The sequence below is a fragment of the Rahnella sp. 1L-D-7-B-C2 genome (genome assembly GCF_057290995.1).
On the sequence record NZ_JBXAVQ010000004.1, the window covers coordinates 115,344 to 173,014 of the forward strand.

Genomic DNA, 57,671 nt, shown 5'->3' on the forward strand with positions numbered 1-57,671 from the left:
GCGGCATGTCCCTGACGGCGAAATTGCGGATAAACCGTCAGCTCATACACAAACGCGCTGCGCACGCCGTACCGTTCCACGTTGGCAAACCACAGATAGCCGGCGGTTTCGCTTTGTTCGTCGGCTTTAATTTCAAACAGATAATGATCGGGCGTGTTGATGCCCTGCGGCAGCGCGTTCTGCGTTGAACTTCGCGCGCGTTCAAGGGCCGTCTCTTCCAGCCACAAACCGGCTGTCACATTTTCTTCGGCGTAATCTATTGCCAGCTGCTCTGCGAATTCCTCAAAGAACGTGGCGTTCATGGGCACTAATACAGTCATCCTTTCCCTCTGCGTTATTTAATGATTTCCGGTTTTTTATACGGCGTCACATAGCATTCGCTGATGGTGGTCGAATGGCTTTCCGCCTGCGTGATGATGTAGCCGTTGTCGGTCAGCGCTACCGAACTGTACGGCGTCTGATTGTCTTTATCCGCCACCACTTCCTGGAAAGACTGAATGATTTTGGCTTTCTTACCGGCGCGCGCCGGATCGTCCAGCCCTTCGACCTGAATCATCGCCTGCTTAAACTGATTGCTGAACGACGTTTTGCCAATCCGGCTTTCGATGATCGCTTTGATATTTACCGTCACCTCATTGCCCAGCAAAAACAGCGTATTGCTTTGGTAAACCAGCACGTTTTTGCGTTTAGACACCACAAAACCGTTCTCGATCACCTTCATTTTGTTGTTGTTGGCGTAGGTCACGTCATCCAGGCAAATGGTCTTATCGCCCACCTTAAACTGGTTAAAGCGGGTTTTGATTTCTTTCGGCGTCGATGCCGCCTGCGAGCACAGCGGCACAAGTAACAGCAGAGGTAAAAGCCATGACTTCATAGGAGTTTCCTGAACAGGTCTGAATTAGCCGACATAACAGCAGTATAGGGAGACGTGGGCAGGATGCGAACGTTTATCTTTTCGGGGAGAATTTTACCCGTTTTGGCTAAAGCATCTCCGGTCTGTGCCGATAATTCAGACGATAACGGAATTCCTGCTCATCCGCAGAGGACATGTATCAGGGACAGATAACCCATTTTCTACAGTGAGTTTTTCACAGCACGTTGACTGTTCCGGGGAGTTTTATGAGTCAGAGTCAGTCGTTCTCACCTGCGGCCACGGCTGCGCCAAAGAAGCAAAAAACACAGCAAAGAAAGGCGATGCGCACCCGCACGCTGATGCTGATTGTCGGGCTGCTGACCATCAGTCTGGGTTACATCATTACGGTCGGTTTGCTGAGCTGGCAGTCCGCCAATCAGCAACGTGATATCGCCCGCCGTTATCTTCAGCAGACCGCCAACACCGACGGTTATCTTGCCCGTCAGAAACTCGATACTGCACTCTATGCCGCCCGCGATCTGGGGCAGAGCATGCTGAGCCTGCGCGAAGCCGGACACGCCGACCGCAAACTGGCCGATACGTTGTTGCAAAACGCGCTAAAAAATCACCCGGATTTCCTCTCTATGTCGCTGGCGTGGGAGCCGGACGCGTTTGATGGCAAAGATGACGAGTTAGCCGCCCAGCCGGGGCAGGATCCGGACGGTCGCTTTGTCCGTTATGTTGACCGCGACACCAGCGGCAACGTCGTGCTGCACAACCTGACTGATTACGAAACGCCGGGCAGCGGCGATTATTATCTGCTGCCGCGCAAGCTGAAAAAAGAGGTGATACTCGAGCCTTATAGTTATCCGTACAACGGCGTCAATACACTGCTGACTTCGATTGCCGTGCCTATCATCGTCGAGGGCAAATTCCTGGGATCGGTTACGGCGGATTTCTCGCTGCAAACTTTGCAGACCATGGTCAACGGCATCAAACCCTATCAGGGCACCGGCTATGCGATGCTGTTTTCGCAGTCCGGTAATTACATTTCCTCGCCGCAAAAAGATCAGGTGACGAAAAAACTGGAAAACGATGCGCCGTTGCTGAAAAGCATCCAGACCGGCACATTTTTTAGCAGTGAGCAGCAGGATCCCATACTGGGCGAAAAAGCCTTCGCCGAATTTGTGCCGATTCAGATTGGCAATACCGGTACGCCGTGGATGCTGGGGATTGTGGCGCCGGTCAATGCGGTGATGAAAGAGAGCACGCGGCAGTTGTATTCCGCGCTGGTGCTGATGGTATTAAGCATCGTCGTAGTGTTTGCCGTGCTGAGCATTATTTTCACCCGCAAAGTGCTGCGGCCGGTCGGCGGTGAACCGGCAGATGCCGCGAAAATTGCGCTGACGGTGGCCGACGGCGATTTAACGCATCCGATTGTGACGCAGAAAAATGACCGCACCAGCATCTTCTTCGCGCTGCAAACCATGCAGGCACAGCTGCGGCACGTGGTGACTGACATTATTTCCACCAGTCACGCCGTCGGCAGCGGGGCGTCGCAGATTGCGGCGGGGAATATCGACCTGGCTTCGCGAACCGAGCAGCAGGCCGCCGCGCTGGAAGAAACCGCCGCCAGCATGGAACAGCTGACCGCTACGGTAAAACAAAACGCTGACAACGCGCACGTTGCTACCGAGCTGACCGAAAACGCCACCACGATTGCCGGAAAGGGGAATAGCATTATGTCCGACGTTGTGGGCATTATGGGCGAGATTGATGACAGTTCGCGTCGCATTGCTGACATTACTTCCGTTATCAACGGCATCGCGTTTCAGACCAATATTCTGGCGCTGAACGCGGCGGTTGAAGCCGCCCGCGCAGGAGAACAGGGGCGCGGATTCGCGGTAGTTGCAGCGGAAGTGCGCAGCCTGGCGCAGCGCAGCGCCGACGCGGTAAAAGAGATTTCCGCACTGATCGCGGAATCGACCTCACGCGTCGATCACGGTGTCGGGCTGGTAAAAAATGCCGGTGAGACGATGAAAGAGATCATGAAAGCGATCACCGACGTGCGCGACATCATGAGTGAAATCGTCTCGGCCTCCGACGAGCAGTCGCGCGGTATCACTCAGGTCACGCAGGCGGTGCATGAGATGGACGGCGTCACCCAGCAAAACTCCGCGCTGGTGCAGCAGGCCTCTGCCGCCTCGGCTTCGCTTGAAGATCAGGCACGCCGCCTCAACGAAATCGTGCAGGTGTTCCGGCTGAAATAGTGATTTACACCGCCTTCTCCCGCTGGGGAGAAGGCTTTTTCTGACGACACATCCCCTTTTCTGCGCTATGTTTTTTATCCTTTTGCTTTATTTCTTCAGGAGTTCGTCATGAGCCAGCCTTCGCTGATTTTATATTCCGACGCCAATTATTTCAGTCCTTACGTGATGTCAGCCTTTGTCGCGTTGACTGAAAAAGGCATTCCGTTTGAACTGGAAACTGTCGATCTGGCCGAAGCGGAGAACCTGAAGGAAACGTATTCGGCGATTTCCGTCACCCGCCGCGTGCCGACGCTCACCAATGGCACTTTTGTCTTATCTGAATCTTCTGCGATTGACGAATATGTTGATGAGCTGTTCCCCGCGCCGACGTTTCCGGCGATTTATCCGCTCGATCCGGAAAACCGCGCCAAGGCCCGCGAAGTTCAGGCCTGGCTGCGCAGCGATCTGATGCCTGTCCGTGAAGAACGTTCGACTGAAGTGGTGTTTGCCGGTGCGAAACGTCCGGCGCTGTCCGCCAAAGGTCAGCAGGCCGCCGAAAAACTTTACGCCGCCGCTGAGCGTCTGCTCGGTGATAAAACGCATTTGTTTGGTGAATGGAGTATTGCGGATGTGGATCTGGCGCTGATGCTGAACCGTCTGCATATAAACGGCGATCCGATGCCGGAAAAACTCGCCGCTTACGCCGAGGCGCAATGGCAAAGACCTTCAGTTTTAGAATGGCTGGCGTTATCAGCGAAGAAATAAAATGAAGGGCGCAGTCAGCCGAAAAACTGACTGCGCGAAAAAGCAGATTACAGAGATTTGGTCAGGAAAAAGCGCGTATGGGTGGAAGGTGCATCCTCCGGCGCACGGGAGTCATCGATGTAATCTTCCAGTGCCATCTGCACGTTATATCCCATACGTTCATAAAACGGACGCGCCTGAAAACTGAAGGTATCAACCAGTGAATACCGGCAGCCACGCGCTTTGGCTTCTTCTTCCGCTTCGGTAATCAGTTGCGTGCCGACATCTTTCCCGCGCAGTGACTCATCAACCCACAACATCTGAATGTACATCCACTTTCCGACAGTTTCAGCCACAATCCCGGCCTGCTTCTTGCCGTTCTCATCTTCAACAAATACGCCTAACTCACGGAGTGTTGGCCTGTGAATAAAGTTGCTGTTGAAATTACGCAGTTCTGTTTTGATCTCTTCAAGGTCTTCGGGGGACGGTGTATGGGTGAGACGGGTCTTCATGACAGGATTCCTTATAAGTGTCGGCAATCCAGAATAGACAATCGTGCAGGAAGTTTCCAATGAAGCCGAAACCAAAAAAAAAGCCTGTGGAAGATGGGCTTCCACAGGCTTTTCAGCGGGTTTTATCGGGGCGATGATCCGGCGTGACGATTATTTGTAGATTTCAGCGTCAGCGTGCAGTTTGTTGTTACCGGTCACGGAGATGATGCGGTAAGAAGACGCACCGGCATCTTTCGCCTGCTGTGACAGTTTCGCTTCCAGGCCACTCAGGGTGGTGGAGTTAGCGGCGGAGATAACACCGATTTTCTGCATGTCACCGGATGGCTGATTCACCTGCTGAGCCGCGAAGCTACCGAAAGAAATCAGGGAGAGGGTGGCAGCTACAGCAAAAATTTTGACGTTTTTCATGATAAGTATTCCATTCAGGTTTGTGAGAGTGAAAGGTGGTTGCCTTTCGATGGAGGTATAATAGGCCTGATGCGCGGAGATGAAAAACGGATTGATTTGAGCAAGTCATTCAAAATATTTGGTCTATTTTTTACGCAATTTTACGTCCCTGTGCGTGTACCTGACGAAACCCCCTGAATGCTGACGCAGCCTTAAACAACGTCACTTTATGCTGCTATTTTCTCCTTCCTGCTGATTTTTGGCGGGTTTGTCGATTCAGTGCTACGCTTTCAGGGTAGTATCAGAAACGGGTTGTGCGTGGGGCATGAAAATAAACCTGCCACCCAGACCGCAGCATCTTAAAGGTTCTGCTTTTGTTTGGCCGACTTGGCTGAACAATATTCACGGTAACGGAAATTTATTCGGAGGAGTCGAAAATGGGAATTTTATCCTGGATCATCTTTGGTCTTATTGCAGGTATTCTGGCTAAGTGGATCATGCCGGGCAAAGATGGCGGCGGTTTCATTCTGACTGTAGTACTGGGTGTTGTCGGTGCTGTAGTGGGTGGTTACATCAGTACTTTCTTCGGCTTTGGCCGCGTAGACGGTTTCAACTTCGGCAGCTTCGTTGTCGCGGTAATCGGTGCGATTGTGGTTCTGTTTATTTACCGCAAAATCAGGAGCTAATGGGTTTCCATTACGCCTGAAAAAGACAAAAGCCGCGCAGTGTCGCGGCTTTTTTGTATCTTAAAACCTCATTCTACCGGCGTTGTCGGCAATCTCACGATGTCCTGATTATCATTGCCCATCCAGTAAACCCCGTCATTTGACCAAAACGGCCCTTCGATAAAATCGAGCAAGTCGGAGTACTCTTCGTAGAACTGCTTACCGTCGCGGTTATACACCCGGATGTAACCTGAATAATGCCCGCCATCGCCCGGCATGGCCATGCGCGGAAGAAAATCGAACGTCCGGTATTCGCGCACGACATATTGCTTATTCGGACTCCAGGTTTCGGAAATCAGTTTTCCCTGCTTCCACCACTGATAGCTTCCTGTAATAAGAGCCACCAGCACCGCCAGCATTACCCAGCGTTTGCGCTGACGCCCCAGGGCTTCCTGACTTTTGATTTTCATACTGCGGGTGTCCTTTTCAGCATGTTTTGAAAAACTGACCCAAATGTGTCTGAAAAGTTGATGGTTGTCTTGTTAAAAATCGGTCGAAGTTAAATCGCCACCAGCCCCCGCACATTTTCTGCTTCCATGTCTTCCCCGCGTCCGCGTTTGACGATGCTGCCGCGTGACATCACCAGGTAGCTGTGGGCCAGATCGGCGGCGAAGTCGTAGAATTGCTCGACCAGCAGGATCGCCATATCGCCTCTGGCGGCCAGTTGTTTGATGACCGTGCCGATCTCTTTGATAACGGACGGCTGAATGCCTTCAGTGGGTTCGTCGAGGATCAGCAGGCTGGGTTTGCAGGCCAGCGCCCGGCCAATCGCCAGCTGTTGCTGCTGGCCGCCGGACAAATCACCGCCGCGGCGATGCTTCATTTCCAGCAGGATCGGGAACAGGTGGTAGATTTCGTCCGGCACCTGTTTCGCATCGCTGCCTGAAAAGCGCGACAACCCCATCAGCAGATTTTCTTCCACCGTCAGACGCGGAAAAATCTCGCGACCCTGCGGGACGTAGGCGATGCCTGCCTGGACGCGCTGATGCGGTCTGCGGGTGTTGATCACCTGATCCTGCCAGCGGATAGTGCCGGATTTCGCCGGGATCAGCCCCATCAGGCATTTGAGCAGCGTGGTTTTGCCCACGCCGTTGCGCCCGAGCAGGCAGGTGACTTCGCCGATTTTGGCATCGAACGACAGGCCACGCAGAATGTGGCTTCCGCCGTAAAACTGATTAAGCTCATTGACTTGCAACATGACTCTTTCCTCAGCGTCCTAAATAAACGTCGATAACCTGTTCGTTGGCCTGCACCTGTTTCAGCGAGCCTTCCGCCAGCACCTGCCCCTGATGTAGCACGGTGACGTGGTCGGCGATGCTTTCGACGAAGCCCATATCGTGTTCGACCACCATCAGCGAATGCTTGCCCGCCAGCTGTTTAAACAGCTCGGCGGTGTATTCGGTTTCGGCGTCGGTCATGCCTGCGGCGGGTTCGTCGAGCAGCAGCAAATGTGGCTCCTGCACCAGCAGCATGCCGATTTCCAGAAACTGTTTCTGACCGTGCGACAGCAAGCCCGCCGGACGATGTCGTTCGTTCGTCAGCCTCAGCGTGCCGAGCATTTCATCGATGCGGTCGCGCTGTTCGCTGCTCATTTTGGCGCGCAGGCACGCCCAGACTGATTTATTGGTTTTCTGCGCGATCTCCAGATTTTCAAATACGGTCAGCGCTTCGAAGACCGTCGGCTTCTGGAATTTGCGACCAATGCCGGACTGCGCGATGCGCACCGGATCGAGTTTGGTCAGATCGGTGCGCTGATCGTAAAACACCCTTCCGCTCTGCGGTTTGGTTTTACCGGTAATGACGTCCATCAGCGTGGTTTTCCCCGCGCCGTTAGGGCCTATCACGCAGCGCAGTTCGCCGACGCCGATGTTGAGCGACAAGTTGGTCAGCGCCTTAAAACCATCAAAACTGACGTTAATATTTTCCAGCTGCAAAATCGGATCGGTCTGTTCGCGGTGCCTGTCCGCCAGATGCGGCTGGGTAAACAAATCTTCGGTCATGGTCATCGGGCTCATCAGGATTTCCTCTTACGCAGCAGGCCAATCACGCCGTGCGGCAGGAACAGCGTCACGACAATGAACATGCCGCCAAGGACAAACTGCCAGTATTCAGGGATGGCGACGGTGAACCAGCTCTTCGCGCCGTTGACGATACCAGCGCCCAGAATCGGGCCGATCAGCGTGCCGCGCCCGCCGAGCGCTACCCAGATGGCGGCTTCGATGGAGTTGGTCGGCGACATTTCGCCTGGATTGATGATGCCGACCTGCGGCACGTACAGCGCGCCCGCCAGCCCGCACAGCATGGCGGAAACCGTCCAGACGAACAGCTTGAACCCTTTCGGATCGTAGCCGCAGAAAATCAGCCGGTTTTCTGCGTCGCGCACGGCGGTCAGCACCCGACCATATTTACTGCGCGCCAGCGCAAAGCCCAGCGCCAGACTGGCGACCAGCACGAATACGGTCATCAAAAATAATCCGACGCGGGTGCCGGTGGCGGTGACCTGAAAACCGAGCAGGGTGGTGAAACCGGTGAAGCCGTTATTGCCGCCAAAACCAGTCTCATTGCGGAAAAACAGCAGCATACCGGCGTAGGTCAGCGCCTGGGTCATGATCGAAAAATAGACGCCTTTGATTTTCGAGCGAAAGGCAAAGTAGCCGAACACAAACGCCAACGCACCGGGCACCAGCACGATCAGGCACAGCGCCCATGCGAAATGCTGAGTGCCTGCCCAGAACCACGGCAGCTCGGTCCACGAGAGAAAGGACATAAAATCAGGCAGGCCGCTGCCCGCCGCCTGGCGCATCAGGTACATGCCCATCGCGTAACCGCCGAGGGCGAAAAACAGCCCATGGCCGAGAGACAGCAGACCGGCGTAGCCCCACACCAGATCGAGGGCGATCGCGACGATCGCATAGCAGAGGATCTTACCGACCAGCGTCAGAGTGTACGTGGAGATCGAAAGCGGATTCTCCGCCGGCAGCAACGCCAGAAAAGGCATGACAATCAGCGCGATTAACACCACCGCGCCTACGGAAATCGCAATCTTCGGCGCTTTTTGTACGCCGGTCAGGGTTAAAGGTTGGCTCATCAGTCAATCACCCTGCCTTTGAAGGCGAAGAGTCCCTGCGGACGTTTCTGGATAAACAGGATGATCAGCGCGAGGATCAGGATTTTCCCCAGAACCGCGCCGATTTCCGGCTCAAGAATTTTGTTCACAATGCCCAGACCAAAGGCCGCGACCACCGTTCCCGCCAGTTGCCCCACGCCGCCGAGCACCACGACCAGGAAGGAATCAATGATGTATCCCTGACCGAGCTCGGGGCCGACGTTACCGAGCTGCGAGAGCGCCACGCCGCCCAAGCCTGCGATGCCGGAACCAAGGCCGAACGCCAGCATATCGACGCGGCCGGTCGGCACACCGCAGCAGGCGGCCATCGCACGGTTTTGCGTTACGGCGCGCACGTTCATGCCGAGGCGCGTTTTATTGAGCAGCAGCCACGTCAGCGCGAGCACCAGCATGACGAAAATGATCACCGCGATGCGGTTGTAAGGCAGCACCAGATTCGGCAGCAGCTGAATGCCGCCGGAGAGCCAGCCGGGGTTAGCGACCTCAAGGTTCTGCGCGCCAAACAGTACGCGCACGCCCTGGATAAGGATCAGGCTGATGCCCCAGGTGGCCAGCAGCGTTTCCAGCGGGCGGCCATATAAATGGCGGATCACCGTGCGCTCCAGCGCCATACCGATCCCGGCGGTGATGAAAAACGCCACCGGCAGCGCGACCAGCGGATAAATCGCCAGCAGCCCCGGCGCGTAGTGCTGAAACAGCGACTGCACCATGTATGTCGAATACGAGCCGAGCATTAACATTTCGCCGTGCGCCATGTTAATCACGCCCAGCAGACCGTAGGTGATCGCCAGCCCCAGTGCGGCGAGCAGCAGAATCGAGCCCAGCGATAAACCGGTAAACGCCTGGCCGAGCAGATCGCCTATCAGCAGGCGGTGTTGCACGGCTTTCAGGCTGACAGCGGCGGCGGCACGCACGGTGGCGTCGGCTTCGGTTTTTGGATCGGTCAGGCTTTGCAGACGGCCTTGTGTATCCGGATCGCCGGAGGTGCCGAGCAGCTCGACGGCTTTCAGGCGCACCTGCGGATCTGCGTCCGCCAGCTGTAAATTCGCCAGCGCGATGGCCAGCGCGTCATACACCGTGCTGTCTTTTTCCAGTTCAAAGCGACGGGTGAGCAACGGCAGCTGATCGGCCTGCGCTTCACGCTGTAAGGATTTTGCCGCCTGCAAACGCACGGCGCTGTCGGTACTGACTAAACGGTGGGCGGAAAGGGCGTTGGCGATGAGAATGCGCAGACGGTTGTTCAGCCAGACTTTTTTGATGTCGCCCTGCGGTCTGGCATCCCCTTCCAGCGGCGTAAGCTGGTCGCCGTTTTGAGTGAAGGCGTGATTAGATTCGTCGATAACGACGTTTTCCTGCTTCAGCGCCTCGAGCAGCGGCAGCCTTTCCGGCTGCGGATCCACCGCCCATTCTTGTAATAGCACGGCCTGCTGGCTGCGGCTGGCGGCAGCAAAGTCATTCGCCGCCCCGGCCTGCGCCAGCAACGGAAGGCAACAAAGCAGGAAAAGCAGTGGCCTGAAGTGAGATAAAAAATGCGTCATGATGTTTTCCTGTTGCCCGGAGTTCGTTGCTAAACCCCCTCCCAGCCTTCCCCTTCGCAGGGGGAGGAGTGAAAAGCGCCGATCTGCTCCCTCCCCTGCGAAGGGGAGGGCTGGGGTGGGGTATTAATGGCGAATCATGAGTTATCAGTTCGTCGTTTTCACCGGAGTGTCTGGCTTTTTATCGTTACCCGCGATATACGGGCTCCACGGCTGGGCGCGGATCGGTTTGTCGGTCTGCCAGACCACATTGAACTGCCCGTTGGATTCGATTTCCCCGATCATCACCGGTTTGTGCAGGTGATGGTTGGTGGCATCCATCGTCAGTGTGAAACCGGAAGGAGCGGCGAAGGTCTGCCCGGCCATTGCGGCGCGAACTTTATCCACGTCAGTCGTTCCGGCTTTTTCCACCGCCTGCGCCCACATATGGATGCCCACGTAGGTCGCTTCCATCGGGTCGTTGGTCACCGCAGAGTCGGCGTTCGGCAGTTTGTGGGCTTTGGCGTAAGCCTTCCATTCGGCGACGAATTTCTTGTTGGTCGGGTTATCGACGGACTGGAAGTAGTTCCACGCCGCGAGATCACCCACCAGCGGTTTGGTGTCGATGCCGCGCAACTCCTCTTCGCCCACCGAGAACGCCACCACCGGCACATCGGTCGCTTTCACGCCCTGATTCGCCAGCTCTTTGTAGAACGGGACGTTGGAATCGCCGTTGATGGTGGAGATCACGGCCGTTTTGCCGCCCGCCGAGAATTTCTTAATGTTAGAGACGATAGTCTGATAATCGCTGTAACCGAACGGCGTGTAGACCTCTTCGATATCACTGTCCTTCACGCCTTTGGAATGCAGGAAGGCGCGCAGAATTTTGTTGGTGGTGCGCGGATAGACATAATCCGTGCCGAGCAGGAAGAAGCGTTTCGCCGCGCCGCCGTCTTCACTCATCAGATATTCCACCGCCGGGATCGCCTGCTGGTTAGGCGCAGCGCCGGTGTAGAACACGTTCGGTGACATCTCTTCGCCTTCATATTGCACCGGGTAGAACAGCAAACCGTTCAGCTCTTCGAAGACCGGCAGCACCGATTTACGCGAGACCGACGTCCAGCAGCCAAATACTACGGCGACTTTATCCTGCGTCAGTAACTGGCGCGCTTTTTCGGCGAACAGCGGCCAGTTAGAGGCCGGATCGACCACCACCGGTTCCAGCTTTTTGCCCAGCACGCCGCCTTTGGCATTGATGTCATCAATGGTCATCAGCGCGATGTCTTTCAGCGGCGTTTCAGAAATTGCCATGGTGCCGGAAAGGGAGTGCATGATACCGACCTTGATGGTCTCGGCAGCCTGTGCGCTCCAGGCTAATCCCATGCTGACTACAGTGGCGGACAGAGCAAAGGCTTTAATAAAACGTCGACGTTGCATAGATGTACCCTCTGAGAATGAGTGAAGAGAACGCTGTTATGGTGAAAGTCGAAAACACATTTAAAAAAGTCATGACGGAAGGCTTCCGTCATTCTCCGCCCGGGCCTGATGCAGCATATGCAGTGTAATTTTGCGCACCTCGGCTTTGCTGACGGCAATATGGTCGTGTAGCTGGCGTTGTGCCTCCTCAGTGCGTTGCCCGATGATGGCGAGCAAAATGCCCGCGTGTTCTTGATAGGTGGCGTTCACCCGTTCATCTTTGGTGAAATCCAGCCGGCGGATGATGCGGATTTTCTCGGTCAGCTCGCGGTGAATACGCGCCATTTCGGCGTTACCGGCGGCGGAGACCAGCGTCATGTGAAATTCTTCGTCGAAACGCGATACCGTCTGGCCGTCTTCGAGGCGTGGCTGGTCTATCCAGAAATCTTTCAGCTCGGCCAGTTGTAAGGGCTGTGCTTCGGGCGGGCAGGCGCACAGGCGTTTTACCGCTTCCAGTTCCAGCACAATGCGCAGATCGTAGAGCTGCTCGAAGAAGTCGAAATCGAACGGGCGCACCTGCCAGCCGCTGCGGAAAAAGACTTCGACGTAACCTTCGCGCTCGAGCCAGAACAGCGCCTGACGCACCGGTGTGCGGCTAACTTCCATGCGATCGGCGATGTCGTTCTCGCTAAAACGGTCGCCCGGCAGCATGCGGAAGCTGAAAATATCGGCCTTCAGCTGCTGATAAATACGTTCCGCCAGCCCCTCAGGACGGTTGCTTTTCGTACGTGTCGATTTGGCGCCTGTCAGTTGCATAAAAAGTCCCTTGTGGTTTTCACCTGCTTAAACCGCTAAATCCAGCCACAGCAGCGCATCACCTGGCCCGACCGGACGGCCCTGCTGGCAGCTGATTTTTAATACCGTTCCGGCGCAAGGCGCGTTGACCGACAGCTCCATTTTCATGGCCTCGACGACGATCAGCGGTTGGCCTTCCACCACCTGCTGGCCCGGCTCGACCAGGATTTTCCAGATATTGCCGTTGAGATCGGCGCTGACCAGATGCCCGTCCTGATCCGCATCGTCCTCTACTAACTGGACGGCGTTGGCAGCCGCTTCCACCGCCGCGCTTTCCGCTTCATGCCAGTGCGCCACCTCTCTGGTAAAGGCGTCGGCCTGTTTTGTGCGAAAGTCAGCGATATCGGCGGCGTTGTCGGCAAGGAATTGGGTATATTGCGCAAAATCGAACTCGGTCTCTTCGATGCGCACCTGCGCACGGCCTTCACGGAAGGCGTCGCGCTGGGCGTCGAGCTCCGCTTCGGTCACTTCATAGAAGCGCACCTGATCGAAGAAGTGCAGCAGCCACGGCTCGCCGTTCCTGAACTGTTGGTTTTTCAGGAATTTGTTCCAGATCGGCAACGTGCGGCCAACCAGCTGATAGCCGCCCGGCGAATCCATGCCATAGATGCACATATACATCCCGCCGATGCCGACGGTGCCTTCGGCGGTGTAGGTGCGTGCCGGATTGTATTTGGAGCTGAGCAGGCGATGGCGTGGATCGACCGGCACCGCACAGGGCGCGCCGAGGTACACATCGCCCAGCCCGAGAATTAAATAGCTGGCGTCGAAAATGATATTTTTGACTTCTTCGCGGCTTGCCAGCCCGTTGGTGCGCTGGATGAAATCGACGTTATTGGGCAGCCACGGCGCATCGGCACGCACGGTTTGCTGATAGCGTTCCACCGCGCCAAGCGTGGCGGAATCTTCAAACGCCATCGGCATATGCACGATGCGGGTCGGAATTTTGAGCTGGCTGACATCCGTCAGGCTTTGTTCGAGCGCCAGTAAATGTTCAAGCAGCGCGCCCTGATGCAGCACGCGACTGTCATAACGGATTTGCAGAGACCGTACGCCCGGCGAGAGCTCTTCGATGCCCTCCTGACCGGCCGCGCGGATGGCGTTCATCAGCAGATAAATGCGCATCCGCACCGCCAGATCCAGCACGTTGTCGCCGTACTCAATCAGCACGTAGCCGTCGCCCGCCTGCCGGTATTCCACCGACGGGCGCTGCGCCGTGGCCGGTAACGCCGCGAGAATGGTGGCGGACGTGGTGGCGTCTGGCAGCAGCGACGGTACCGGGAGTGCCATGGCGTTCACCGGCATCAGCGAATCGAGGGTGCCTTGCTGCGCCAGTTCCAGCGCCTGTGCCTGCTCGAAACTGATCGGATGGAAGCGGATTTTATCGCCCGGTTTTACCTGTCCGACTTTCCACAGTTCGGCTTTGGCGATGGTCACCGGGCAGACAAAACCGCCGAGGCTTGGCCCGTCGCGGGTCAGGATCACCGGGAAATCGCCGGTAAAGTTGATGGCGCCAATGGCGTATTCGCAGTCATGCACGTTCGACGGATGCAGACCGGCTTCACCGCCGTCCTGCCGTGCCCACTGCGGTTTCGGGCCGACCAGACGCACGCCGAGGCGGTTGGAGTTGTAATGCACCTGCCAGTCGGCGGCGAAGAAGGTATCGATCGATTCTTTGGTAAAGAAATCCGGTGCGCCGTGCGGGCCATACAGCACGCCGATGTTCCACAGGTCGCCATACTTAGGCACGATATGTTCGGCCGCAGGCTGCGGCAGACCAACCGGCGCTGGCGTGGTGCAGGCGGCGAGTTCGGGCTGGGAAACCGTCAGCATATCGGCGACGCGCAGCGTGCGACCGGCATGACCGCCGAATTGCCCGAGGGCGAAGGTCGAACGGCTGCCGAGATACACCGGCACGTCCAAACCGTTACGCACCGCAAGATAGGTACGGCAGCCCTGCATTGCGCGGCCAAGGGTCAGCGTCTGGCCGGCTTTGACCGCCACCGGCTGCCAGTAATCCACCGTCTCGCCATCGAGATCCGCCGGACAACGCGCACCGGTCAGCGCAATAGTGGCATCGCAGTGAAAACGCAGCGTCGGGCCCTGTAAAGTGAATTCCAGACCGGCGGCGTCCAGGTGGTTGCCGACAATGCGGTTGGCCAGGCGGAACGCAAAATCATCCATCGGACCGGACGGCGGCACGCCGATGTCCCAGTAACCGAGACGGCCCGGATAATCCTGCACGCTGCTATAGGTGCCGGGAGCGATCACTTCGATAGCCTTCGGCGAGTAGGCAAAACTGTCGAGCATCCGCGTCCACATGTCGCCGTCGCGGAACACCGGCGTGGCAACCACCTGACGCAGATAGTCGATATTGGTGGCGATGCCGTGTAGACGGGTCGCGGCCAGCGCGGCGGACATTTTCGCCAGCGCATCCTGACGGTCGGTTCCGTGAACGATCAGCTTGGCGATCATCGGGTCGTAAAATGCCGAAACTTCGCTGCCGGTAGATACCCAGCCATCGACGCGGACATCCTGGGGGAAAAAGACTTCGGTTAGCACGCCGGGGCTCGGCTGGAAGTTTTTCAGCGGATCTTCGGCGTAAATGCGCACTTCTATCGATACGCCCTGCGGCGCTTTTTCCATTGCAGGCCAGTCGGGCGGTTCACCGGCTGCGACGCGCAGCATGCATTCAATCAGATCCAACCCGGTAACCATTTCAGTGACCGGATGCTCGACCTGCAAACGGGTATTCACTTCGAGGAAATAAAACGCATCGCGCGCGGCGTCATAAATAAATTCGACAGTACCGGCACTGCGATAATTCACTGATTCGCCCAGTTGCACAGCGGCGCGATGCAGGGCTTCACGAGTGGCTTGTGGCAGATTCGGCGCAGGGGTTTCTTCTACCACTTTCTGGTTGCGGCGTTGCAGGGAACAGTCGCGTTCGCCGAGCGCCACCACGCGGCCTTTACCGTCGCCAAAAATCTGTACTTCGACGTGGCGGGCGCGATCCACAAACCGCTCCAGAAACACCCCTGCATCGCGGAAAAACTGTTCGCCGAGGCGCTTCACGCTGTCCCACGCGGCGCGCAATCCGTCTTCGTCGTCGCAGCGCGTCAGGCCAATGCCTCCGCCGCCTGCGGTGCTTTTGAGCATGATCGGATAACCAATTTTGGCCGCAGCGATCACGGCCTCTTCAATATTTTCCAGCAAACCGGTGCCCGGCGTCATCGGCACACTGGCGGCTGCGGCTAATTCGCGGGCGCGGTGCTTGAGGCCGAATTCACGGATTTGTCCGGCGGTCGGGCCGATAAAGGCAATCCCTGCCGCTTCGCAGGCATCGGCAAATTCGGCGCTTTCGGATAAAAAGCCGTAGCCGGGATAAATTGCCTGCGCACCGGTTTCTTTCGCGGCGGCCAGAATTTTGTCGATCATCAGATAACTTTCGCCGGCCTTTTCGCCGCCCAGCGCAATGGCGATATCGGCATCGGCGACGTGCGGCGCGTTACGGTCGGCGTCGGAATACACGGCCACGCTGGTCACCCCAAGGCGTTTGAGCGTGCGGATGGCGCGGCAGGCGATTTCGCCACGGTTGGCGACCAGAACAGTCGTGAACATAGGTGTGGCTCCTCAGGCGTTTTTCGGGGAGGCGAGGTGGGAGATGTAACTCCTCCAGCCGCCAAAATGGGTGATGTCGGTGGCGTCGGGGATCGCCCACGGCTCGCAGATAAAGCCTTTCACCGTGCGGCCGTCGGCCAGTTCCAGAGAGCCGATGCCGAGCGGTGCCGGGATTTCAGCGACGAACTCGCCAAAGCGTGCCAACGGGATGTCCCACAGTTCGACGATAATCGCGCTGCCGGTTTCTGCCCGTACCAGCCCCGGTTTAGGCGGCGTGGTGTTGGCAAGGGCGAAGAGTTTGTAGGTGGCGGCGGTGGTGGTTTGCTCGACGCGCACCGCATTGCGGCTGGTGAGCTGGAAATTCAGCGGCATACCGGTGAGATGCGCACCGACAACCGCGACGCGCACGCTGGCGGTGAGCGGCGTGGACGTCATGTATTCTTCCGGCTTAAGCGTAATGCCGGTCGCGCCGAGCGGCAGGGTCAGGCTGCGCTGCCACTGGCGACCAAAGCTGGCTAAGGCATCGTCGTGCCAGGCGGGTGCGACCAGCGTGATACCGGCGGGCAGGCCGTCAGCACGAATAGTGGAGGGCAGCGCCAGCGCGGACAAATCCGCCAGATTGGTGAAGTTGGTGTAAATCCCGAACTGCGAGTTGTAGAGCACCGGCTCCTGCACCATTTCTTCCTGCGTGCGGATAGTCGGCGAAGTGGGCACTACCAGTGCATCAAACCCTTCCAGCGCCAGATTGATTTTGCGCGACAGCTCCGCGCGCAAATATTCCGCCCGCCAGGCGTCACAGGCGCTGTAGTTCAGGCCGTTCGCCACAATGCCGCGCACCACCGGATCCATCACTTCCGGGCTTTCTTCGAAAATCTGACCGACCGCAACTGTCCGTTCTGCCACCCAGGCGCCGTAATACAGCTGTTCCGCCAGTTCGCGGAACGGCGTGAAATCGATCGGTACCAGCGTGACGCCGCTGCTGCTCAGACGATCCAGCGCCTGATCGAATTCAAATTCGGCCTGCGCATCGCCAAAAAATTCCAGGCTGTCAGGTACCGCAAAGCGCGGATGGGCGGAAATCGCCACCGGCGCCGTACGCGGATTCGGGCGGGAATAGGCATCGGCGGCGTCATAGCCGCCTGCCGCGTGGGCGACGGTCTGGGCATCGGCGACGGTCAGGGCAAAGATGGAAACTGAGTCATTCAGGCGGCAGGCGGGTACCACGCCTTTGTTCGACAACCAGCCTTTGGTGGGCTTCAGGCCAACGATGTTATTGAATCCGGCGGGTACGCGGCCGGAACCGGCGGTGTCGGTGCCCAGCGAAAAAGCGACTAAACCGCGCGCCAGTACTGAGGCGGAACCCGAACTTGAACCGCCGCTGACGTAATCCGGATTGAACGTATTGCGCACCGCACCGAACGGCGAGCGGGTGCCGACCAGGCCGGTGGCGAACTGGTCGAGATTGGTTTTGCCAATGACAATCGCGCCTTTGGCTTTCAGATTGGCGACGACGGTGGCATCGGCCTGGGCGGTGTAAGTAAACGCCGGGCAGGCGGCGCTGGTCGGCCAGCCTGCGATATCAATATTGTCTTTGACTGCAAACGGCACGCCAAACAGCGGCAGGGCAGTAATCGAGCCTTCGGCCTTTTGACGCAGGCTTTCGAGATGGGCAATCTGGTCTTCCAGCTGATTGGCCGTAGCACGATAAATCCAGGCGTTATCGGTATGACTCAGACTGCCCAGCACCATCGAAAGCGTGGTACGCAAACTGCCCGGTGCCGTGCGGTAGTGCTCCTGCCATTCGCGCAGGGTAAAACCGCAATACGGCGAATTTGTAGAATGTGAAGCGTGGGTCATAGGTTGAATTCCATCTGGTACACAAGATTAAATTCACCTAAGCAAGCCCTGTGCCACATCACTATCTATTGATTTCAAATGATTTATTATTTGGCTTGTGAATGTGTTGTACGTTTGTTGCACCACGCAAGCAATGCAACTGAACAAAAATGGGGCGAAGATTTGCACTTCGTGCAGTCGTCGTTCAACTTAAATGCATTATCATCTGGCCCACAATGAGCAAGAACGGCATATCTTTAAGATATTGATATCGCTTTGACGATTTTAGGAAAATGCAATTGATGCCACTTCGCACTCTCTTTAACCGACTGAAAAAGCTTTTACTGGCGCTTGTTCTGGTGGTCATCACGCTGCTGGCCGTGCGGACGTATGATGCCCTACAGGGGCCGCCGCTTGAGCCGTGGCACAAACTGGTGCCGGATGAACTGAGCGCGGAGCAGCTGGATAACAGCGACTGGGCGGCGTATTTACGCGCTGAACAGCAGGCATTTGTTGAAGTGAAGCAGGAAGTGACTGATAAGCTTGACGCTGAAGAGCGCATCCCGCTGAACCGCTATTACGACCGCAGCCCGATTTATCCCGAACATTTTGCGCAGGACTGGAACCGTTCTTATGAGCTGATGCCTGCGGGCAAACCCGTCGGTGCGGTCGTGTTGCTGCACGGGCTGACGGATTCCCCTTACAGCCTGCGCCATATCGCCGAGGATTACCGCCAGCGCGGGTTCGTGGCGGTGGGGATCCGTCTGCCGGGACACGGCACGGTACCGGGCGGTCTGACTAATGTGGACTGGGAACAGTGGATGGCGGCGACGCGGCTGGCCGTGCGTGAAGCCCGTCGTGCCGCCGGTGCAGAGGTGCCGTTGCAGATGGTCGGCTTTTCTAACGGCGGCGCGCTGGCAATGAAATACACACTCGATACCCTCGACGACGCGTCCCTGATTCGGCCCTCCCGCGTGGTGCTGATTTCCCCGATGATTGGCGTCACCCGCTTTGCCCGCTTCGCCGGTTATGCGGGCTGGCCAGCTATCTTCCCGGCGTTCGCTAAAACCGCATGGCTGAATCTGATGCCGGAGTTCAATCCGTTTAAATACAATTCATTCCCGGTGAAAGCGGCGCGTCAGTCCTATCTGCTGACCGATATCCTGCAACAGCAGATTATTAAAGAAGCGAAATCCGGCAGGCTGGCGCAACTTCCGCCTTTGCTGGCCTTCCAGTCGGTAGTGGATTCCACCGTCAGCACCCGCGCGGTAGTCACCGCTTTGTTTAATCAGTTGCCCGCCAATGGTAGCCAGCTGGTGTTAATTGATATCAACCGCAGCGCCTACGTCGGGCCGTTATTGCGTCCGTCGTCAGAAACCGCAGTCGAACGCTTATTGCCGCCTGCGCCAAGGCACTATCAGACCACGGTGATCACCAATGCCGGCCCCGATCAGGCGGCAACCGTCGCGCTGATCACCGCGGCAGGGCAGAGTGCCGGGATCGCGACGCCGCTGGGGCTGGATTATCCTTCCGAATTCTTCTCGCTCTCACACGTTGCGCTGCCGTTCCCGACCGATGACTCGCTATATGGCCGCACGCCACAGGGTCCGGCGCAGTTTGGTATTCGTCTGGGCACGCTCGCCGCACGCGGTGAGAATGGCGCGCTGGTGGTGAGCATGGATCAACTGATGCGCGTATCATCGAATCCGTTTTATCCTTATATGTTGCAGAGAATGAGAGGATTCTGACGGTTTGCATCAGAATTAAGGGCGTTAAAGCATTCCACAGTGTTAATACACTCACCCGAAAGCGCTTGCGATTATATCGCGCGCTATATACATTGGCGGCATGAACATGAAAACAGACACCGAATCAACGCCCAACAGCATGTTGCATCTGGATCAGCAGATGTGTTTCGCGCTCTACTCGGCGAATCTTGCATTGCATAAGGTTTACCGCAAGTTTCTCGGCCAGCTTGATCTGACCTATCCGCAGTATCTGGTGATGCTGGTTCTCTGGCAGCGTGATGAAGTGACCGTCTCTGAGATAGGCGACAAGCTTTTTCTGGATTCCGCGACCCTGACGCCGCTGTTAAAACGGCTGGAGACCGCCGGTTTTCTGCTGCGCCGCCGCGCCAAAGCGGACGAGCGTCAGGTGATTATCACCCTGACTGACACCGGTAAGCAGCTGCGTGAAAAAGCCAAAGGGATCCCCGAAGCGATTTTGTGTGCGACCGAGTGTGAGCTCAGTGAAATGGTGACACTCAAGCAGCAGCTGGAATCCCTTCGCGCTAACTTGAAAGATAAAGCCTGAATTGCAAAGTAAAAAGATGCGTTCGCCGTTCAGCGAATGATTGATTAAACCTATCGCAGCAAACAGACAAATCCGGAGTGCGCTTTCGAGTTTGTCTGCTAGTATTAAATACATAGCGCACGATTAAATCGTGTAAATAATTTCCAGTTACGTTAGCTCTTATTCTCAGTTATCTGACCCGAAAAGGAACCAAATATGTCTATCGAAAAAGTTGTGTATCGTGCTCATGCATCTGCTACCGGTGGTCGTGATGGCCGTGCTGTTTCTGACGACGGCGTCTTAGATATCAAACTGGGCGTGCCGAAAGAAATGGGTGGCATGGGCGGCGGTACCAACCCTGAGCAGCTGTTTGCTGCCGGTTACTCCGCCTGCTTCCTCGGCGCACTGAAAGCCGTGGCCGCGCAGGAAAAAATTAAGATCCCTGCTGACGCGAAAATTGAAGGCGCGGTAGGCATAGGTGCCATTCCCGGCGGTTACGGTATCGAAGTTCAGCTTGATATCACTCTGCCTGGCTTTGAGCGCAGCGACGCAGAAGCGCTGGTTGCCAAAGCTCATCAGGTTTGCCCGTACTCCAATGCCACACGCGGCAACATCGATGTGACATTGAATATTAAATGATTTTTTAGAAGTACCGCCTTCACCAGGGGCGTTTTAAGAAATACCCAGGAGGCTTCGGCCTCCTTTTTCATGTCTGAATTTATCTCTGATAAAGCTCCCACCTGTCCGTCACCTCGCCGGTAAGCCGCTTCGGCACGGAACATTCCGGAAGTATGTATATATACGTAATCTCGGTATAATCTGTGAACTCGCCAGACATAAACATGTCACAATGATTCAGAATCTTTCAAAATCCTCCGGAAAATCACATTACATGAATAGAGTGAAGACTCTATCGCAGCAAAATATTTCATTATTGTTAGCGATTTATATTGGCATTTTCCTTAATGTCTCCGTGTTTCAGCGCCGCTTTGCCGCCTTGATTAATCATTTCACTTCCACCGAACTCCTGCAGGCCGTCACAGAAGTGTGTGCGATCGTCCTGTTTACCTTTTTCGTGCTGCGCTTGTTGTCGCTCGGTGGACGGCTGTTTTTCCGCATCGTCGCCAGTCTGCTGGTTCTGATTTCCGTTGCCGCCAGTTATTACATGGTGATGTTCAACGTGGTGATCGGCTACGGCATCGTGGTGTCGGTGATGACGACGGATATCGATCTCAGCAAAGAGGTTATTGGCCCGCAACTGTTTATCTGGATGGCGCTGGTCAGTGCCATACCGCTGTTTGTGATCTGGAAAAATAATCTGCGTCTGACGCTGATTGAACAGATGAAAACGCCGGGGCAACGCGCGTTGCCGCTGATCGTTATGTTGGCCGCGGTGCTGCTGGTCTGGCTGCCGCTGCGCTATCTTGATCACGAACAAAGCGTGAACGAGAAGAAAACTAACGTCGATTTACCGAGCTACGGCGGCGTTGTTGCGCACTCTTATTTACCATCTAACTGGCTGGCGGCCCTCGGGTTGTATGCGTACACCCAGATTGATGAAGGTCAGGATGCCAGCCATTATTTTGACCCGGCGAAAGAGTTTACCTACGTGCCGCCGGCGGATATTGATGACACCTACGTGGTGTTTATCATCGGGGAAACCACCCGCTGGGATCACATGGGGATTCTCGGCTACGAGCGTGATACCACGCCGCGGCTGTCGAAAGAGAAGAATCTGGTGGCCTTCCGCGGGACTTCCTGCGATACCGCCACTAAGCTCTCGCTGCGCTGTATGTTCGTGCGCGAAGGCGGAACGGAAGATAACCCGCAGCGGACGCTGAAAGAGCAGAACATTTTTGCGGTGATGAAATCTTTGGGTTTCACTTCTGAACTCTTCGCGATGCAAAGCGAGCTGTGGTTCTACAACAACGCTGACACCAACAATTTCTCCTTCCGTGAAATCATCGCGTCTGAAAAGCGTAATGACGGCAAACCGGTGGACGATATGTTGCTGGTGAATGAATTGCAGCAGTCTCTGAAGAATTACCCGAAAGGGAAACATCTGGTGATCCTGCACACTAAAGGCTCGCATTATCTCTATTCTCAGCGTTATCCGCGCAGCTACGCGCGTTATACGCCGGAATGTAAGAGGACCAACTGTACGAAAGAAGAGCTGATCAATGCCTTCGATAACAGCGTGCTTTACACCGACACCTTCATCGACAGCGTGATCGATCAGCTGCGCGACAAGAAGGCGCTGGTGTTTTATGCCTCCGATCACGGTGAGTCGATTGATGAGAACTCGCATCTGCACGGTACGCCGCGCGAGATGGCGCCACCTGAGCAGTTCCGTGTGCCGATGATGGTGTGGGCTTCTGACAGTTTCCTCGAACAGCCGGATCATAAAGAGGCGTTTGAGCAGTTACAGGCGCAGCAGCGGGTCGGGGCGAAGAAGCGCCACGTCGAGCTATTCGACTCGATTCTGGGTTGTCTGGGTTACACCTCACCGAACGGCGGAATCAATCCGGCGAATAACTGGTGTGCTAAACCTCAGGCAGAACAGAAGTTATAGGTTAAATTGGCGGCGTATCGGATGATTTCTGGGCAGTCGGTGAATATGGATGAAAAAGCCGTTGACGCTCTGAAACCACCGCAGTAAGATGCGCCCCATTCGGCGAGTAGCGCAGCTTGGTAGCGCAACTGGTTTGGGACCAGTGGGTCGGAGGTTCGAATCCTCTCTCGCCGACCACATTTGAAAAACCTGCTTTTAAAGCAGGTTTTTTTTCGTCTGTAGTTTAACAGGATGAGAACCTCCGAAGGAGGTTTGATCCGAGCGAAGCGAGACCACGTTGCTTTAGCAACGGCCCGCGTCCGTTTTGCTCTCATAGGCTCGTCATCCTTTACCCACGCAAATATGATGATTCGCGTTCTGAGGTTGTAGCGGAAAAACAGGCGATATTGCTGAAAGAATTTCGCTCTGAACCAATGAGTAAACTCAGCACCTAACGTATCTCCCTGACGATATTCGGCTCTTGCCGGATTATGCATAATCCATTACTCATCATCGTCAGAAAGCGGACTGTCCAGGTCGATATCGATGCCTGCGGTCAGGACATTGATTTTTTCATGCATTGCCAGGGTTAACGGCTGCAAATTCTCCGGATGGTTGAGCATATCTGCCTCAACAAAATCCAGAAAGGCATTGATAACGGGATCGCTGTGTTCTTCGAGTTGCCTCGAAATAACTACCTGTCCGTCAGGCAGCACTTTGTACGGGATGCGATCGTTTTCGGTGAGATTGAGTGCTTTGCGAATGGCTGCGGGGATGGTGGTCTGAAAACGGCGAGTCACTTTTGATTCCGCTTCAAGTTTGATTCCCCCTGTAGCTGAGGCTGACATAAACGAGACTCCCTGTGATACATAAATGAGCGATGAGCTCAGCGAAATGCAAATGCATTGCCAATGCATTTGCATTGTTTTTAAGCGATCACTTCATCAGCTTCAAATCACCTTTCCTGTGATTTTTATGGTCCTGATAGAAATTTTCATGGGAATCGAGGCTCAGCAAATACAACTCAATTTTGTCTTCCAGCCAGCTGTATCCCAAAAGCGCCTGCTGTTTATCGAGCGAGAATTTATGGACGCGTAAATAGCTCAGATCGCCTTTCTTCAGTTCCCCGAGGGTCGGGTTGTCCTGGATGCGCTCGATTTCATCTTCCACAATAATCTGCTGCGGTAAGGAAAGCCGTGCAAATGCTTTGGTGAAGCGATGAGATTCAAACGTATCAATCCTTTGACCGGTCGGTCCTTCTGACATAGCGCGTGACCTTGTTGTTATCTATTTCACTTTTGGCTAATAACGTTTCCATAATAAACCGGTAGGTCAGATCGGGATTGTCTTCGGCGATCCTGCCGATTTTTGCCCAATGTTCAATCTGCTTTGGGATGCTGCGATGGGTAGCTTCTGCATGAATTTTTACGTCACTGACGAAGTCATCATCTAAGCGAATGCTGGTTGCCATAGTTTACCTCTGGTCATTTTTTATACCTGAGAGCAGGGTGCGCCATAACATCGCTCAATGCAACAAATTGTCGCATGTTATCTCCCTCACATAGGCTGACACTGGGATTGAGCATATCGGCGGTGACGCGTTGAAGAAAGGAGAAGTCGGCGGTATTTACCGGTTCTTCGCGCTGTCGCGAAATAAATGAAATCTGTTCACACCGTTACATCCGTCTCATGCGCTTTGGCGCGCAAACTCCGGCGTAACCGTGTCATGGAAAATACCGTTTCGTGGGCGACGTGCAAGAATTCTTCGCCTTCCGGGGTCAGGCGGATCGGGTAAGTTTTGCGGTCAAACAGCGCAACACCGAGCCATTCTTCCAGCTGGCGGATGCGGCGGCTGAGTGCGGACTGGGTGATGTTTCGTTCACTGGCGGCGCGCGTGAAGCTGTAGCAATGAGATACGCTGAGAAAATCTTCAAACCACTTAAGTTCCATCACAAAACCTCTGGCCGGTGATATACAGAAAACCTGCTGCCATAAATCCAGATACCGTTGATTTAAGCAAAAAACGCGCCAGTCTTCTGATTCTACGATCAGTTTGGTTTCGAGGTATTTCAGCCCGCATACCGCCTTTCGGTGAAAAAACACACGAAACATATCCGCGCTGCAGGCTGCACCATCATCGGGCATCTGCGCCTTTTTGGGGTGTTTGAGGGAGTCAGTGCGGGAATCCATTTTGTGACAGTCACGTGTCATCAGCTGCTCTTCTCAGCATTTTCAGCTGGTTTCCACCCCTATCTCAAAAATAACCGTTCAGATATTCATCATTTAGCGAGAAATTTTTAGGGATTTAATATGTGCAAAACCCCCAGGAATATTCTTTTACAAAGTTGATTGTGTGGGTTTAAGGTTCAAAAACTGAACATTCATCCTGATTTAGTTAACAGAATGTTTTTTTATGTTTGTTTGCTGTTACTCACAGTCTGTGTAAATGCCTGATGGTTATATTGACGTCAGGGATAGGAGTTGCCAAATTGATAGCCCCAAGGAAGACCAGTGATTATTTCCGGTAAAGATCCGTAAAGCCCGCTTTACAGTTCGAAGGAAAAAAAATGGCAGTTCACCATGCTCTGGTTGGACTTAATGCAGCGCACACCAACACAGTCACCCGCAAATAAAAATAAAGGGTGGCGTGAGCTGCAAACACAACACACACATCCACATCACCATTAATCAATGGAGCAGAAGCGATGACAATCTCCTTAGGTAAGTCGGGGCTACTGAAATTCAGTATGGGCCTGATTGCGCTGACCGTTGCGGCAAGCGTGCAGGCAAAAACGTTAGTGTATTGCTCTGAAGGTTCACCTGAAGGCTTCAACCCTCAGCTGTTCACCTCAGGCACCACGTATGACGCCAGCTCCGTGCCTATCTACAACCGTTTGGTTGAGTTCAAGATCGGGACCACAGAAATTCAGCCGGGTCTGGCTGAGAAGTGGGACGTGTCGGCAGACGGCAAAACCTACACCTTCCATCTGCGCAAAGGCGTGAAATGGCAGGACAACAAGGAATTCAAACCAACCCGTGATTTCAATGCGGATGACGTGGTGTATTCCTTCGAACGTCAGCTCGACAAAAATAATCCCTACCACGGCGTTTCGGGCGGCAGCTACGAATACTTCGAAGGCATGGGTATGGGCGATCTGATCAACAAGATTGTTAAAGTCGACGACAACACCGTCCAGTTCGTGCTCAACCGCCCGGAGTCACCATTCCTGGCTGACCTGGCGATGGACTTCGCTTCCATCCTGTCTGCGGAATACGCGGATAACATGCTGAAAGCGAAAACACCTGAGAAAGTCGATTTGGATCCGATCGGTACCGGTCCGTTCCAGCTTGTGCAATACCAGAAAGATTCACGCATCCTCTACAAAGCTTTCCCTGGTTTCTGGGGCACCAAGCCGCAGATTGACCGTTTAGTCTTCTCCATCACGCCTGACGCTTCCGTGCGTTACGCGAAATTGCAGAAAAACGAATGCCAGGTGATGCCGTACCCGAACCCGGCTGACATCGCGGCAATGAAGAAAGATAAAACCATCAACCTGATGCAACAGCCCGGTCTGAACGTCGGTTATCTGTCCTTCAACGTTGAGAAAAAACCTCTGGATGAAGTGAAAGTGCGTCAGGCACTGACCATGGCTGTGAACAAAAAAGCCATCATTGATGCGGTTTATCAGGGTGCTGGCCAGCCGGCTAAAAACCTGATCCCACCGACTATGTGGGGCTACAACAAAGACGTCGTGGATTACGATTACAACCCTGAGAAAGCCAAAGAGCTGCTGAAAGAAGCAGGTCACGCAGACGGTTTCACTATCGATCTGTGGGCAATGCCGGTACAGCGTCCGTACAACCCGAACGCGCGTCGTATGGCTGAAATGATCCAGGCTGACTGGGCGAAAGTGGGCGTGAAAGCCAACATCGTCACTTACGAGTGGGGCGAATACCTCAAGCGTGCTAAAGCCGGTGAGCATCAGTCTGTGATGATGGGCTGGACCGGGGACAATGGGGACCCGGACAACTTCTTCGCTACCCTCTTCAGCTGTACCGCAGCGAAAGACGGTTCCAACTATTCCCGCTGGTGCTACAAGCCGTTCGAAGATTTGATCCAGCCAGCCCGTGCTGAATCCGATCACGCCAAACGTGCTGCACTGTACCAGCAGGCACAGGTTGTGATGCATGACCAGGCACCTGCGCTGATCATCGCTCACTCCACCGTGTACGAACCTGTTCGTAAAGAAGTCAAAGGCTATGTCGTTGATCCGTTAGGCAAACACCACTTCGAAAACGTAAGCATGGAGTAATAGCGTCCCGCTATTGAATCCGGCAGTTAAGAGTTTTGTGAGCTACTAATAAGCCCGGCGAGCTACGGTTCTCCGGGCATTTTATACAGAGAGTACGGGATATGTTTCAGTTCATACTCCGACGTTTGGGGTTAGTTATCCCAACGTTTATCGGCATAACTTTGCTGACTTTTGCCTTCGTACATATGATACCAGGCGACCCGGTCACCATCATGGCAGGCGAACGCGGTGTTTCCCCCGAACGTCACGCCCAGTTAATGGCAGATATGGGGCTCGATAAGCCTCTTTATCAGCAATACTTCCACTATGTGAACGGGGTGCTGCACGGCGACCTGGGCACTTCCTTAAAAAGCCGAACCCCTGTCTGGCAGGAGTTTGTCCCGCGCTTTAAAGCGACGCTGGAACTGGGCATCTGCGCGATGATTTTCGCGATTATTGTCGGTATTCCGGTGGGCGTGCTGGCGGCGGTCAAACGCGGATCGATATTCGATCACACGGCAGTGGGCATTTCTCTGACCGGCTATTCCATGCCGATATTTTGGTGGGGGATCATGCTGGTGATGCTGGTCTCGGTGCAGCTCAACCTCACGCCCGTATCGGGGCGAATAAGCGATACCGTTTTCCTTGATGACAGCATGCCGCTGACCGGCTTTATGTTGATCGACTCCCTCATCTGGGGCGAGCCGGGCGACTTCAAAGACGCCGTGATGCACATGATTTTGCCTGCGCTGGTGCTCGGCACCATTCCTCTGGCGGTTATCGTGCGAATGACCCGTTCTTCCATGTTGGAAGTGCTGGGTGAAGATTATATCCGTACCGCGCGCGCCAAAGGCGTCAGCCGTATGCGGGTGATTGTCGTCCACGCACTGCGCAATGCGCTGCTGCCGGTGGTGACCATCATTGGTTTGCAGGTCGGGACGCTGCTGGGCGGCGCCATTCTGACGGAAACCATCTTCTCCTGGCCGGGACTCGGCCGGTGGCTGATCGATGCACTCCAGCGCCGCGACTATCCGGTCGTGCAGGGCGGAGTGTTGCTGGTCGCTACTTTGATCATCGTGGTTAACCTGCTGGTAGACGTGCTCTACGGCGTGGTCAACCCGCGTATTCGCCACAGAAAATAAGGGGCGCAAAATGTCTCAGGTTACAGAGCCCGTCGCGAATGAAATCGTGACGGCTGCGCCAGTGCCGATGCCGCCATTGCGGGAATTCTGGCATTACTTCAAGCGTAATAAAGGGGCCGTTACAGGCCTGGCTTATATCATCATCATGCTGGTGATTGCGATTGGGGCGAATGTGATAGCGCCACACGCCCCGGCTGAGCAGTTCCGTGATGCCCTGCTGCGTCCACCTGTCTGGATGGAAGGCGGAAGCTGGAAATTCCTGTTGGGTACCGATGACGTGGGCCGCGATATTCTGTCGCGGCTGATGTACGGTGCGCGGTTATCACTGCTGGTGGGTTGTCTGGTTGTGGTGCTCTCCTTGATCCTCGGCGTGATTTTCGGTCTGTTTGCCGGATATTACGGCGGTGTCATCGACGCTATCATCATGCGCGTGGTTGATATCATGCTGGCTTTGCCGAGTCTGTTGCTGGCGCTGGTGCTGGTGGCGATTTTCGGTCCGTCGATAGTGAACGCCTCACTGGCGCTGACGTTCGTCGCCCTGCCACACTACGTGCGACTTACCCGTGCGGCGGTGCTGGTGGAAGTGAACCGCGACTACGTGACCGCTTCGCGCGTGGCGGGTGCCGGTGCGACGCGTCAGATGTTCATCAATATTTTACCAAACTGCTTAGCGCCGCTGATCGTTCAGGCATCGCTCGGTTTCTCCAACGCCATCCTCGATATGGCGGCTCTCGGCTTCCTCGGCATGGGCGCACAACCCCCAACGCCGGAGTGGGGCACGATGCTGTCCGACGTCTTACAGTTTGCTCAGAGCGCCTGGTGGGTCGTGACCTTCCCTGGTGTGATCATTCTGCTGACGGTTCTGGCATTTAACCTGATGGGTGACGGCCTGCGCGACGCCCTTGACCCTAAACTCAAGCAGTAGGGGACGAGAGATGGAAACCACATTAATTCAAGACGTACCGGTCGGCAAAACGCTGCTGACTGTAGATAAGCTTTCCGTGCATTTTGGCGACGAAGGCACGCCGTTTCGCGCCGTAGATCGTATTAGCTACAGTGTAAAACAGGGCGAAGTGGTCGGGATTGTCGGCGAATCCGGCTCCGGTAAATCGGTCAGTTCACTGGCGCTGATGGGGCTTATCGATTTCCCCGGCAAAGTGATGGCCGAAAAGCTCGAGTTCGGTGGCCGTGACCTGCAAGGCATGAGCGAAAAAGAGCGCCGCCAGATTGTCGGTGCCGAAGTCGCGATGATTTTCCAGGATCCAATGACCAGCCTTAACCCGTGCTACACCGTTGGGTTCCAGATTATGGAAGCCATCAAGGTGCATCAGGGGGGCAACAAAAAGACCCGTCGTCAGCGCACCATCGATCTGCTGAATCTGGTCGGAATCCCCGATCCGGCTTCGCGTCTCGACGTGTATCCGCATCAGCTCTCAGGCGGGATGAGTCAGCGTGTCATGATCGCGATGGCGATCGCCTGCCGTCCAAAACTGCTGATCGCCGATGAACCGACGACCGCACTCGACGTGACCATTCAGGCGCAGATCATCGAACTACTGCTCGAGCTGCAACAGCAAGAGAACATGGCGCTGATGCTGATCACCCATGACCTCGCACTGGTGGCCGAAGCCGCACAGCATATCATCGTGATGTATGCCGGTCAGGTGGTGGAATCGGCACGAGCCACGGAGATTTTCCGTGCGCCGCGCCATCCGTACACCCAGGCGCTGCTGCGATCCTTACCGGAATTTGCCGCTGACAAAGCTCGTTTGCAGTCATTGCCGGGCGTCGTGCCGGGCAAATATGACCGTCCGAACGGTTGTCTGCTCAACCCGCGTTGCCCGTATGCCACCGATCTTTGCCGTAAAGAAGAACCGGCGCTGCGCGATCTCGCGAACGGGCGTCAGTCGAAGTGTCATTATCCGCTCGATGATGCCGGGAGACCTACTTATGAGTCCTGATAACACCGCATCGCAGCCGCTGTTGCATGCGATTGATCTGAAAAAGCATTACCCGGTGAAGAAAGGGATGTTCGCCCCGGAACGTACAGTTAAGGCGCTCGACGGCGTGTCTTTCACGCTTGAACGCGGCAAAACGCTGGCGGTGGTGGGGGAATCCGGCTGTGGGAAATCCACGCTGGGCCGTCTGCTGACAATGATCGAAGTCCCGACAGGCGGTGAGCTGTATTACCGCGGGCAGGATTTGCTGAAACCCGATGCGACAGCGGAAAAGCTGCGTCGTCAGAAGATCCAAATCGTGTTCCAGAATCCTTACGGATCGCTGAACCCGCGTAAGAAAGTCGGGCAGATCCTCGAAGAGCCGTTGCTGATCAACACCAAACTCAGCAGCGCGGAGCGTCGTGAAAAAGCGCTGGCGATGATGGCGAAAGTCGGCCTGAAAACCGAGCATTACGACCGTTATCCGCACATGTTCTCCGGCGGTCAGCGTCAGCGTATTGCTATCGCCCGTGGTCTGATGCTGGATCCGGACGTGGTGATCGCCGATGAACCGGTTTCCGCGCTCGACGTTTCCGTGCGTGCGCAGGTTCTGAACCTGATGATGGATTTGCAGCAGGATCTGGGGCTGTCCTACGTGTTCATTTCGCACGATTTGTCGGTGGTTGAACATATCGCCGACGAAGTGATGGTGATGTACCTTGGTCGCTGCGTGGAGAAGGGCTCGAAAGACGCCATCTTCAACAATCCGCGCCATCCGTACACGCAGGCTTTGCTGTCCGCAACGCCGCGTCTGAACCCGGACGAGCGCCGTGAACGCATCAAGCTGACCGGCGAGCTGCCAAGCCCGCTGAACCCGCCAGCCGGTTGCGCCTTCAATGCCCGCTGCCGTCGTGCGTTCGGCACCTGCAAACAGTTCCAGCCACAGCTGAAACAGTACGGCGATCAGCTGGTTGCCTGTTTCGCCGTGGATCAGGACGAGAACGGGACTACGCAGACTGTGGCGTAAATCAGTTGAAGTGCGAAGATGATAAAGGCCGCGAAAGCGGCCTTTTTTGTGCTTATATTTTCCGGGTGCAACATAGATCACTAATAGGCAAAAAATTAAGAATAAAATAATTAACCTGACGAGAGTGTAACAATGTCGTCAGTGATGAAAAGAAGGGATTAGTGAAATTCATATTTGTTATTATTCACAACTATTCATTCATTTATTTAATGAATCCTTCATAACAATGCTGATCCAGTTTAAAAGGAATTAATATGTCACCGATTAGATTACCCGCACTTATTTACGCCACCCCGGCAGGGACAAAATCCCTGGATGATATGCGTTGCGGGGATTTAAGTGAGCAGCAGCTAAAGACGATCTATCATCTTACTGATGTTTCGACAAAAGTTGACCCCTACCAACTTGAAAAAATAGAACAAACCCATCGTTCTACCATGATGAAGTTAGGGGCTTTTATTCAGCCCCCGTCATTACTTATCGATACCCTTCCAAGAGGTCCCTCAAAGCTAGACTATTTTCATGAAGAGAAAAAAAGTAAAATATCAAAGGAAGAATGCGCCAACATACTCTTTGATGAGTTCAGAAGTCTGTCGCGTCCTTTTGCCTTATATGGGGCCTATAGCGGACTTATCGTGAAAATGATAAATCATATGCAAAACAACATCGGGTTGCCTTTCAGAGATTCTCTTTTAAATATGGCGTTGAATGACCAGATAAGACATGATTTTTCGGGGGGTAGTAGTTTAAATAACGTTAAAATAGCGTTAGAAAAACACATGGATTGGGATAGTAAAATGTATCCATCTTCTTTTGGATATGAATTAGGTAAATCCATACATTCTTCAGTCCTGCCGAAATTCACAAGGTTTAAAGATAAATTTAATGGGTTGGGAATTACAGTGCATGATACGTACGCTACCCAGATAACACTAAAAGAACTTAAAGTTTCTCAGAAACAATATACAGCCTGCATAAATTACAAAATACAGGATCATTTTGGTTTAGATAAAAATGATATAACCAAGGAATTTTTTAAAAGCTTAAGATTTTTTAGGATTTGGTTTATATTACAACGATGGAATAAGTTAGGTTATAAGCCATTTATAACTGAGATGGAAACTAATATTTGTATTTATGGAAATAATAAATGAAAATAAAATACGTTATTATTTTCATTCTGGCTACTATGATTTTGCTATACTTTTGCATTTTCAGAATGCCCGAGATTATTTTCGTGCATCAGAATAGGGAATATACAGACATTGTAGTAAGGAATTTTCCATTGACGAAGGTAGGGAAGCTACATTGGTGGGAAAAAAACAGATCCAGCTTAAAAGAAAAATACGGTATTCCCATACCTAATGAGAATGGTAACTACGATATTATTTTTTGGGATGGAGATAATGGTTTTAAAGCGATGCCAATTGGATCGACATTATTTAGTTTTGGAACAAATGATCTTTATTGTTTTGAAGAAATAAAATCAAAAGAAAACTGCATAGAAAAAGATCGATTCATGGAGATTCAAAACTGGAGAGATAATAAAACAATGATATTGATAGGCAGCGATGAGATTATTAAATAATACTGAAATGGGGGGCAAGTCGTTGGCGAATTGCATGGGAAGGTATGTCAATATTTCAGAATGGAAACCTTTGGTTGATAATAAGACCACTTCATAATGAAAAAGTGGTCTTATATCAAATAGGCTTGTTTACCCCTGCTTACTCGCCCACCAGCTCAAAAGTTGCAGCGTTGACGAGTAATAATCGTCTTTCGGTGCGAGGTTCGGACTGATGGCACCGGTGTTGGCCATGGTGAAATCACGAATGGCTAATTCATGAAGTATGCAATCCAGATCAATGATTATTTAAATAATCATATTAATGTAATGTTCACCACAAAGTTGTGTGATGTATTAACTGCGTGAATTAATTTCTAATTCACATCAGTAAATTTTATCTATTTGCTTTATGAATGGAGTAGTTTGAATATATTTAAAAGGAACTAATATGTCACCGATTAGATTACCCGCACTTATTTACGCCACCCCGGCAGGGACAAAATCCCTGGATGATATGCGTTGCGGGGATTTAAGTGAGCAGCAGCTAAAGACGATCTATCATCTTACTGATGTTTCGACGAAAGTTGACCCCTACCAACTTGAAAAAATAGAACAGACCCATCGTTCTACCATGATGAAGTTTGGGGCTTTTATTCAGCCCCCGTCATTACTTATCGACACCCTTCCCAGAGGTCCCTCAAAGCTAGACTATTTTCATGAAGAGAAAAAAAGTAAAATATCAAAGGAAGAATGCGCCAACTTACTCTTTGATGAATTCAGAAGTCTGTCGCGTCCTTTTGCCTTATATGGGGCCTATAGCGGACTTATCGTGAAAATGATAAATCATATGCAAAATAACAGTGGATTACCTTTTAAAGATTCTCTTTTAAATATGGCGTTGAATGACCAGATAAGACATGATTTTTCGGGGAGTAGCACTTTAATAATAATCAAAAAAATTCTGTCTAATAATATTGAGTGGAAAGCAAAGATATTTTCAGAAACTAGCAGGAGACTATTAACATCAGCAATCGGTCGGGGAATTGTTCCAAAATTTGACCGATTTAAAGATAAATTTAATGGAATGGGGATTACAGTTCATGATACCTACACCACTCAGATAACGTTAAAATCACTTTTAATCAATAACAGCGGATTCAACGCGTGTATTAATTATAAGTCTCAGGATCATTTCGGTCTGGATAAAGATGACATCTCAAAGGGGAAATTTAACGCTCTCAGATTTTTCAGAATTTGGTTTGTTTTGCAACGATATGAAAAGTTAGGGTTCAGGCCTTTTATTACTGAAATGGAAACGGACATTTATCTGTCAGGTGGAAGACCATGAGAAAGATAATAGTGATAGTCACTGTTCTATGCATTTCCGTATCAGCATATTTACTGTTCTTTAGAGAAACAGAAATAATTTTCGTACACCATGTCAAAGGGGATACAGACATAGTCGTCAGAAACCTCCCTCTTACTCAGGTAGGTAAAATAATTTGGTGGGAAAATAATAAGGATAGCCCTCTAATAAGGAATGAGATATCTGATGTTGATGAATATGGAAACTATTTTGTTGGAATAGAAGATGTTGGAGTGGGTTTTATTAAAGTGTCAGAGGCAAGTTTTACATCATGGTATTCATTTTCAAGGAATGATCTTATTTGTTTCGAGGAGATAAAATTAGAAAACAGGTGCATAGAAAAAAATAATTTAATGATGATCCATAATGGAAGAGATAATAAAACAGTCTACTATATTGACGGGGATTCAATAACAAAATGATAAGAAAGTCTGTGCGCTTTTGCATTAAAAGGACTCGTGGGTTGCTGAGGAGCAAAAAAAACATCACAGTGTGTATTCTATTGGCCGCATTTTTTTATTTCGACTCGCGATTAGAAATCCAGAAATTATTTATGTAAGTCAACATGTGGCAATGATGGATATCGTGATTAAACAGCCTCCTGTAACCCAGAAAGGTAAAATCACATGGTGGGAAGCTAACGAAGCCGTTATTAAAAAGAAATATGGTTCACCGATGTCTGATGAAAATGGCGTTTATTACGTCAACCTTTTAGATGGCGGAAACGGGTTTAAAAAACCATCCGAAGATAATTCAAATTGGTTTTCTTTTTCTCAAAAAAAACTCCAGTGTTTTGATGAGATAAAATCAGAAAAAAGGTGTTTTGAGAACAGTAATCAAATGACGATTGTTCATGATAGAAGTAATAACATATTTTTATTTAATAGATAATGAGGAAATGTTAAAGCAGCCACAAAATGAATAATTACAATTCATTTTGTGGCGATGATCTTAATAAACCCAGCAAGCATCTTAAATAGTGAGGATTATTCCAAACCGCGCTTACCCTTTGTGGCTCGCCCACCAGCTCAAAAGTTGCAGCGTTGACGAGTAATAATCGTCTTTCGGTGCGAGGTTTGGACTGATGGCACCGGTGTTGGCCATGGTGAAATCACGAATGGCCATTAAGCCCGGCGACATGTTATAGCCCGCTTTGGTGCCGGTCATCACGTCAATCCAGGCCGGTGTCGCGGTGCGTGGCGACTTCTGCCACCAGAGAATAAACGGTGCCAGCTGCGGGCTGCCCGGATGCGCCCAGCCGAGGTACAGCGGGATACGCACGGCGTCGTAGCTGAAACGCGTTGGCCAGCGGCTGGCGGGTTTCATGCTGCCGTCGGCCTGCATGTCCACCCAGTCAGTCGGCAGGCGGAATTCACCGAACGCCATTTTGCTGAGCATCGCGGTGCCGCTTTCATCGAGATCCTTCCACACTTTCAGGTGGCTGTGGGCGTAAAACGCTTTCCACGCCGGGAAGAGGAAGTAGGAGGCGTTAACGGTCACGTTGCTGGTCTGATTAAATCCGGTCACGCCCGGCAGCATCACTTTGTAACCGGCGTAATCAATCACGTTGTATTTGATCAGCGCCGTCTGTAATTTCTCCGACGCTTTGGTGTAACGCGTGTCCTGCCATTTATCGCCCGCCAGCAGCAGCGCCCATGCCATCAGCTGGTCGCCGTCAGAGGCGTTATTTTTATCGGCAACGTGAACGCTGTTGTTTGGGTCGTAACGCCATGAATAGAGGCCGATGTCTTTACGATAAAGAGTGGTGTTTGCCCACTGCCACAACTTATCGAAAGTGGCCTGATCGTCATTGAAGACTGCCAGCAGCATGCTGAAACCCTGACCTTCGGTGTGACTGACGTTTTTATTGGCGGTATCAATGATCCGGCCATCAGGCATCAGAAAGCGGCTTTTGTAGGCTGACCAGCCCTGATCCTGCGCCATTACTGCGGTGGTGAAAAACGAGAAAACCAGACCGAACCACAGCACCAGGCCATAGCGTCGAAATGCCAACATAAAAATTCCTTACAAACCATTTTGATAGCGGAAGACGAATGCGCCTTCCGGTGTGCTTTCCTGCCAGCGCAGGGGAACGTAAGGCTGCCCGCCTTGCGCCTGCAACCATTGGGCATACAGCCCTTCAAACAGCGAAATCAGCGCGATGCGCCACAGTTCGTCGTCTTCACCCTGCGGTGAAACCGGCCAGGCGATGTGTACCAGCGCGAGCTGCTGCTGGGTGGCTTCAATTTTCACCACGCCCCAGTCAAAACGACTGAGAATATGGTTGATGTTGTCTTCCAGTTCACCGAGCGTGGCGCAGACCGGCAGCGCATGCTGACGCGCCAGATTATTGCCCATCAGCGTGAGAAAACGGCGACCATCTTCGTCTTCGGCGGAGGCCAGAATACCTGAAAATAGCACCTGCACCAGACTTTGCCAGCCCGGTGTGGTGTGCCGCTGGCGGTAATATTCCTGCGCGACCTGAGTATAGTTCTGTTCTTGCATGGTTTTATTCCACCGGGATTAATTTTGGCCCATCAGATAGCGGAAGTAGACCTGCGCTTTGCTTTCGTTGTAATCGCCGAAAGTATCGTAGCCCACCTGACCGCCAATCTGCATGTTCTTGTTCAGATGATAATTGCCGCCGACGCCCGCATTCCAGCCGATACCATTTTCGGTTTTACCGGAATAGTAAGCCTCGGTGCCGTAGCCCGCCGCCACCAGATCTTCCAGCTGTTTTTGCAAGTCCGGGTTATTCGGGAAGTAGGCGCTCTTATCCTGAGAATAGGACTGATAACCGACGGATGCCGAGAGTTTCATATCCCAGTCGTCATACTTCTGGGTATATTCCACCGGGAAGGAGACGCTGACGTAGTTCTGCGGACTGAAGTAACCGCCCTGACCGTAGCTGTAGTAGCTGAGGTTTTTGTCGAAGTTCATGTAGCCGACGTTGACCCCGGTTTTCAGTTCGCGATCGTCATAACGGTACGGACGGACGTACAGTCCGGCGTTGGCATTGACCGACTGGTTACTCTTCACGTTATTACCGAGATAGCTGTAGTAACCTGCACCGGCGTAGAAGCCTGCGTCACCATCATCGTAAGAAAGGTTAACGCTGCCGCCGTTTTTGGTGACCTGGCCCCACTCTTTGCCGCTGTAGTTATCTTTGGTGCCGACGTAGGACAAAATACTGTCGGTGATCGCGCGACGTTCTGCGGTCACGGTCAGCGTGGTGAAGTCGGTCAGTTTCGGTGCCCACTGCACGCCACCGACCAGCGAACTCAAATCCTGCCCGAGTGGCGTACTGCCCACATCGGCTTTGTAGCTGTCGCCGGTCAGCGCGGCATTGACTTCCACGCCAGTGGCTTTCTGATTACCGGCATCCGGGGCGGAATAGGTGGTCGGATCGGTACCCGTGATGGTGTTGTAGGCCACGCACTGCGCCGAGGCCGCGTTGGTCGAGCTACAGTTTGCGCTGGAATTGGTGGAAGCGGCCGCCTGCAGTTTGGCGAAAGTGCTGTAATCGGCAATGTTCAGACCTGCCGCCGACGCCGCTGCTGCGACATCTTTCTGTGCAGACTGCGCTTGAGCCAGCGCGCCCTGCCCAAAGCGGCTGTTGGCCGTACCAGACGGGCTGCCTGCGCTGAGGGAAACCGGCGTCACGCCGATGCTCAGGCGCGAGGTGTCAAACGGCACGAAGGCGAACGTCATCGGCGCTTTGGCTTCGGTCAGCTGACTGAGCCCGCTTTCGCCGTCACGGCCGCGAATCGACATTTCGCCCTGCGCCCAGGTGGCGGTTTTGCCCTGCAAATCGTCGAGCATGTCGTCGATCTGTTTTTCTGTCGCATTACGCTGCGTGACAGCCGTCGGCTCTGCGCTGGCTGCCGGAATATTCCCCGGCGTGGAAACCTGATCGGAGACCTGCCATGGCATGACGGCGCCGTAAGAGGATTGCGTTGTCGGGCGTGAAGCCGTGGTGCGCGTTGAACGGTTGATGAACGGGTTGTCGCTCAGCTGCAATCCGGCGACCTGCGCCGAACCGTCTGCGCCTTCCAGCCCGATCATCTTGCCCTTCGCCGAACGCAACAGCGCCATCGCCTGCTGATGATCGCCCTGTGCCTCGGCAACGCGTGCCGCCAGTAACAGGCGGTCCGGCGTGCGCGGACCGGCCAGACCGTTCATAAGCTGCTGCGCACGCTGCGTATCGCCTTCGCCCAGCGCAATATTGATCGCCCCGACGCGGGCATCCTGCGTTGGTGTGTCGTTGGTCATCAGGTAGTTATAAACCTGACCGGCCTGTTTATTGAGTTTGCCGGACTGATACAGGCGCGCCATCGCCAGCATCAGGTCGCGGTTTTGCGGATCGGCTTGCAGCGCGACGACCAGCTTGTCGTAAGCCGCCGCGTACTGACCCTGTTCGCGCAGCTGATCGGCCTGCGTGATAACGAAACCGTTACGCAGATTGGCCAGCGCCGTCGGCGATGTGCCCGACTGAATTTCCGGATTTTGCAGGAATGCCTGCGCCTCGTTGCCAAGCCCCGCCTGATTCAGCACGGTAACCTGATCCGCGTAATCTCCGGCGTTACCTTTCACGCCGTTGCGCATGTTCTGGCGCACCAGCTGTACCGCCAGCGGAAGCTGCCCGGTGGCAGCCAGATTCTTCGCCAGCGCACCAACGTCAGCAGGCGCGGTGGGCGGGTTCTGCGCCAGCGCGCGTAAGGTATTTGCGGCGGCCGCACTGTTACCCTGTTGCAGATAGTTTTCGGCATCGGCCATTTGCGCATTGAAGTTGGCGCGCTGCGCCAGTTCACGCATGCCCTGATTCTGGCTGCCGCGCGGAATGCGCGAGAGCAGGGCGCTGGCGGTTGACCAGTTTTTGGTTTCCGACGCGAACAAGGCCGCGGCGTAAAGATCGGCAGATGAGGCACCCTGACGCGCGGACGGCGCCATGATCGACTGCGCCTGCGCAGTTTGCCCTTGCGATTGCAGGATGCGCGCCATGTCCAGCTTCACCCAGACGTTGGACGGCTGACGTTCCTGGGCCTGCTGAAGTAAATTCAGCGCGCGCTGTGGATCGTTGTTCGCCACCGCCTGTGCGGCCTGACGGCGCAACGGCTCGATGACGTCGGCCACTTTTGGCGGATTCATCTTGGTTTGAATATCAGCCGGAAGCGTTTTTAGAACCTGACTGGCTTCGGCGGTTTTGTTCTGCTGACGCAGTACGTAGAACAATCCTGCACGGGCGTCGGCGTTATCGCCAAGTGCGCTGAATTGCTGCTCGGCACCGGGCAGATCGCCTTTGCGGCGCAGAATGTCGGCGCGCAGCAATCCGGCAGACTGACCTTTCTCCCCGCCGACCTGGGTCAGCGGCGTGACGGCGGCCAGCGCGGCATCGTAGCTGCCAGCACCGGCGGCTTCTTTGGCTTTCGCCAGCTGAGCGTAGAACGCAGAATCCTGCGCCTGATTGCTCAGCTGTGCGCTGTTCGGCCCGCCCTGTGCGGCGGCTTTGCTCAGATATTGCGAGGCGGCTTCGAAATTGCCACTGCGCTGGGCGATATAACCTAAACCAGCCAGTGCGTCGGCATCGTTTGGATCGCCCGCCAGCACGCTTTCAAACTTGGCTTTGGCGTCGGTGACGTTCCCGCTGTTCAGCGCGGTAAAGCCCTGACCTTTCGCCGCGCCGCCGATATTTTTCTGGAAATAGGCCATCACGCCGGTGTCATTCGGATGACGCGCCTGATAGCCCTGATACAAGTCGCGATCGCTTTCCTGCGGTGCCATCCATAACAACGCCTGACGCAGCGAGCGGTCTGCGTCGCTGTTGCTGCCTGCCATTGTGCTCAGCAGTTTGATGCCGTCACGGCGGGAGGATTCCTGATAGGTCAGCACTTTGCCCAGCGCCAGACGCGCCTGCGTATCGTCCGGGCGGGAAGCCACGCGCTGCTGCAAACCTGCAATCGCCTGCGGCTGGAGCGATTTGTCACCCGCCATGGTCAGGTAATATTCGGTTGCCAGACTGTCGAGCGGCTGATTGCCGTTAAAGATGGTGCGGTAGGCCGAAAGCGAACCGCTGACGTTACCCTGCGCAGCCATCTGACGGGCAGAGGCCAGCTGCGCCGGGGGAATCGACTGCATGGCTTTGGCGCTATTTAGTGAAGCTAAACGTGGATCGTCGGGCGAGGCGGCAGACAGCTTTTCGCGCCACTGGTTAGCCGCGGTTTTGTCGCCGCTTTGCATCGAGTACAGTGACATCAGATACAGCGCCTGGGCATTGTCCGGCTCAACCAGCAGCACTTTCTGCAAGGCGTCTTTTGCCAGATCGTCATGGGCACGTTCGTGCCAGTAAGCCGCCTGATCGAAAAGGGCTTTCATCGCCGGATTGGTCGTATCCGCGGCAAACGTTGAGGCACTAAAACTTACCACTCCGGCGATCCCTACCAGATAAATAGCTCTGATCACCGCCAGGGACAGTTTATGTTTTTTCATTTTCCAGCTCCGGTAATCGCCAGGTTATAGCCGGGAGTAAAGGCTACCTTCATTGTTGTTCTTTTTGTTTTGAGGCTTTTCATTTGTGGCCCAGACGTTTAGCCGCATGGCGACGCAGGACGACGAACAGGCTCAGGCCCACCACCAGCGATACCAGCGTGGCGATAAGCGACAGGATCACGATGTGCGTGCTGGCGTACCAGAGCACCATCATGTACCACGGCATTTGTCCGGTCGGGAATTGCTGCCCGACGGAGAAGCTGCGGATGCCGTTCTCATCAGTAATGATCGCCAGATCGCCGCGTACGTTGGCGTTGATTTGAGGCAATTTCAAATCGCTGTGAATTTTCAGCAACTGCTGATCGTCAGTACCGGTGGCCACGACGACCACGTGATCGTTGGACCAGCGCGAGCGATAGCTGACAAACCCGCGCCATGCACCGGTCGAGGACAGATAGCGGTCGGCATCTACCGGCTGGCGATACCAGTCGCCGGTCAGCCACGCCACGATGCGCTGTACTTCGGTCGGCGTTTTCACGCCCATCGAATTGGCGTTCAGGCCAAACGGCGAATCTGCCAGTAACTGCTGATTAAAGGCGGAATCGCCCAGCGTGGTGACTGCCAGAATATCGCGGTCAAACATCGGATTTCCCTGCTCGTCACCCTTCAGACCAAAGGCAATCTGCACGTGACTTACCGGCACGCCGGTGGCTTTGCCCGCGCGGGCGGTCAGGTTCAGCAAGGTGTGAATTTCATCAGCCGTCGGTTCCGGCGGCAGCAGCATCAGCGTGTCGGAGAAGTCGGCCAGCTTGGAGTACGGATAGGACGCACCGACGAAATACGACAGGTTCGGCAACTGGGCGAAATGGTAGCTTCCGCTCAGGTCGATGAAGGATTTCGGATCGATACGGCTTTTGATGTTATCGCTGGTCAGAATGCTGCAAGGCGCGTCTTTTTTCGGTTTGATGTCGAAATAGAACTGCAACTGGTTGTCGCCGTAAATCAGGTACGGCGCGAGCTGCATCGTGTAGCGTTCCTGACGGCTGTCACCGCCGAGGCGACGCCAGATGTTTTCCACCAGACCGACTTTGTTCACCGTCAGGCTGCGCAGGAAATTGCTGTTGATGGAGACATTCAGGCGCGAGTTATCTTCATCAATCCAGTTTTCGGTCGGGAAACGGTAATCAATGCGTACCGGAATATTGTGGCCATCCCACATGAACAGATCCGGCGCGGCGCGGAACGCCACCTGAATGCCATCGTGATAAATACCGTTGGAAATCAGCGAATCCGGATCTTTGCCCGCCAGTTCGCCCAGCGTGACCGGGCGCGAGGTGTCAATCCAGCGCGGTGCATCATACGGCTTGCTCGACGGAATGGTTTGCTGCGCGACATCCAGATGATCGGTGTTGTTCGGCATTCCGGCGCTTATCAGCCGGTAAGCCGCCTGACGCAGCTGGTTGTCATCGTTACCCAAAACCAGCAGCAGTTTGTAGACCGGATTGATCGGGTTATCAATAATTTGAATCGATGCGCCGTTGCTGGCAGGCAGCGTCAGAGAGCCTATTTTATCGCCGGGTTTACCGAACAGAATCCCGTTCTGATCGGGCAAATCATTCAGAATAACCGGGAAGTCTACGTCGCGATAATCGGACAACATGCCGAGATAAGAAGAGACCATCGCTGCGGCGCTGACATCTCCCGGTTTCATTGATGCCGGGAAAGCCATGGTGATTTTGGACTCCTGCATTTGCAGGCTGTCGAAGAACGGACGCGGGAAGTTACCCAGATTGCGGCCAATATTCAGTTGCTGACCTTCCAGACCAATGCTGGTAGTCGGCAAAATGGTGACCCAATATTTGTCCGACTGATCTTTCTCGCAGGTCATGGTGTTGCTGTCATGCACGCGAAAGCTCAGGTTGTTGCTCGAGACCACCATCGCCGACGGAATATCCAGCTCGTAGACATCGCCGCCGTTGCTGGTCTGGTTCAGCGGCAGGTTGCCCAGCGGCTGGCCGTTGAGCATCAGCTCCAGCGTGGTATCGCGGGCGATCAGCGCCGGAGAAATTTTCAGCGCCAGCGAGAGATGGGCGTTGGTGACCACTTCATCTGCCGGCAGGGTGAAGAGAATACCAGACTGCAACTGGCCGCCGCTGAGGGTCAGGCCGTTGGGCTGGCCCATTTCGGCGACGGTAATATTACTGGTGACCGGCTGAACCAGCGGGATCACCGGCGCAGGCACCGCAGCGGGATCGGCCACCGGCGTGGCTGGGGTTGCCGCATTGGCCGAATCGCTGTTGTTGACCGGCGTGGTATCCGCCTGAGGTATATATTCTGACGGCACCGGCTGTGATGCGACCGGCGCTGCGGTGTCAGCGGGTGCGGTTTCTTCCGGCATCGCTGGCGTTGGCGGCAGCCATGACGGTGCCGCAGGCAGACTGGTGGCCGGATCGACAGCCGGGGCAGGGGCTTCTTCCGCCTGCGTAAACGGCAGGCTGCTGAAGGTCAGCAGCAGGCCGGTGGTGATTTTCCTGAGCAGGGACGCACCCGGCACAGCAAATAAACGGCACTTTATCATCGATTTACGTGGTCGCTTCATACTGCTTCACTCTTGCTGGTGGTCTCAGCGGGGGTATTTTTGCCGCGGCGTTCTTTCCATGTGTTGTAGAACAACTCAAATACGCAGCGGATGATGCTGAGCAGCGAGCGGAACGGATTGTCCGGCGGGTATTCTTCACCGATCCAGGCATCCGCACGGCACAGGACGACGCGGACCAGTTCACGGCGTTTCGACAACGGCAGGTTTTCAAATTGCAGACGGATGCGCTCCTTGTTGCCACTGATTTGCGTCACCGGGAAACTTTCCGCGCCCGAGGACAGCTGAATCTCCACTTCTTCAATTTCTTCGTCCAGATAACGCACGTCCGGCGTCACCAGCTGCACGCCGCCCATCGACATATCAATGGTGGTGGTGCGCAGGGAAATGCCGTTGGCGTAATGAATGATGGCCGGGATCGCCACATCGATACGGATGGTTTTACGCACCTGGCGGGTTTCTTTCGCCACGGCAATGGCCGCCAGCAGGATCAGCACACTGAAGCTGCCCCACGCCACGTTCAGCGCGATCACGCTTGGGTCGATGGCAAAGTAGTTATGGAAGACCGCGCGCACTAAGCCGTAACCGATACCGATAATCATCAGAATGGCGACGATCAGGTGCGGCTTGACGATGTTGAAGTCAAAGAAGCCCACGTCCAGCAGGCCGCCTTTGTCGGTCACGTTAAACTTGCCGCGTTTTGGCGCAAGCAGGGTGACAATCGTCGGCAGGATCAGGTGGAAGGCCATCACGGTTTCGTAGATTTCACCCCAGAACGTATAGCGGAAGCGGCCATTCATGCGGGAGTTGATGTACAGCGACATCACCAGATGCGGCAGCGCATAAGCAAAAATCAGGCTGGCGGACGAGGAGATGATGTTCAGATTGAACAGCAGGAAGGCCAGCGGTGCGGTCAGGAACACCACGCGCGGCAGGCCGAACTGGAAGTGCAGCATGGCGTTGAGATAGCACAGGCGTTGCTGCCATTTCAGACCACGGCCAAATAACGGATTATCGACGCGGAAAATTTGCGTCATGCCGCGTGCCCAGCGGGTACGCTGAATGACGTGCAGACCGAGACGTTCTGTCGCCAGACCGGCCGCCAGCGGGATATCCAGAAACGCGGTATTCCAGCCACGGCGCTGCATTTTCAGCGCAGAGTGGGCATCTTCGGTCACGGTTTCCACTGCAAAACCGCCAACTTCTTCCAGCGCCACGCGGCGGATAACCGCACAGGAGCCGCAGAAGAACGTTGCGTTCCAGTTATCGTTACCTTGCTGAACCGGGCCGTAGAACAGTGCGCCTTCGTTGGGCATGGTGCGGCCAGCGGAGAGATTGCGTTCAAACGGATCCGGTGAATAGAAGTAGTGCGGCGTCTGAATGAGCGCCAGACGCGGATCTTTCAGGAAGCTGCCGACGGTCGCCTGTAAAAATGCGCGGGTGGCGACGTGGTCACAGTCGAAGACGCAAATTAGCTCGCCTTTGGTGAGTTTCATCGCGTGATTCAGATTACCGGCTTTCGCGTGGGCATTATTATCGCGGGTGATATATCCCACGCCCGCATCGGCGGAAAACACGGCAAATTCGTCGCGCTTGCCGTCATCGAGCACATATATTTTGATTTTATCTTTGGGATAATCGATACATTGCGCCGCCAGAACGGTATCACGCACCACGTCCAGACTTTCGTTATAAGACGGAATATACACATCGACGGTGGGCCACAGCGTGGTGTCATCCGGCAAGGGTTCGATGGTGCGTTTCAGCGGCCAGGTGGTTTGCAGATAACCGAGTAACAGAATAAGCCAGACGTAAAGTTCGGCGAGGAATAACCCGATGCCTAAAATGGCTTCAATGGTGGAATTGAAATGCAGCGTTTCCGTGGCGCGCCAGTAAATATAGCGCGTCGACATCATGATGGACATGATGACCATCACCACGCTAATACGGCGGCTTTTGCTGATGCCCAGTAAAAATAAGAGGCCAATGCTTATCAGCCCGAAGATGTACTGCTTCTGGCTGTCCATTGGCGTAATGACGATAACTGCTGCCACCGGCAGCAGCAGGAGCACAAGCAGGGAAAACAGGAATTTATTCATCGCTTTGGGATCGCTGTTATCAGTGACAGTTAATAACTGCCGGTTTTAGGCGCGGCGTGTAACTCTCCATCACCGACTTTAATCCCTAAAATGGCGGCGACTTTTTTGCTGATCAGTTCAATATCAAACGCGGACGCGGATACCGGACTGAAATCAATAATAGAGCGCTGCGAGGCATTAGCCTCTGGCACACATTCATCCCTGTGGATTGTGCCTAATAATCTTTCATTCAAACGTTGTTCGAAGAATTGGGTGACGTCGCGGCTTAATGTCCGGCGGGTGTCACTTTGATTCACGACGTAATATTCCCCTTTTTTATTATTCAGGGGAGTACCAATTAATTTGTTCTTTTCCATTAACGGCAATAAAGATAACGATGCCGTATCCGCCAGCATCACCACCACGTGCAAATCCGCAATGCTTTGCACGGCTTTTAATGCCGGACTTGGGCCGGGAGGAAAATCCGCAATAATAATTAAACCCGGATAATTTAGAACGGTATTTAATCCGCGCTGTAAAAAATGCGGATCGGTGGCTAACTGATGTTCAAATTCCAGCCGCTGATCTTCGCTCACTTCACCGTACGGCAGAACGAAGGTGTTGGAACCGGCTTTGAGAATGAACTGGCTCCAGTCGGACTCATTGCCTGAACCGGCAACAAAACCGCGGGTATCTGAAATCGGCACACCGAAATGAAGGCGCAGGGCATTCTGCACATCAAAGTCGATGACCAATACTTTGCTGCCGCTACGGGCAAGCGAGTAGGCCAGGTTGGAGGCCACCGTGGTTTTTCCTACTCCACCTTTCGGTGAACAAACGCAAACTAACGGCATGAGGCAATCATCTCTAACAAAGGTTGAAGCGGTGTGTCGCGATGCAAATAAGCGCTGACAGGCTGCGGAGCCCGCTGTTTAAACATTTGTTTAAAGCGCTGTTCGGTATCCGCTGGCGCCACGGGAGCCGGAGTTTGTACTGGGGCTGAACGGGACGCCGGTGCTGCCGGGTGAACAGGTGCGGTATAGACCGGCGCAGCAGGTTGTGCGGGAGCGGCCGGGGCGACAGGCGGCTGACGCACGGTTTCGGGCATGGCTTTTCGCAGTGAATCAAGCAAACCCGAACCGCTGTCTGGCACCACAGACTGGGCGTGCAACGACGGCGTCGAGTGAACTGGCTGTGGCTGCGGCGCTGGCGCGGGGGCCGGATGGGCAGGCGCGGGCGGCAGTGTCTCACGCAGAGCATCAAGCAAACCAAAGCCCGCCGCCGGAGGAGAAACTTCCGAAGACCGGGGTTCATCTTGCGTATGCGTGGCGTCGGTAAAGGGGGAAGAATGCTGAGCGTGCAGCGCTTCCTGTGCCGAAGACGGCGAGAACTCATCAGCAGAAATGGACTGCGGCGTGGGCTGCGTGGAGCGCCCGCTGTCTAAAGGACCGCCGGGTGTCTGGCTGGCAGAAACCTGTTTTATTAATGTCCATTGATTCATCGAACCGGTAATTGATTCGCCGGTGGATTTATCATTAAGCTCTTTATAATCAAGCTCTTTAAGGTTGGTCTTATCCATAAAACGCTTAATGTCGTCATATTTATTCATATATCCCGCCCGGTAGGATTATATTTGTGTGGGGATTATCTGGACGTCAAAACGGCCACACGAGAACCGCTAACAAAAGTGTAAAAGGTTTAATTTTTTAGCGTTTTTTTTCGGGATAAGAATAATCTTAATATATCAGTTCTTTTACAGCATAGAGCACTTTTTACAAAAATTAGGAATTGCACCATAGAAAACATTACGCCTATAACCCGCTGTCAGAAAAGGTTTTTTATTTAATTGAGCTGAAATTTTCCGTTATGTGAGATGAAACCATTGTTTTGAGTGTGATGTGCAGCACATTGATTCAATCAGAAGCGTTTAACTCAGAATTTTAATGACATCACTAATCATCAGGTTAATGCGGAGTGTAGGTTTTCTGTCAGTAAAAACACATAAAGTATTTTAGTGATGAATGTTACCCGGCAAACACGTTGTTTTTTATAACCAAAAGCCCCTGTTTCACCTCGAAATAACGCGATATAAGGTATACTGCGCACAATTACTGTTCCTGATAAGGTACATGGAGCAAAACAGGTTGGCAGTTGATGGAGAACTATGTTGCGCGTCAGGCGTTCGTTAACAATCAAACAGATGGCAGCCGTATCGAGCGTGGCTGCGATAACTATTTGTTTTTTTATCGTCATCCAGTTGTTTCACTTTGTGCAACAACGGAGGGATGATTACGCCCAGCAGCTTGAAAACATTGCACATTCCGTCAGGGAGCCGCTGTCGCAGGCGGTGCTGGATGTGGATCTGGAAGAAACCCAGGACATCCTGAACACGCTGCAACCGGTCGGTATTCTCAGCCGTGCGAATGTCGTGATGCCTAACCAAATCGCCGCGTTGCACACGAATTTTCCTGCGGGCCGCCCGGTTCCGCCCTGGATCTCCCGCGGGTTTAATCTGCCGGTAACCATTTCTGTTCCTCTTTATTCTGCGGCCGCCAGCCCTAAAGATCCGAAACCGCTGGCCTATCTGGTACTGCAGGCTGACTCCTACCGGATGTATCAGTTTATCGTCAGCGCGCTCTCGACCATGCTCACCACTTATCTGTTGCTGGCGCTGATCCTTACCATTTCACTGAGCTGGGTCATCAACCGTCTCATCGTCAAACCGCTGCGCACTATCGCCCGCGAGCTGGAGTCCCTGCCGGAAAGCGACGTGCCCTTTCATCAGCTGACGATGCCTTTGCTGCATGAAGATGATGAAATTGGAATGCTGGTGCGCAGCTACAATCGCAATCAGCAACAGCTACAGAAAATACAGCAACACATCAGTGATACGCCGCCGCTCGCGCAAAATTGTGTCAGTAATGAAGAACAGTTCATGGCACGGCTGCAACACAGGTTGCAGTCCACCGAGCCTGAAAAAGGCTTTCATCTGTTGCTTATCGGTATTGAAAGCCTGCGCGATGACGGGCATGTGGATTGCCCGCTGGTGTCTTCTATCATTGAAGCGCTCCCTGAACACTGCTTACTGGCGCGCCTGAGTTATAACGAATTTGCTTTGCTGGCGGGGGACATCACCCGGCCGTTTATGGCGATGCGTCTCGCCCGACAAATTATGGAGCGCATCAATGCCCCGCAGGAAAGCGATGCAGGTAATATGTCTCTGCATCCGACCGGCAGTATCGGGATAGTGCAGCATACCGGCGAATTCCCGGCGACCGCGCAGCAGCTGATGGTCAATGCCCGCGCCGCGCGCGTTTCAGCTTATCAGCAGGGTAAAAATCAAATCCTGTTCTTCGAGCCGGAATTAACGGAAAAGATTCAAAAGCGCTTGTTGCAGGAAAACGACATTCTGCACGCGATGGAACAAAATGATTTCACACTGTTTATCCAGCCGCAGGTGAATATGCGCACCGGCGCGGTGGTCGGTGCTGAAGCACTGTTGCGTCGGAAAATGCCCGACGGCAGCTACGGGCTGGAAAGTGATTTCATCGTGCTGGCGGAAGAAATCGGCGTCATGAGTATGCTGGGCTACAAGATTCTTGAACTGGGCTGCGGGATCCTCGCGGACTGGCAGAGCCGCGGCATCAATTTACCACTCTCGGTGAATCTGTCCGGCGTTCAGGTACAGCAGCGCAATTTCCTGCCGGAACTTCGCAGTCTGCTGAGCCGTTATAAAATCAATCCGGGGCAGCTGGTGCTGGAAATCACCGAAACTGCGCGCATTGACGATTTAGATCGCGCGCTGCTGCTGCTGGGTGAATTGCGCGCCGTGGGCGTGTCGATTGAACTGGATGATTTTGGCCTGGGATATTCTGGTCTGGAATACCTGAACCGCCTGCGCTCGCTGCCGATCGATGTCATCAAAATCGATCGCAGCTTTGTCGGCGTTCTGCCGCAGGACGACGTCATGGTCAACATTGTGGCCTCCATCGCCCGTGCGATGAACATCCAGTTAGTGGCCGAAGGTGTCGAAACCGAAGCGCAACGCCAGTGGCTGCTTGAAGAGAATATTCTCTTAGGCCAGGGCTATTTATTCTCTGCGCCGCTGTCAAAAGACGCCTTCGAACAAAAGTTTTGCCCCGCTGAATAACCTGCCCCAGGGCAGGAATTCCCCTCCAGCCCGTCACTTTTCGTACTTTTTTTACTTACTCTTCGTCTGCTGAATGCTTTCAGTTCTGTTTTTTCATGACCCGTTTTTTCGGGAGGAAACAAAATATTTCCATGATGTTGTGATGGTGTTACTTTTCGGCAGTCGCCCATTATCCGTACCCCTACAAAACAGAGGGCGATACTCACACATCAGGATGGCTAGTCATGAAAATATCACTCTTCAAAAGCCTGTATTTCCAGGTGCTTCTGGCAATAACCCTGGGTGTCCTGCTGGGACATTTCTACCCTGAACTCGGCGCGCAAATGAAACCGTTAGGTGACGGTTTTGTTAAATTAATCAAAATGATTATCGCGCCAGTTATCTTCTGTACGGTCGTCACCGGTATCGCCGGCATGGAAAGCATGAAAGCGGTCGGACGTACGGGCGCCATCGCGCTGCTGTATTTCGAGATTGTCAGCACGCTGGCACTGATTATCGGGCTGGTGATCGTCAATATCGTCCAGCCAGGTGCCGGGATGAACGTTGATCCGGCGGCGCTGGATGCTAAAGCGGTGGCAATCTACGCCGAACAGGCACAAAGCCAGGGCATCATTCCGTTCCTGCTGGATGTCATTCCTTCCAGCGTAATCGGTGCCTTCGCCAGCGGAAATATTCTGCAGGTCTTACTGTTCGCCGTGCTGTTTGGCTTTGCGCTGCACCGCCTTGGCCACAAAGGCCAGCTGATTTTCAACGTGATCGACAGCTTCTCGCAGGTCATTTTTGGCATCATTAATATGATCATGCGTCTGGCACCGTTGGGAGCCTTTGGTGCAATGGCCTTCACCATCGGTAAATACGGCGTGGGTTCTCTGGTGCAGCTCGGCCAGCTGATCCTGTGCTTCTACCTTACCTGCGTGCTGTTCGTGGTGGTCGTACTCGGGCTTATCGCGCGCTTCACCGGTTTCAGCATCTTCAAGTTTGTTAACTACATTAAAGAAGAACTGCTGATCGTACTGGGGACATCCTCTTCTGAGTCGGCGCTGCCACGTATGCTGGATAAAATGGAGCGTCTGGGCTGTAAAAAGTCGGTGGTCGGGCTGGTGATCCCAACGGGGTATTCCTTCAACCTCGACGGTACTTCAATTTACCTGACAATGGCGGCGGTCTTTATTGCGCAGGCCACCAATACCCACATGGATATCTGGCATCAGATCACCCTGATTGTGGTATTGCTGCTCTCCTCAAAAGGTGCGGCGGGCGTGACCGGCAGCGGGTTTATCGTACTGGCGGCGACATTGTCAGCAGTCGGGCATTTACCGGTAGCGGGTCTGGCACTGATTTTGGGCATCGACCGCTTCATGTCAGAAGCACGTGCGCTGACCAATCTTGTGGGTAACGGCGTGGCAACTATCGTGGTCGCGAAGTGGTGCGGTCAGCTTGATGAAGGCCAGCTTAAAGCGACCTTGAACGGCCAGAAAGGCCTGACGGAAGCAGAGAAGTCCGCTGCAGGCGCTTAAACCTTTCCAAACAGCGGGTGATATCTGTGCATAAAACCCGCTTAAGGTTCCAAAAAACGCATTTAATTAGCCTCAATCCCTCCTAATATCCACCGTTTACTTGATGTAACCGGTGGATTATCTTCATAATATGCCTCTCAAACACCGCTTGCGGCGGTATTTCCCAGAATATTTTCGTCGGGTGCGCGACATTGCGCAGAACCCGAGGTCTAACGAAGAGCCGTAATTTTTCGGCCTTTATTTTACGCATTCAGTTCCTGTGGGCGCGTCGTAAGACACCGGCAGGACAGCACTCTGAAAATTGGATTGTCATTACGTAGGGGTTCACATGCAGGGCACCAAAATCCGTTTACTCATTGGTGGATTGCTGCTGGCAGCAGCAAGTCATGTGCAGGCAGAAACATTACAACCCGACCCGGCCTGGCAGCAGGGAAAGTTAGATAACGGGTTCACCTGGCAGCTTCTGACCACACCACAACGTCCGAGCGATCGCATTGAATTACGCCTGGTGGTACGCACCGGCTCGCTGGCAGAGTCTGCCCAACAGTCTGGCTACACCCATTTCCTCCCTCGTCTGGCGTTAATGCACAGCGAAGGATTCAGCACCGCTCAGCTCCAGTCTCTCTGGCAGCAGGGTATCAATCCGCAACGGCCATTGCCGCCCGCGGTCAATTCGTATGATTTCACCATGTATAATCTGAGCCTGCCGAACAACCGACCGGATCTGCTGAAAGACGCCCTGAACTGGCTGGCGAACACGGCGGGGAAAATCTCGGTGACGCCTGCTTTGGTGAGCGCTGCCCGTCAGGAATCGCAGGATCCGGTGGGGTCGTTGCCACAAAATCCCCAGGACGCTTTCTGGCGTGCGCGTATTACCGGCTCAACGCTGGTGGGGCATAATCCTGACCAGCTGCCGACGAAACCCGTCAACATCGACGCCCTTATTAAGTTTTATCATCAGTGGTATACGCCAGACGCGATGACGTTATTCGTGGTGGGCAATGTGGATGGCCGTGCGTTAAGCGAACAAATCAACCGCACCTTCTCACCGCTGAAGGGAAACCGTCAGACACCGCAAACGATGCCGACGCTTTCAGAACTCACGACAAAATCCATGACGCTGATGGACGACAACCTGACGCAGGATCGTTTGTCATTAATGTGGGACAGCGCGTGGCAGCCGATTCAGGATTCACAGGCGCTGGCCACATACTGGCGTGGTGATTTAGCCCGTGAAGCCTTGTTCTGGCATTTACAGGAAGCGCTGAAAACTACGTTTGAAAACAAGAAAGACGCCACAACGCCTGCCGCAGGCTTAGGTTTCGACTGTAACGTGCAGTTCCAGCGCGCCCAGTGTGCTATCCGTATCGAAGCGCCACAGGCCAGACTGGCTGAGCTGTTAAAACGTCTTTCTGAAGAACTGCTGGTGGTACGTGACAAAGGCATTTCACAGGCTGAATTCGATGCGCTGATTGCCCAGAAAAACGACCAGTTAAGCAAGTTGTTCGCGACCTATGCCCGTACAGACACCGACGTGCTGATGAGTCAGCGTCTGCGTTCACAGCAAAATGGCGTCGTGGACATCGCGCCGGAGCAGTATCAGCAATTGCGTCAGCAGTTCCTTTCAACGCTGACCTTGCCGGTATTGAATCAGGAGCTGAAACAGCAACTGTCGCGTGAGCCGGCGTTGCTGGTGGCTCAGCCGAAAGGCGAACCCGAGGTCAATGCCGGGGAGTTGAGAGCGATATACGATAAGATTATGGCGCCAGCTGAAGCCAGCCCGGCTGTCGAAGCCGCACCGACGGCAGCGGTGCAATAAGGGGTTTTCTTTTAAATCCCTTTTTAATCTGATCGAAAGTATTTCGGTTTTTCAGCAGCCATTATCACATGACTTTCTGCTACGAAACCTGGCAGAGGGGAAAAACCTTTCCCCTCTGCAGGAGCAGGAGCAAAGCTGCCGCCTTATGCCCGTTTCGGCATAAACTCCACCGGAATGATCGCCCCGCGATGCTGGATCACCGTGCTCGCCGTTTCGTGCCCGCGCACTGCTGCTTCCACCGCGCTTCCGCCGGTCAGCCTCACCGCCAGATATCCCGCGCTGAAAGAATCTCCGGCGGCGGTGGTATCGACGACTTTCTCTTTCGGCAGTTTCACCGCAGGCACATCATGCAGCTCGCCTTCGGCGCTGGAGACGATGCAGCTGTCAGCGCCGCGCTTCACTACCACTTCACTCACCCCAAGCGCGTGCGTACGGGCGATCACTTCCTCGCAGGGCTTCTGGCCCCACAGCATGTCTTCGTCGTCGAGTGTCAGGAAGGCGATATCGGTGCAGGAAAGCATGGCGTTGTAGGCGGATTGCGTCTGCTCTTTGCTCGCCCACAGACGCGGGCGGTAGTTGTTATCGAAAATCACTTTGCCACCGCGTGAACGGCAGGCTTTCAGCAGGGTCATCAGGCGGTCGCGGCTTTCTTCGGTCAGGATAGCCAGGCTAATGCCGCTCAGGTATAGATAATCGAATTGCGCCAGCTTCTGACAGATTTCTTCAGAATGCGGGCTGTCCAGCCAGTAACGCGCGGCGGCGTCGTTGCGCCAGTAGTAGAAGGTGCGCTCGCCGGTGTCATCCGTTTCAATCACGTACAGGCCAGGCAGTTTGTTATCCAGACGCTGGGTCAGATCGGTTTTAACCCCTTCCTTTTGCCACGCCTGCACCATTTCATTGCTGAAACTGTCGGTGCCGAGGGCGGTGACGTAATGCACATTCAGCGCGTCGGGCGACACCTGGCGGGCAATATAAACTGACGTGTTCAGCGTATCGCCACCAAAACCCCGGTTTAAAGCGTCGCCTTTTTGTGACAATTCGATCATGCATTCGCCGATAACGGCAATGTTTTTGCGAGTCATTGTACCTGGCCTATGTCTGAAGCATTAAAACGAAAGAGAAGAAAAGTCCGTCATTATTACGCTCTAGTCTCTTCATAAGAATGCGGTCAGTCAATAAAATTAAAACGAGGTTTTATTTTTTACGAGGAAGATCGAAAAAAGGCGTGTAAGGAATGAAAAAAGGGAAGCCGGGCGGCTTCCACATCGGACAAACAGAAAAGCGCGTTATTTGCTTTCTTTACGCAGTTCCGTCACCGGACGCCCGCCCAGTCCCCAGTTATCCGTGTCGATTTCATCGATGATTACCGTGGTGGTCGCTGGATTTTTGCCCAGTGTATCGACCAGTAATTGTGTCACGCCTGCGATCAGCGCTTTCTTCTGTTCGGCGGTCGCGCCATCGCGGGTGATTTTGATATTGACGTAAGGCATTTTTCTCTCCGAATCGGGACGTGCAGTTAATGAAGTGTTGCAAAGCTTCCAATGTAGAGCCTGCACAAAAGAACTTCCAGCACCGGTTTACGGTTTTTCGTGCGGAAACGTCGCAGGGAGATGAGGAGTGATTAAAGTTTCTGCGCGCTGCGCCGATAGATATCTCTACAAAAGAAAGCCAGGAAATCGAACTACTTTGTCGGCACGTCATTCATTGTAGTCACGGAAGACATGTTGCCGCATGTCCTTGATTATCTGACTCTTATTCATGACGGCAGAAAAATATGATAACTAAGATGATGTTAGGGCTGATTACGCCTTCTTTTACTGCTCTAGAGCGCGTAAAAGCACAGTCTTACTGGCGTCAATGTCAGAGAGTGTACCGTTTTCAGCCCATTTACCGTACCACTGGAAAATTGCTGGGCATTGAATTACTGACCGGCGTTTTCCATCCCGGCGAACCGCAGAAATTTATTTCGCCTGAGCATTATTTTGTCGCGATAGCCGTGGGTAAACGCCTGCAAATCGTGCAGGAACAGCTCGACCTTTTGCAGCGCTGGCAGCGGTTGTTCATCGATAACGGCCTGCTGGCGTCGATTAACGTCGACGGTCAGGTGCTGGAGATGTTGCAGTCCGAATCGTCGCTGCGCGCGCAAATCAGCGCAATGCCTTACGTCCGGTTTGAACTGGTCGAAAGTGCCGAAAATGCGCTGAGTATTCCGCTTTCGCAAATTGAACAGTCCGACCGCCTGTGGCTGGATGATTTTGGTCAGGGCATTGCGAACTTCTCATCGTTCACGACCTGGCATTATGAGTACATCAAAATTGCCCGTGACCTGTTTATTCTGCTGTGTCAGAGCGAAGAGGGCTCGCGCCTGTTCTACACGCTGGTGACGCTCATGAACCGCTACAGCAAAGGCGTGATTATTGAAGGCGTGGAAACCGCTGCAGAGTGGGCGATGGTGTGTAAATCTGACGCGTTAGCCGCTCAGGGATATTATCTGGCGCGCCCGGCGACGTTTGACGGCCTCGATAACTTGCCAATACATTTCGAAGGATAATGAATCACACCAAACTTAGCTCAGGCACGTCTCAAAATGCCGGGTGAGTTGCACTGGTGTGATACATTCTCATCACCTTGATTTTACTTGATTTATACTCATTTAACCCCTCCCCATGACCCCGTTGTCTCTGCCTCGTTTCAGGCAAGACAGGTCGAATTCAACTATGTTTAAACTCTGGAATTCGTTAACTGTCTGAAAGGAACCCGTTTATGACGCGCACAGGTAAGGTGATCTCGTGGATTGCAGGCGTGATTATCATTCTGATGGTCGCCATCGTCATTTTCATTGCGATGTTCGACTGGAATCGCCTCAAACCCACTATCAACCAAAAAGTCAGCACTGAGCTGAACCGGACGTTCGCCATCCGTGGTGATTTGGGCGTCGACTGGTCCCGGCAGAAGGATGAGGCTGGCTGGCGCGCGTGGGTGCCGTGGCCGCATATTCATGCCGAAGACATCGTGCTGGGTAACCCTTCCGACGTTCAGGGCGGCGAGAAAGACGCGCAGATGGTGAAACTGGCGCGCGTCGATGCCAGTATCGCGCCACTCGCGCTGCTGCACAAAGAAGTGCTGATCCCGCGCATCTGGCTGAAACAGCCTGACGCCTCGCTATTGCGTTTAGCCAACGGCAAAAATAACTGGACGTTCAATCTCGCCAACAGCGACAAGAAAGACCCGGCGCAGCCGCCGTCAGCCTGGTCGTTCACGCTTAACGATATCGTTTTTGATCGCGGGCAGATTGATTATAAAGACGCCCAAATGAAAGCCGATTTCCGCGCAGTGATTGATCCGCTGGGCAAACCGCTGCCGTTTACCGAAGTCATAGGCGATAAAAAAGACGCGCCGAAAACTAAAACGCCGCCCTTCGTGTTTGGCTGGAAAGTGGAGGGTAAATACAATGGCGAATCGCTCTCGGGCAGCGGAAAAATTGGCGGAATGTTAGCGCTGAAAGACGCCGATGCGCTGTTCCCGTTGCAGGCTGACGTCCGCTCGGGCAATACCCGCGTGGCCGTCGCCGGGACGTTACAGGATCCTATGAACCTCGGCGGTCTGGATTTACGTCTGAAATTCTCTGGCCAGACATTGTCTGATTTGTATGGCCTGACCGGCGTGCTGTTGCCGCAAACCCCGCCGTACTCTACCGACGGACATTTATCGGCGACGTTGCATGATAAAAATGGCGCAATTTACCGTTATCAGAACTTTAACGGGGAAATTGGCGACAGTGACATCCACGGTTCCCTGACTTATCAGGCCAGTAAACCACGGCCGAAACTGACCGGTGAAGTGGTGTCTAAACAGCTGCGCTTTGCCGATCTGGCGCCGCTTATCGGTGCTGATTCCAATAAAGACAAAGCCAAACGGGGTGAGACGACGCGTCAGCCTGCGGACAAAGTCCTGCCGGTGGAGAAATTCGACACCAAAAGTTGGGGGGCGATGGATGCGGACGTCAAATTCAGCGCGAAGCGCATCGAGCACGGCGAATCCCTGCCTCTGAGTGACCTGAGCACCCATCTGAAACTGAATAATGGTGAAATTCTGCTCGATCCACTGCGCTTTGGCGTCGCGGGCGGAAACCTTAATTCGACTATCCGTCTGGAAGGGGATAAATCGCCGATGCGTGCGCGTGCCGACCTGCACGCCCGTCATCTGAAGCTGAAACAGCTGCTGCCGAAAATGGAGTCAATGGAGCGTAGTCTGGGCGATCTGAACGGTGATGCGACGCTCACCGGCACCGGGAACTCTGTCGCGGCGCTGCTTGGCAGCAGTAACGGTGACATGAAAATCCTGATTAATGACGGCGTCATTAGCCGCAGCCTGATGGAGCTGGCCGGGCTGAACGTCGGGAATTATCTGGTTGGGAAGCTGTTCGGCGATGACGAAGTGGCGATCAACTGCGCTGCCGCCAACGTGAATATCAAAAACGGTCTGGTCACGCCGCGTCTGTTTGTATTCGATACCGAGAATGCGGTGATCACCATCACCGGCAGCACCAACATGGCGACCGAGCGTTTGGATCTCACCATCGACCCGGAAAGTAAGGGGTTACGAGTCCTGACCCTGCGCTCGCCGCTGTACGTGCGCGGCACCTATAAAAATCCGGATGCCGGTGTGAAACCGGGGCCACTCATCGCCCGTGGCGCAGCAGCCGTCGCCCTCGGTGCCATCGTCGCACCTGCCGCCGCGCTGCTCGCGCTCATCTCCCCAAGCGACAGCGCAGAAAATCAGTGCGGTCCGATATTGCAGCAGATGAAGGCGAAGTGATCGAGTTTGGTAAACTCCTCCTCCTGTGAAGGGGGAGGTTGGGAGGGTGTTTTAATGCTAAGGCACTGGATCCAGTACCGCGCATTTGTGGTCCTGAATTTCTTCGGTGGAAGCGTTGTTCAGTTTTAGCAGGTCGCGTTCACTGGCGAGCAGCAGGAAATCGCCGCCTTGCAGGCTGACCATCGCCATACCGT

At 53.8% G+C, this 57,671-nt stretch carries 49 protein-coding genes, 1 tRNA gene, 1 other RNA gene and 2 pseudogenes (2 of these 53 cut by a window edge); 24 read left to right on the top strand and 29 right to left on the bottom strand.

All coding sequences use genetic code 11. The features are described 5' to 3' along the window. Both AC0Z7K_RS08990 and AC0Z7K_RS08995 read right to left on the bottom strand, forming a co-directional pair. Positions 1-320 carry the 5' portion of a GNAT family N-acetyltransferase gene (locus tag AC0Z7K_RS08990; RefSeq protein ID WP_485614024.1) on the bottom strand. The gene continues 151 nt to the left of window position 1, outside the view, so only the first 320 of its 471 coding nucleotides appear in the window; it begins with the start codon at positions 318-320; its stop codon lies beyond the left edge, outside the window. Positions 321-334: 14 nt separating this feature from the next. Further along, positions 335-874: a hypothetical protein gene (locus AC0Z7K_RS08995; RefSeq protein ID WP_485614026.1), complete on the bottom strand. Its 540-nt coding sequence runs from the start codon at positions 872-874 to the stop codon at positions 335-337. A 245-nt stretch (positions 875-1,119) separates the two neighbouring features. On the opposite strand from AC0Z7K_RS08995, the gene AC0Z7K_RS09000 reads away from it, so the two are divergent. Then, the gene (locus AC0Z7K_RS09000) at positions 1,120-3,123 is read left to right on the top strand and encodes a methyl-accepting chemotaxis protein (RefSeq protein ID WP_485614027.1); all 2,004 of its coding nucleotides are present in this window, start codon (positions 1,120-1,122) and stop codon (positions 3,121-3,123) included. Positions 3,124-3,231: 108 nt separating this feature from the next. Beyond that, positions 3,232-3,867, top strand: a complete 636-nt coding sequence (yfcF, locus tag AC0Z7K_RS09005) for a glutathione transferase (RefSeq protein ID WP_413529987.1) — start codon at positions 3,232-3,234, stop codon at positions 3,865-3,867. A 47-nt stretch (positions 3,868-3,914) separates the two neighbouring features. Here yfcF and AC0Z7K_RS09010 read toward each other — a convergent pair whose 3' ends face one another. Together AC0Z7K_RS09010 and bhsA are read right to left on the bottom strand one after the other, a co-directional pair. Further along, positions 3,915-4,358: a GNAT family N-acetyltransferase gene (locus AC0Z7K_RS09010; protein WP_413529988.1), complete on the bottom strand. Its 444-nt coding sequence runs from the start codon at positions 4,356-4,358 to the stop codon at positions 3,915-3,917. 150 nt (positions 4,359-4,508) lie between these two features. Next, the gene (gene bhsA / locus AC0Z7K_RS09015) at positions 4,509-4,766 is read right to left on the bottom strand and encodes a multiple stress resistance protein BhsA (RefSeq protein ID WP_485614028.1); all 258 of its coding nucleotides are present in this window, start codon (positions 4,764-4,766) and stop codon (positions 4,509-4,511) included. Between the two features lie 416 nt (positions 4,767-5,182). On the opposite strand from bhsA, the gene AC0Z7K_RS09020 reads away from it, so the two are divergent. Further along, on the top strand, positions 5,183-5,431 hold the full coding sequence (locus tag AC0Z7K_RS09020; RefSeq protein WP_056775793.1) for a GlsB/YeaQ/YmgE family stress response membrane protein: 249 nt from the start codon (positions 5,183-5,185) through the stop codon (positions 5,429-5,431). A gap of 68 nt (positions 5,432-5,499) precedes the next feature. On the opposite strand, the gene AC0Z7K_RS09025 is transcribed toward AC0Z7K_RS09020, so the two are convergent. The 9 genes from AC0Z7K_RS09025 to atzF form a co-directional block, all read right to left on the bottom strand. After that, positions 5,500-5,880 (bottom strand): hypothetical protein, encoded by a 381-nt coding sequence (locus AC0Z7K_RS09025; RefSeq protein ID WP_485614029.1) that lies wholly within the window; start codon positions 5,878-5,880, stop codon positions 5,500-5,502. Between the two features lie 89 nt (positions 5,881-5,969). Next, a complete protein-coding gene (urtE, locus tag AC0Z7K_RS09030; protein WP_485614030.1) occupies positions 5,970-6,668 on the bottom strand; it encodes an urea ABC transporter ATP-binding subunit UrtE in 699 nt (232 codons plus the stop codon). Between the two features lie 10 nt (positions 6,669-6,678). Beyond that, entirely contained in the window at positions 6,679-7,470 is a 792-nt protein-coding gene (urtD, locus tag AC0Z7K_RS09035) for an urea ABC transporter ATP-binding protein UrtD (RefSeq protein WP_485614255.1), read from the bottom strand. Positions 7,471-7,484: 14 nt separating this feature from the next. After that, complete coding sequence (urtC, locus tag AC0Z7K_RS09040; protein WP_485614031.1) at positions 7,485-8,558, bottom strand: urea ABC transporter permease subunit UrtC; 1,074 nt, start codon at positions 8,556-8,558, stop codon at positions 7,485-7,487. Further along, a complete protein-coding gene (gene urtB, locus AC0Z7K_RS09045) occupies positions 8,558-10,135 on the bottom strand; it encodes an urea ABC transporter permease subunit UrtB (protein ID WP_485614032.1) in 1,578 nt (525 codons plus the stop codon). Before urtB ends, urtC begins: the two co-directional genes overlap by 1 nt. A 144-nt stretch (positions 10,136-10,279) precedes the next feature. Then, a complete protein-coding gene (gene urtA, locus AC0Z7K_RS09050) occupies positions 10,280-11,548 on the bottom strand; it encodes an urea ABC transporter substrate-binding protein (protein WP_413530001.1) in 1,269 nt (422 codons plus the stop codon). A gap of 69 nt (positions 11,549-11,617) precedes the next feature. After that, positions 11,618-12,343: a GntR family transcriptional regulator gene (locus tag AC0Z7K_RS09055; protein ID WP_485614033.1), complete on the bottom strand. Its 726-nt coding sequence runs from the start codon at positions 12,341-12,343 to the stop codon at positions 11,618-11,620. A gap of 27 nt (positions 12,344-12,370) precedes the next feature. Continuing rightward, positions 12,371-16,003 carry an urea carboxylase gene (gene uca, locus AC0Z7K_RS09060; RefSeq protein ID WP_485614034.1) on the bottom strand — a complete coding sequence of 1,211 codons (3,633 nt, stop codon included), beginning with the start codon at positions 16,001-16,003 and terminating at the stop codon, positions 12,371-12,373. A 12-nt stretch (positions 16,004-16,015) separates the two neighbouring features. Continuing rightward, complete coding sequence (atzF, locus tag AC0Z7K_RS09065) at positions 16,016-17,860, bottom strand: allophanate hydrolase (protein ID WP_485614036.1); 1,845 nt, start codon at positions 17,858-17,860, stop codon at positions 16,016-16,018. A gap of 281 nt (positions 17,861-18,141) precedes the next feature. On the opposite strand from atzF, the gene AC0Z7K_RS09070 reads away from it, so the two are divergent. The 6 genes from AC0Z7K_RS09070 (at position 18,142) to AC0Z7K_RS09095 (ending at position 23,044) form a co-directional block, all read left to right on the top strand. Beyond that, positions 18,142-19,587, top strand: a complete 1,446-nt coding sequence (locus tag AC0Z7K_RS09070; protein ID WP_485614037.1) for an alpha/beta hydrolase — start codon at positions 18,142-18,144, stop codon at positions 19,585-19,587. A gap of 106 nt (positions 19,588-19,693) precedes the next feature. Beyond that, complete coding sequence (locus AC0Z7K_RS09075; protein WP_413530006.1) at positions 19,694-20,152, top strand: MarR family winged helix-turn-helix transcriptional regulator; 459 nt, start codon at positions 19,694-19,696, stop codon at positions 20,150-20,152. Between the two features lie 195 nt (positions 20,153-20,347). Next, positions 20,348-20,770, top strand: coding sequence for an organic hydroperoxide resistance protein (locus tag AC0Z7K_RS09080; protein WP_056775755.1), 423 nt, complete (start codon positions 20,348-20,350; stop codon positions 20,768-20,770). 253 nt (positions 20,771-21,023) lie between these two features. Further along, positions 21,024-22,703 carry a kdo(2)-lipid A phosphoethanolamine 7''-transferase gene (gene eptB, locus AC0Z7K_RS09085; protein ID WP_485614040.1) on the top strand — a complete coding sequence of 560 codons (1,680 nt, stop codon included), beginning with the start codon at positions 21,024-21,026 and terminating at the stop codon, positions 22,701-22,703. Between the two features lie 100 nt (positions 22,704-22,803). Continuing rightward, positions 22,804-22,880 (top strand) — tRNA-Pro (locus tag AC0Z7K_RS09090). 33 nt (positions 22,881-22,913) lie between these two features. Next, a non-coding RNA gene (locus tag AC0Z7K_RS09095) (RtT sRNA) lies at positions 22,914-23,044 on the top strand. On the opposite strand, the pseudogene AC0Z7K_RS09100 reads toward AC0Z7K_RS09095, so the two are convergent. The 5 genes and pseudogenes from AC0Z7K_RS09100 to AC0Z7K_RS09120 all read right to left on the bottom strand — a co-directional run. Beyond that, positions 23,033-23,179, bottom strand: a pseudogene (locus tag AC0Z7K_RS09100) (type II toxin-antitoxin system YhaV family toxin); the annotation flags it as partial. The gene AC0Z7K_RS09095 and the pseudogene AC0Z7K_RS09100 overlap by 12 nt on opposite strands. A 6-nt stretch (positions 23,180-23,185) precedes the next feature. Further along, positions 23,186-23,530, bottom strand: coding sequence for a type II toxin-antitoxin system PrlF family antitoxin (locus tag AC0Z7K_RS09105; RefSeq protein WP_485614041.1), 345 nt, complete (start codon positions 23,528-23,530; stop codon positions 23,186-23,188). A gap of 88 nt (positions 23,531-23,618) precedes the next feature. Further along, entirely contained in the window at positions 23,619-23,948 is a 330-nt protein-coding gene (locus AC0Z7K_RS09110; RefSeq protein WP_485614042.1) for a type II toxin-antitoxin system RelE/ParE family toxin, read from the bottom strand. After that, entirely contained in the window at positions 23,917-24,153 is a 237-nt protein-coding gene (locus tag AC0Z7K_RS09115) for a ParD-like family protein (protein ID WP_485614043.1), read from the bottom strand. Before AC0Z7K_RS09115 ends, AC0Z7K_RS09110 begins: the two co-directional genes overlap by 32 nt. A 224-nt stretch (positions 24,154-24,377) precedes the next feature. Next, positions 24,378-24,632: pseudogene (locus AC0Z7K_RS09120) on the bottom strand (LysR family transcriptional regulator); the annotation flags it as partial. Positions 24,633-25,387: 755 nt separating this feature from the next. Here AC0Z7K_RS09120 and dppA point away from each other — a divergent pair. The 10 genes from dppA (at position 25,388) to AC0Z7K_RS09170 (ending at position 34,904) form a co-directional block, all read left to right on the top strand. Continuing rightward, positions 25,388-26,995: a dipeptide ABC transporter periplasmic-binding protein DppA gene (gene dppA, locus AC0Z7K_RS09125; RefSeq protein ID WP_413530010.1), complete on the top strand. Its 1,608-nt coding sequence runs from the start codon at positions 25,388-25,390 to the stop codon at positions 26,993-26,995. A gap of 101 nt (positions 26,996-27,096) precedes the next feature. After that, positions 27,097-28,116, top strand: coding sequence for a dipeptide ABC transporter permease DppB (gene dppB, locus AC0Z7K_RS09130; RefSeq protein ID WP_413530011.1), 1,020 nt, complete (start codon positions 27,097-27,099; stop codon positions 28,114-28,116). Between the two features lie 10 nt (positions 28,117-28,126). Then, the gene (gene dppC / locus AC0Z7K_RS09135) at positions 28,127-29,041 is read left to right on the top strand and encodes a dipeptide ABC transporter permease DppC (RefSeq protein ID WP_112167438.1); all 915 of its coding nucleotides are present in this window, start codon (positions 28,127-28,129) and stop codon (positions 29,039-29,041) included. 10 nt (positions 29,042-29,051) lie between these two features. Next, on the top strand, positions 29,052-30,077 hold the full coding sequence (dppD, locus tag AC0Z7K_RS09140) for a dipeptide ABC transporter ATP-binding protein (RefSeq protein WP_112167439.1): 1,026 nt from the start codon (positions 29,052-29,054) through the stop codon (positions 30,075-30,077). Further along, entirely contained in the window at positions 30,067-31,080 is a 1,014-nt protein-coding gene (dppF, locus tag AC0Z7K_RS09145) for a dipeptide ABC transporter ATP-binding subunit DppF (RefSeq protein ID WP_413530012.1), read from the top strand. The genes dppD and dppF overlap by 11 nt, the downstream gene beginning before the upstream one ends. A 254-nt stretch (positions 31,081-31,334) precedes the next feature. Then, on the top strand, positions 31,335-32,234 hold the full coding sequence (locus AC0Z7K_RS09150; RefSeq protein WP_485614046.1) for a DUF3289 family protein: 900 nt from the start codon (positions 31,335-31,337) through the stop codon (positions 32,232-32,234). A 35-nt stretch (positions 32,235-32,269) separates the two neighbouring features. After that, positions 32,270-32,668 (top strand): DUF943 family protein, encoded by a 399-nt coding sequence (locus AC0Z7K_RS09155; RefSeq protein ID WP_485614257.1) that lies wholly within the window; start codon positions 32,270-32,272, stop codon positions 32,666-32,668. Positions 32,669-33,095: 427 nt separating this feature from the next. Next, on the top strand, positions 33,096-33,995 hold the full coding sequence (locus tag AC0Z7K_RS09160; RefSeq protein ID WP_485614048.1) for a DUF3289 family protein: 900 nt from the start codon (positions 33,096-33,098) through the stop codon (positions 33,993-33,995). Next, positions 33,992-34,435: a DUF943 family protein gene (locus tag AC0Z7K_RS09165; RefSeq protein ID WP_485614049.1), complete on the top strand. Its 444-nt coding sequence runs from the start codon at positions 33,992-33,994 to the stop codon at positions 34,433-34,435. Before AC0Z7K_RS09160 ends, AC0Z7K_RS09165 begins: the two co-directional genes overlap by 4 nt. A 70-nt stretch (positions 34,436-34,505) precedes the next feature. Beyond that, positions 34,506-34,904: a DUF943 family protein gene (locus AC0Z7K_RS09170; protein ID WP_485614051.1), complete on the top strand. Its 399-nt coding sequence runs from the start codon at positions 34,506-34,508 to the stop codon at positions 34,902-34,904. 111 nt (positions 34,905-35,015) lie between these two features. Here the strand turns inward: AC0Z7K_RS09170 and AC0Z7K_RS09175 are convergent, their stop codons facing one another. The 8 genes from AC0Z7K_RS09175 to AC0Z7K_RS09210 all read right to left on the bottom strand — a co-directional run bounded on the left by AC0Z7K_RS09175 (position 35,016) and on the right by AC0Z7K_RS09210 (position 47,426). Then, entirely contained in the window at positions 35,016-36,029 is a 1,014-nt protein-coding gene (locus AC0Z7K_RS09175) for a family 8 glycosyl hydrolase (RefSeq protein ID WP_485614053.1), read from the bottom strand. A gap of 9 nt (positions 36,030-36,038) precedes the next feature. Beyond that, entirely contained in the window at positions 36,039-36,518 is a 480-nt protein-coding gene (bcsD, locus tag AC0Z7K_RS09180) for a cellulose biosynthesis protein BcsD (RefSeq protein WP_485614054.1), read from the bottom strand. A gap of 18 nt (positions 36,519-36,536) precedes the next feature. Beyond that, positions 36,537-40,499: a cellulose synthase subunit BcsC-related outer membrane protein gene (locus AC0Z7K_RS09185; protein ID WP_485614056.1), complete on the bottom strand. Its 3,963-nt coding sequence runs from the start codon at positions 40,497-40,499 to the stop codon at positions 36,537-36,539. A 79-nt stretch (positions 40,500-40,578) separates the two neighbouring features. Next, positions 40,579-43,098 (bottom strand): cellulose biosynthesis cyclic di-GMP-binding regulatory protein BcsB, encoded by a 2,520-nt coding sequence (gene bcsB, locus AC0Z7K_RS09190; protein WP_485614057.1) that lies wholly within the window; start codon positions 43,096-43,098, stop codon positions 40,579-40,581. After that, on the bottom strand, positions 43,095-45,194 hold the full coding sequence (gene bcsA, locus AC0Z7K_RS09195; RefSeq protein ID WP_413530017.1) for a UDP-forming cellulose synthase catalytic subunit: 2,100 nt from the start codon (positions 45,192-45,194) through the stop codon (positions 43,095-43,097). Before bcsA ends, bcsB begins: the two co-directional genes overlap by 4 nt. 29 nt (positions 45,195-45,223) lie before the next feature. Continuing rightward, positions 45,224-46,027, bottom strand: a complete 804-nt coding sequence (bcsQ, locus tag AC0Z7K_RS09200) for a cellulose biosynthesis protein BcsQ (RefSeq protein WP_413530018.1) — start codon at positions 46,025-46,027, stop codon at positions 45,224-45,226. Further along, positions 46,018-46,782, bottom strand: coding sequence for a hypothetical protein (locus AC0Z7K_RS09205; protein ID WP_485614060.1), 765 nt, complete (start codon positions 46,780-46,782; stop codon positions 46,018-46,020). Before AC0Z7K_RS09205 ends, bcsQ begins: the two co-directional genes overlap by 10 nt. A 350-nt stretch (positions 46,783-47,132) precedes the next feature. Further along, positions 47,133-47,426, bottom strand: a complete 294-nt coding sequence (locus AC0Z7K_RS09210) for a hypothetical protein (protein WP_485614261.1) — start codon at positions 47,424-47,426, stop codon at positions 47,133-47,135. On the opposite strand from AC0Z7K_RS09210, the gene hmsP reads away from it, so the two are divergent. The 3 genes from hmsP (at position 47,341) to AC0Z7K_RS09225 (ending at position 52,659) form a co-directional block, all read left to right on the top strand. After that, the gene (gene hmsP, locus AC0Z7K_RS09215) at positions 47,341-49,323 is read left to right on the top strand and encodes a biofilm formation regulator HmsP (RefSeq protein ID WP_413530143.1); all 1,983 of its coding nucleotides are present in this window, start codon (positions 47,341-47,343) and stop codon (positions 49,321-49,323) included. The genes AC0Z7K_RS09210 and hmsP overlap by 86 nt on opposite strands. Positions 49,324-49,547: 224 nt before the next feature. Continuing rightward, positions 49,548-50,840: a dicarboxylate/amino acid:cation symporter gene (locus AC0Z7K_RS09220; protein WP_485614061.1), complete on the top strand. Its 1,293-nt coding sequence runs from the start codon at positions 49,548-49,550 to the stop codon at positions 50,838-50,840. A 328-nt stretch (positions 50,841-51,168) separates the two neighbouring features. Next, the gene (locus tag AC0Z7K_RS09225; protein WP_413530021.1) at positions 51,169-52,659 is read left to right on the top strand and encodes a M16 family metallopeptidase; all 1,491 of its coding nucleotides are present in this window, start codon (positions 51,169-51,171) and stop codon (positions 52,657-52,659) included. A gap of 143 nt (positions 52,660-52,802) precedes the next feature. Here AC0Z7K_RS09225 and kdgK read toward each other — a convergent pair whose 3' ends face one another. Further along, positions 52,803-53,741: a 2-dehydro-3-deoxygluconokinase gene (gene kdgK / locus AC0Z7K_RS09230; RefSeq protein WP_413530022.1), complete on the bottom strand. Its 939-nt coding sequence runs from the start codon at positions 53,739-53,741 to the stop codon at positions 52,803-52,805. Between the two features lie 204 nt (positions 53,742-53,945). Continuing rightward, entirely contained in the window at positions 53,946-54,149 is a 204-nt protein-coding gene (locus AC0Z7K_RS09235) for a 2-hydroxymuconate tautomerase family protein (protein ID WP_112167451.1), read from the bottom strand. A 284-nt stretch (positions 54,150-54,433) separates the two neighbouring features. Here AC0Z7K_RS09235 and pdeH point away from each other — a divergent pair, with 284 nt between their 5' ends. After that, entirely contained in the window at positions 54,434-55,210 is a 777-nt protein-coding gene (gene pdeH / locus AC0Z7K_RS09240) for a cyclic-guanylate-specific phosphodiesterase (protein ID WP_112167452.1), read from the top strand. A gap of 212 nt (positions 55,211-55,422) precedes the next feature. After that, on the top strand, positions 55,423-57,477 hold the full coding sequence (locus AC0Z7K_RS09245; protein WP_485614063.1) for an AsmA family protein: 2,055 nt from the start codon (positions 55,423-55,425) through the stop codon (positions 57,475-57,477). Positions 57,478-57,534: 57 nt separating this feature from the next. Here AC0Z7K_RS09245 and AC0Z7K_RS09250 read toward each other — a convergent pair whose 3' ends face one another. Continuing rightward, a protein-coding gene (locus AC0Z7K_RS09250; protein WP_485614065.1) for a CDP-diacylglycerol diphosphatase crosses the window boundary here: on the bottom strand, positions 57,535-57,671 show its 3' portion. It continues 628 nt past the right edge of the window; only the last 137 of its 765 coding nucleotides appear in the window; its start codon lies off the right edge, out of view; it ends in the stop codon at positions 57,535-57,537.

Excerpts from the sequence above, each read along its gene's own strand:
- AC0Z7K_RS08995 (WP_485614026.1), bottom strand. The coding sequence starts at position 874 with ATGAAGTCATGGCTTTTACCTCTGCTGTTACTTGTGCCGCTGTGCTCG.
- AC0Z7K_RS09000 (WP_485614027.1), top strand. The coding sequence starts at position 1,120 with ATGAGTCAGAGTCAGTCGTTCTCACCTGCGGCCACGGCTGCGCCAAAG.
- yfcF (WP_413529987.1), top strand. The coding sequence starts at position 3,232 with ATGAGCCAGCCTTCGCTGATTTTATATTCCGACGCCAATTATTTCAGT.
- AC0Z7K_RS09010 (WP_413529988.1), bottom strand. The coding sequence starts at position 4,358 with ATGAAGACCCGTCTCACCCATACACCGTCCCCCGAAGACCTTGAAGAG.
- bhsA (WP_485614028.1), bottom strand. The coding sequence starts at position 4,766 with ATGAAAAACGTCAAAATTTTTGCTGTAGCTGCCACCCTCTCCCTGATT.
- AC0Z7K_RS09020 (WP_056775793.1), top strand. The coding sequence starts at position 5,183 with ATGGGAATTTTATCCTGGATCATCTTTGGTCTTATTGCAGGTATTCTG.
- AC0Z7K_RS09025 (WP_485614029.1), bottom strand. The coding sequence starts at position 5,880 with ATGAAAATCAAAAGTCAGGAAGCCCTGGGGCGTCAGCGCAAACGCTGG.
- urtE (WP_485614030.1), bottom strand. The coding sequence starts at position 6,668 with ATGTTGCAAGTCAATGAGCTTAATCAGTTTTACGGCGGAAGCCACATT.
- urtD (WP_485614255.1), bottom strand. The coding sequence starts at position 7,470 with ATGACCGAAGATTTGTTTACCCAGCCGCATCTGGCGGACAGGCACCGC.
- urtC (WP_485614031.1), bottom strand. The coding sequence starts at position 8,558 with ATGAGCCAACCTTTAACCCTGACCGGCGTACAAAAAGCGCCGAAGATT.
- urtB (WP_485614032.1), bottom strand. The coding sequence starts at position 10,135 with ATGACGCATTTTTTATCTCACTTCAGGCCACTGCTTTTCCTGCTTTGT.
- urtA (WP_413530001.1), bottom strand. The coding sequence starts at position 11,548 with ATGCAACGTCGACGTTTTATTAAAGCCTTTGCTCTGTCCGCCACTGTA.
- AC0Z7K_RS09055 (WP_485614033.1), bottom strand. The coding sequence starts at position 12,343 with ATGCAACTGACAGGCGCCAAATCGACACGTACGAAAAGCAACCGTCCT.
- uca (WP_485614034.1), bottom strand. The coding sequence starts at position 16,003 with ATGTTCACGACTGTTCTGGTCGCCAACCGTGGCGAAATCGCCTGCCGC.
- atzF (WP_485614036.1), bottom strand. The coding sequence starts at position 17,860 with ATGACCCACGCTTCACATTCTACAAATTCGCCGTATTGCGGTTTTACC.
- AC0Z7K_RS09070 (WP_485614037.1), top strand. The coding sequence starts at position 18,142 with ATGCCACTTCGCACTCTCTTTAACCGACTGAAAAAGCTTTTACTGGCG.
- AC0Z7K_RS09075 (WP_413530006.1), top strand. The coding sequence starts at position 19,694 with ATGAAAACAGACACCGAATCAACGCCCAACAGCATGTTGCATCTGGAT.
- AC0Z7K_RS09080 (WP_056775755.1), top strand. The coding sequence starts at position 20,348 with ATGTCTATCGAAAAAGTTGTGTATCGTGCTCATGCATCTGCTACCGGT.
- eptB (WP_485614040.1), top strand. The coding sequence starts at position 21,024 with ATGAATAGAGTGAAGACTCTATCGCAGCAAAATATTTCATTATTGTTA.
- AC0Z7K_RS09105 (WP_485614041.1), bottom strand. The coding sequence starts at position 23,530 with ATGTCAGCCTCAGCTACAGGGGGAATCAAACTTGAAGCGGAATCAAAA.
- AC0Z7K_RS09110 (WP_485614042.1), bottom strand. The coding sequence starts at position 23,948 with ATGTCAGAAGGACCGACCGGTCAAAGGATTGATACGTTTGAATCTCAT.
- AC0Z7K_RS09115 (WP_485614043.1), bottom strand. The coding sequence starts at position 24,153 with ATGGCAACCAGCATTCGCTTAGATGATGACTTCGTCAGTGACGTAAAA.
- dppA (WP_413530010.1), top strand. The coding sequence starts at position 25,388 with ATGACAATCTCCTTAGGTAAGTCGGGGCTACTGAAATTCAGTATGGGC.
- dppB (WP_413530011.1), top strand. The coding sequence starts at position 27,097 with ATGTTTCAGTTCATACTCCGACGTTTGGGGTTAGTTATCCCAACGTTT.
- dppC (WP_112167438.1), top strand. The coding sequence starts at position 28,127 with ATGTCTCAGGTTACAGAGCCCGTCGCGAATGAAATCGTGACGGCTGCG.
- dppD (WP_112167439.1), top strand. The coding sequence starts at position 29,052 with ATGGAAACCACATTAATTCAAGACGTACCGGTCGGCAAAACGCTGCTG.
- dppF (WP_413530012.1), top strand. The coding sequence starts at position 30,067 with ATGAGTCCTGATAACACCGCATCGCAGCCGCTGTTGCATGCGATTGAT.
- AC0Z7K_RS09150 (WP_485614046.1), top strand. The coding sequence starts at position 31,335 with ATGTCACCGATTAGATTACCCGCACTTATTTACGCCACCCCGGCAGGG.
- AC0Z7K_RS09155 (WP_485614257.1), top strand. The coding sequence starts at position 32,270 with ATGATTTTGCTATACTTTTGCATTTTCAGAATGCCCGAGATTATTTTC.
- AC0Z7K_RS09160 (WP_485614048.1), top strand. The coding sequence starts at position 33,096 with ATGTCACCGATTAGATTACCCGCACTTATTTACGCCACCCCGGCAGGG.
- AC0Z7K_RS09165 (WP_485614049.1), top strand. The coding sequence starts at position 33,992 with ATGAGAAAGATAATAGTGATAGTCACTGTTCTATGCATTTCCGTATCA.
- AC0Z7K_RS09175 (WP_485614053.1), bottom strand. The coding sequence starts at position 36,029 with ATGTTGGCATTTCGACGCTATGGCCTGGTGCTGTGGTTCGGTCTGGTT.
- bcsD (WP_485614054.1), bottom strand. The coding sequence starts at position 36,518 with ATGCAAGAACAGAACTATACTCAGGTCGCGCAGGAATATTACCGCCAG.
- AC0Z7K_RS09185 (WP_485614056.1), bottom strand. The coding sequence starts at position 40,499 with ATGAAAAAACATAAACTGTCCCTGGCGGTGATCAGAGCTATTTATCTG.
- bcsB (WP_485614057.1), bottom strand. The coding sequence starts at position 43,098 with ATGAAGCGACCACGTAAATCGATGATAAAGTGCCGTTTATTTGCTGTG.
- bcsA (WP_413530017.1), bottom strand. The coding sequence starts at position 45,194 with ATGAATAAATTCCTGTTTTCCCTGCTTGTGCTCCTGCTGCTGCCGGTG.
- bcsQ (WP_413530018.1), bottom strand. The coding sequence starts at position 46,027 with ATGCCGTTAGTTTGCGTTTGTTCACCGAAAGGTGGAGTAGGAAAAACC.
- AC0Z7K_RS09205 (WP_485614060.1), bottom strand. The coding sequence starts at position 46,782 with ATGAATAAATATGACGACATTAAGCGTTTTATGGATAAGACCAACCTT.
- AC0Z7K_RS09210 (WP_485614261.1), bottom strand. The coding sequence starts at position 47,426 with ATGACGATAAAAAAACAAATAGTTATCGCAGCCACGCTCGATACGGCT.
- AC0Z7K_RS09220 (WP_485614061.1), top strand. The coding sequence starts at position 49,548 with ATGAAAATATCACTCTTCAAAAGCCTGTATTTCCAGGTGCTTCTGGCA.
- AC0Z7K_RS09225 (WP_413530021.1), top strand. The coding sequence starts at position 51,169 with ATGCAGGGCACCAAAATCCGTTTACTCATTGGTGGATTGCTGCTGGCA.
- kdgK (WP_413530022.1), bottom strand. The coding sequence starts at position 53,741 with ATGACTCGCAAAAACATTGCCGTTATCGGCGAATGCATGATCGAATTG.
- AC0Z7K_RS09235 (WP_112167451.1), bottom strand. The coding sequence starts at position 54,149 with ATGCCTTACGTCAATATCAAAATCACCCGCGATGGCGCGACCGCCGAA.
- pdeH (WP_112167452.1), top strand. The coding sequence starts at position 54,434 with ATGATAACTAAGATGATGTTAGGGCTGATTACGCCTTCTTTTACTGCT.
- AC0Z7K_RS09245 (WP_485614063.1), top strand. The coding sequence starts at position 55,423 with ATGACGCGCACAGGTAAGGTGATCTCGTGGATTGCAGGCGTGATTATC.